The 57671-nt window shown below is 46.5% G+C and carries 49 protein-coding genes, 4 tRNA genes, 3 rRNA genes and 3 pseudogenes (1 of these 59 cut by a window edge); 37 read left to right on the forward strand and 22 right to left on the reverse strand.

Going from position 1 to position 57671, the window contains the following annotated elements:
• Positions 1-89: 89 nt before the first annotated feature.
• The 3 genes from G4O42_RS03035 (at position 90) to G4O42_RS03045 (ending at position 2818) form a co-directional block, all read left to right on the forward strand.
• A complete protein-coding gene (locus G4O42_RS03035; protein WP_007409298.1) occupies positions 90-806 on the forward strand; it encodes a GntR family transcriptional regulator in 717 nt (238 codons plus the stop codon).
• A 121-nt stretch (positions 807-927) separates the two neighbouring features.
• Positions 928-1614 carry a FadR/GntR family transcriptional regulator gene (locus tag G4O42_RS03040; protein WP_032873138.1) on the forward strand — a complete coding sequence of 229 codons (687 nt, stop codon included), beginning with the start codon at positions 928-930 and terminating at the stop codon, positions 1612-1614.
• Positions 1604-2818, forward strand: coding sequence for a CynX/NimT family MFS transporter (locus tag G4O42_RS03045; RefSeq protein ID WP_012116961.1), 1215 nt, complete (start codon positions 1604-1606; stop codon positions 2816-2818). Before G4O42_RS03040 ends, G4O42_RS03045 begins: the two co-directional genes overlap by 11 nt.
• Positions 2819-2877: 59 nt before the next feature.
• Here the strand turns inward: G4O42_RS03045 and G4O42_RS03050 are convergent, their stop codons facing one another.
• The 6 genes from G4O42_RS03050 to G4O42_RS03075 form a co-directional block, all read right to left on the reverse strand.
• Positions 2878-3192, reverse strand: a complete 315-nt coding sequence (locus G4O42_RS03050; protein WP_032873141.1) for a DMT family transporter — start codon at positions 3190-3192, stop codon at positions 2878-2880.
• Complete coding sequence (locus G4O42_RS03055) at positions 3192-3521, reverse strand: DMT family transporter (protein WP_003156023.1); 330 nt, start codon at positions 3519-3521, stop codon at positions 3192-3194. Before G4O42_RS03055 ends, G4O42_RS03050 begins: the two co-directional genes overlap by 1 nt.
• A 76-nt stretch (positions 3522-3597) precedes the next feature.
• Positions 3598-4179 carry a TetR/AcrR family transcriptional regulator gene (locus G4O42_RS03060; protein ID WP_007409294.1) on the reverse strand — a complete coding sequence of 194 codons (582 nt, stop codon included), beginning with the start codon at positions 4177-4179 and terminating at the stop codon, positions 3598-3600.
• A 116-nt stretch (positions 4180-4295) separates the two neighbouring features.
• The gene (locus tag G4O42_RS03065) at positions 4296-5858 is read right to left on the reverse strand and encodes an APC family permease (RefSeq protein WP_007409293.1); all 1563 of its coding nucleotides are present in this window, start codon (positions 5856-5858) and stop codon (positions 4296-4298) included.
• 237 nt (positions 5859-6095) lie between these two features.
• Positions 6096-6950 (reverse strand): manganese catalase family protein, encoded by an 855-nt coding sequence (locus tag G4O42_RS03070; RefSeq protein ID WP_032873144.1) that lies wholly within the window; start codon positions 6948-6950, stop codon positions 6096-6098.
• Positions 6951-7061: 111 nt separating this feature from the next.
• A complete protein-coding gene (locus tag G4O42_RS03075; RefSeq protein WP_032873147.1) occupies positions 7062-7529 on the reverse strand; it encodes an SRPBCC family protein in 468 nt (155 codons plus the stop codon).
• 127 nt (positions 7530-7656) lie between these two features.
• On the opposite strand from G4O42_RS03075, the gene G4O42_RS03080 reads away from it, so the two are divergent.
• From G4O42_RS03080 to tsaD, 14 genes are all read left to right on the forward strand, one after another.
• On the forward strand, positions 7657-8658 hold the full coding sequence (locus G4O42_RS03080) for an NADPH:quinone oxidoreductase family protein (RefSeq protein ID WP_032873150.1): 1002 nt from the start codon (positions 7657-7659) through the stop codon (positions 8656-8658).
• Positions 8659-9087: 429 nt separating this feature from the next.
• Entirely contained in the window at positions 9088-10506 is a 1419-nt protein-coding gene (locus G4O42_RS03085) for a sugar porter family MFS transporter (protein ID WP_032873152.1), read from the forward strand.
• 303 nt (positions 10507-10809) lie between these two features.
• Positions 10810-10886 (forward strand) — tRNA-Arg (locus G4O42_RS03090).
• Positions 10887-10894: 8 nt separating this feature from the next.
• A tRNA-Gly gene (locus tag G4O42_RS03095) sits at positions 10895-10968 on the forward strand.
• 98 nt (positions 10969-11066) lie between these two features.
• Positions 11067-12616, forward strand: a 16S ribosomal RNA gene (locus G4O42_RS03100).
• Between the two features lie 175 nt (positions 12617-12791).
• Positions 12792-15721, forward strand: a 23S ribosomal RNA gene (locus G4O42_RS03105).
• Between the two features lie 50 nt (positions 15722-15771).
• Positions 15772-15887: ribosomal RNA gene (rrf, locus tag G4O42_RS03110) — 5S ribosomal RNA — on the forward strand.
• The 16S, 23S and 5S rRNA genes sit together here with 4 tRNA genes alongside, the layout of an rRNA operon.
• Before the next feature lie 19 nt (positions 15888-15906).
• Positions 15907-15983: transfer RNA gene (locus G4O42_RS03115), tRNA-Met, on the forward strand.
• A 7-nt stretch (positions 15984-15990) separates the two neighbouring features.
• Positions 15991-16067 (forward strand) — tRNA-Asp (locus tag G4O42_RS03120).
• Positions 16068-16249: 182 nt separating this feature from the next.
• The gene (gene thiL, locus G4O42_RS03125) at positions 16250-17227 is read left to right on the forward strand and encodes a thiamine-phosphate kinase (protein WP_032872599.1); all 978 of its coding nucleotides are present in this window, start codon (positions 16250-16252) and stop codon (positions 17225-17227) included.
• Between the two features lie 15 nt (positions 17228-17242).
• On the forward strand, positions 17243-17719 hold the full coding sequence (gene tsaE / locus G4O42_RS03130; protein ID WP_007408853.1) for a tRNA (adenosine(37)-N6)-threonylcarbamoyltransferase complex ATPase subunit type 1 TsaE: 477 nt from the start codon (positions 17243-17245) through the stop codon (positions 17717-17719).
• On the forward strand, positions 17700-18389 hold the full coding sequence (tsaB, locus tag G4O42_RS03135) for a tRNA (adenosine(37)-N6)-threonylcarbamoyltransferase complex dimerization subunit type 1 TsaB (protein ID WP_007408854.1): 690 nt from the start codon (positions 17700-17702) through the stop codon (positions 18387-18389). The genes tsaE and tsaB overlap by 20 nt, the downstream gene beginning before the upstream one ends.
• A 10-nt stretch (positions 18390-18399) precedes the next feature.
• Positions 18400-18855, forward strand: a complete 456-nt coding sequence (rimI, locus tag G4O42_RS03140; RefSeq protein WP_003155993.1) for a ribosomal protein S18-alanine N-acetyltransferase — start codon at positions 18400-18402, stop codon at positions 18853-18855.
• A complete protein-coding gene (tsaD, locus tag G4O42_RS03145) occupies positions 18848-19888 on the forward strand; it encodes a tRNA (adenosine(37)-N6)-threonylcarbamoyltransferase complex transferase subunit TsaD (RefSeq protein WP_020955419.1) in 1041 nt (346 codons plus the stop codon). Before rimI ends, tsaD begins: the two co-directional genes overlap by 8 nt.
• Before the next feature lie 222 nt (positions 19889-20110).
• Here tsaD and G4O42_RS03150 read toward each other — a convergent pair whose 3' ends face one another.
• Positions 20111-22039, reverse strand: coding sequence for an ABC-F family ATP-binding cassette domain-containing protein (locus G4O42_RS03150; RefSeq protein ID WP_032872597.1), 1929 nt, complete (start codon positions 22037-22039; stop codon positions 20111-20113).
• 139 nt (positions 22040-22178) lie between these two features.
• Here G4O42_RS03150 and moaC point away from each other — a divergent pair, with 139 nt between their 5' ends.
• Genes moaC through tatC form a run of 4 tightly spaced genes read left to right on the forward strand, consistent with a single transcriptional unit; the run spans position 22179 to position 24289 of the window.
• Positions 22179-22691 (forward strand): cyclic pyranopterin monophosphate synthase MoaC, encoded by a 513-nt coding sequence (gene moaC / locus G4O42_RS03155; RefSeq protein WP_032872595.1) that lies wholly within the window; start codon positions 22179-22181, stop codon positions 22689-22691.
• On the forward strand, positions 22688-23335 hold the full coding sequence (locus G4O42_RS03160) for a redox-sensing transcriptional repressor Rex (protein WP_003155984.1): 648 nt from the start codon (positions 22688-22690) through the stop codon (positions 23333-23335). The genes moaC and G4O42_RS03160 overlap by 4 nt, the downstream gene beginning before the upstream one ends.
• A gap of 18 nt (positions 23336-23353) precedes the next feature.
• The gene (locus G4O42_RS03165; protein WP_003155981.1) at positions 23354-23524 is read left to right on the forward strand and encodes a twin-arginine translocase TatA/TatE family subunit; all 171 of its coding nucleotides are present in this window, start codon (positions 23354-23356) and stop codon (positions 23522-23524) included.
• A gap of 6 nt (positions 23525-23530) precedes the next feature.
• Positions 23531-24289, forward strand: a complete 759-nt coding sequence (tatC, locus tag G4O42_RS03170; protein ID WP_007609791.1) for a twin-arginine translocase subunit TatC — start codon at positions 23531-23533, stop codon at positions 24287-24289.
• Between the two features lie 37 nt (positions 24290-24326).
• Here tatC and G4O42_RS03175 read toward each other — a convergent pair whose 3' ends face one another.
• Together G4O42_RS03175 and G4O42_RS03180 are read right to left on the reverse strand one after the other, a co-directional pair.
• Entirely contained in the window at positions 24327-24518 is a 192-nt protein-coding gene (locus G4O42_RS03175; RefSeq protein ID WP_003155975.1) for a YdiK family protein, read from the reverse strand.
• Positions 24515-25249 carry a CPBP family intramembrane glutamic endopeptidase gene (locus tag G4O42_RS03180; protein WP_032872592.1) on the reverse strand — a complete coding sequence of 245 codons (735 nt, stop codon included), beginning with the start codon at positions 25247-25249 and terminating at the stop codon, positions 24515-24517. The genes G4O42_RS03175 and G4O42_RS03180 overlap by 4 nt, the downstream gene beginning before the upstream one ends.
• A 236-nt stretch (positions 25250-25485) precedes the next feature.
• Between G4O42_RS03180 and groES the strand changes: the two genes are divergently transcribed.
• Positions 25486-25770: a co-chaperone GroES gene (groES, locus tag G4O42_RS03185; RefSeq protein WP_003155970.1), complete on the forward strand. Its 285-nt coding sequence runs from the start codon at positions 25486-25488 to the stop codon at positions 25768-25770.
• A 41-nt stretch (positions 25771-25811) separates the two neighbouring features.
• Positions 25812-27446, forward strand: a complete 1635-nt coding sequence (groL, locus tag G4O42_RS03190) for a chaperonin GroEL (RefSeq protein ID WP_003155941.1) — start codon at positions 25812-25814, stop codon at positions 27444-27446.
• 104 nt (positions 27447-27550) lie between these two features.
• Here groL and G4O42_RS03195 read toward each other — a convergent pair.
• From G4O42_RS03195 to G4O42_RS03205, 3 genes and pseudogenes are all read right to left on the reverse strand, one after another.
• A pseudogene (locus G4O42_RS03195) lies at positions 27551-27749 on the reverse strand (tyrosine-type recombinase/integrase); the annotation flags it as partial.
• 177 nt (positions 27750-27926) lie between these two features.
• Positions 27927-29717, reverse strand: coding sequence for a helix-turn-helix transcriptional regulator (locus tag G4O42_RS03200; protein ID WP_032872588.1), 1791 nt, complete (start codon positions 29715-29717; stop codon positions 27927-27929).
• A 4-nt stretch (positions 29718-29721) separates the two neighbouring features.
• Positions 29722-30312: a sensor domain-containing protein gene (locus G4O42_RS03205; RefSeq protein WP_032872586.1), complete on the reverse strand. Its 591-nt coding sequence runs from the start codon at positions 30310-30312 to the stop codon at positions 29722-29724.
• Between the two features lie 279 nt (positions 30313-30591).
• On the opposite strand from G4O42_RS03205, the gene G4O42_RS03210 reads away from it, so the two are divergent.
• Positions 30592-32619 carry a serine hydrolase domain-containing protein gene (locus tag G4O42_RS03210; RefSeq protein ID WP_032872584.1) on the forward strand — a complete coding sequence of 676 codons (2028 nt, stop codon included), beginning with the start codon at positions 30592-30594 and terminating at the stop codon, positions 32617-32619.
• 94 nt (positions 32620-32713) lie between these two features.
• On the opposite strand, the pseudogene G4O42_RS19885 reads toward G4O42_RS03210, so the two are convergent.
• From G4O42_RS19885 to G4O42_RS03220, 3 genes and pseudogenes are all read right to left on the reverse strand, one after another.
• Positions 32714-32791, reverse strand: a pseudogene (locus tag G4O42_RS19885) (recombinase family protein); the annotation flags it as partial.
• Positions 32792-33256: 465 nt separating this feature from the next.
• Positions 33257-33736: pseudogene (locus G4O42_RS03215) on the reverse strand (LuxR C-terminal-related transcriptional regulator); the annotation flags it as partial.
• The gene (locus tag G4O42_RS03220) at positions 33711-36212 is read right to left on the reverse strand and encodes a tetratricopeptide repeat protein (protein WP_032872580.1); all 2502 of its coding nucleotides are present in this window, start codon (positions 36210-36212) and stop codon (positions 33711-33713) included. The gene G4O42_RS03220 and the pseudogene G4O42_RS03215, both read right to left, overlap by 26 nt.
• 200 nt (positions 36213-36412) lie before the next feature.
• Here G4O42_RS03220 and gutB point away from each other — a divergent pair, with 200 nt between their 5' ends.
• From gutB to G4O42_RS03260, 8 genes are all read left to right on the forward strand, one after another.
• Positions 36413-37474 (forward strand): sorbitol dehydrogenase, encoded by a 1062-nt coding sequence (gutB, locus tag G4O42_RS03225; RefSeq protein WP_032872577.1) that lies wholly within the window; start codon positions 36413-36415, stop codon positions 37472-37474.
• Between the two features lie 73 nt (positions 37475-37547).
• Entirely contained in the window at positions 37548-38924 is a 1377-nt protein-coding gene (locus G4O42_RS03230; RefSeq protein ID WP_032872604.1) for an MFS transporter, read from the forward strand.
• Positions 38925-39025: 101 nt separating this feature from the next.
• Positions 39026-39988 carry a carbohydrate kinase family protein gene (locus G4O42_RS03235; RefSeq protein ID WP_032872575.1) on the forward strand — a complete coding sequence of 321 codons (963 nt, stop codon included), beginning with the start codon at positions 39026-39028 and terminating at the stop codon, positions 39986-39988.
• Positions 39989-40221: 233 nt separating this feature from the next.
• On the forward strand, positions 40222-40539 hold the full coding sequence (locus G4O42_RS03240; RefSeq protein WP_032872573.1) for a YjdJ family protein: 318 nt from the start codon (positions 40222-40224) through the stop codon (positions 40537-40539).
• A 113-nt stretch (positions 40540-40652) separates the two neighbouring features.
• A complete protein-coding gene (locus G4O42_RS03245; RefSeq protein ID WP_032872571.1) occupies positions 40653-41339 on the forward strand; it encodes a PspA/IM30 family protein in 687 nt (228 codons plus the stop codon).
• Positions 41340-41389: 50 nt separating this feature from the next.
• Positions 41390-42415: a TFIIB-type zinc ribbon-containing protein gene (locus tag G4O42_RS03250; RefSeq protein WP_032872569.1), complete on the forward strand. Its 1026-nt coding sequence runs from the start codon at positions 41390-41392 to the stop codon at positions 42413-42415.
• Positions 42415-43173, forward strand: a complete 759-nt coding sequence (locus tag G4O42_RS03255) for a TPM domain-containing protein (protein ID WP_032872567.1) — start codon at positions 42415-42417, stop codon at positions 43171-43173. The genes G4O42_RS03250 and G4O42_RS03255 overlap by 1 nt, the downstream gene beginning before the upstream one ends.
• 26 nt (positions 43174-43199) lie before the next feature.
• Positions 43200-44204 carry an SPFH domain-containing protein gene (locus tag G4O42_RS03260; RefSeq protein ID WP_029973761.1) on the forward strand — a complete coding sequence of 335 codons (1005 nt, stop codon included), beginning with the start codon at positions 43200-43202 and terminating at the stop codon, positions 44202-44204.
• A 41-nt stretch (positions 44205-44245) separates the two neighbouring features.
• Here G4O42_RS03260 and G4O42_RS03265 read toward each other — a convergent pair whose 3' ends face one another.
• The 4 genes from G4O42_RS03265 to G4O42_RS03280 all read right to left on the reverse strand — a co-directional run bounded on the left by G4O42_RS03265 (position 44246) and on the right by G4O42_RS03280 (position 49035).
• On the reverse strand, positions 44246-46177 hold the full coding sequence (locus tag G4O42_RS03265; protein WP_032872565.1) for an acyltransferase family protein: 1932 nt from the start codon (positions 46175-46177) through the stop codon (positions 44246-44248).
• Positions 46178-46448: 271 nt separating this feature from the next.
• Positions 46449-47309 carry an anti-sigma-V factor RsiV gene (gene rsiV / locus G4O42_RS03270; protein WP_007609813.1) on the reverse strand — a complete coding sequence of 287 codons (861 nt, stop codon included), beginning with the start codon at positions 47307-47309 and terminating at the stop codon, positions 46449-46451.
• The gene (locus G4O42_RS03275) at positions 47309-47806 is read right to left on the reverse strand and encodes an RNA polymerase sigma factor SigV (RefSeq protein WP_003155802.1); all 498 of its coding nucleotides are present in this window, start codon (positions 47804-47806) and stop codon (positions 47309-47311) included. The genes rsiV and G4O42_RS03275 overlap by 1 nt, the downstream gene beginning before the upstream one ends.
• Positions 47807-47994: 188 nt before the next feature.
• Entirely contained in the window at positions 47995-49035 is a 1041-nt protein-coding gene (locus G4O42_RS03280) for a 2,3-butanediol dehydrogenase (protein ID WP_007408876.1), read from the reverse strand.
• A gap of 363 nt (positions 49036-49398) precedes the next feature.
• On the opposite strand from G4O42_RS03280, the gene G4O42_RS03285 reads away from it, so the two are divergent.
• Positions 49399-49767 (forward strand): septal ring lytic transglycosylase RlpA family protein, encoded by a 369-nt coding sequence (locus G4O42_RS03285; protein WP_014417081.1) that lies wholly within the window; start codon positions 49399-49401, stop codon positions 49765-49767.
• A gap of 65 nt (positions 49768-49832) precedes the next feature.
• Positions 49833-50879, forward strand: a complete 1047-nt coding sequence (locus G4O42_RS03290) for a TolB family protein (protein ID WP_032872563.1) — start codon at positions 49833-49835, stop codon at positions 50877-50879.
• A 286-nt stretch (positions 50880-51165) separates the two neighbouring features.
• On the opposite strand, the gene G4O42_RS03295 is transcribed toward G4O42_RS03290, so the two are convergent.
• From G4O42_RS03295 to gabP, 3 genes are all read right to left on the reverse strand, one after another.
• Positions 51166-51375 (reverse strand): cold-shock protein, encoded by a 210-nt coding sequence (locus G4O42_RS03295; protein ID WP_007408879.1) that lies wholly within the window; start codon positions 51373-51375, stop codon positions 51166-51168.
• A gap of 204 nt (positions 51376-51579) precedes the next feature.
• Complete coding sequence (gene cotA / locus G4O42_RS03300) at positions 51580-53118, reverse strand: outer spore coat copper-dependent laccase CotA (RefSeq protein WP_032872561.1); 1539 nt, start codon at positions 53116-53118, stop codon at positions 51580-51582.
• Positions 53119-53229: 111 nt separating this feature from the next.
• Complete coding sequence (gene gabP / locus G4O42_RS03305) at positions 53230-54615, reverse strand: GABA permease (protein ID WP_012116987.1); 1386 nt, start codon at positions 54613-54615, stop codon at positions 53230-53232.
• 334 nt (positions 54616-54949) lie between these two features.
• Between gabP and G4O42_RS03310 the strand changes: the two genes are divergently transcribed.
• The 3 genes in view from G4O42_RS03310 to G4O42_RS03320 are tightly spaced (at most 18 nt apart) and all read left to right on the forward strand, a layout consistent with a single transcriptional unit that may run on beyond the window.
• Complete coding sequence (locus G4O42_RS03310) at positions 54950-55912, forward strand: AAA family ATPase (RefSeq protein WP_032872559.1); 963 nt, start codon at positions 54950-54952, stop codon at positions 55910-55912.
• Positions 55912-57096 carry a DUF58 domain-containing protein gene (locus G4O42_RS03315; RefSeq protein WP_032872558.1) on the forward strand — a complete coding sequence of 395 codons (1185 nt, stop codon included), beginning with the start codon at positions 55912-55914 and terminating at the stop codon, positions 57094-57096. Before G4O42_RS03310 ends, G4O42_RS03315 begins: the two co-directional genes overlap by 1 nt.
• Before the next feature lie 18 nt (positions 57097-57114).
• A protein-coding gene (locus tag G4O42_RS03320; RefSeq protein WP_032872556.1) for a DUF4129 domain-containing transglutaminase family protein crosses the window boundary here: on the forward strand, positions 57115-57671 show its 5' end (the start). Its footprint extends 1651 nt past the window's final position; 557 of the gene's 2208 nt are visible here — the first part of the coding sequence; the start codon lies at positions 57115-57117; its stop codon lies off the right edge, out of view.

Consider the following 57671-nt stretch of genomic DNA (forward strand, 5'->3'; position numbering starts at 1 on the left):
TGTAACGTCATTGATGAAGCAGGGAAAAAAATTTATGATAACCGTAAGGAGTCTATACAGATCAAACATTATACAGCCGGAGGAAACCGATGAATAAGTACGAAAAAATCGCCAACGAAATGAGAAAGAGGATTAAAAGCAGTGTATATGACATAGATCAGCCGATCCCGGATGAAAAGACGCTCGCTGCGGAGTTCGGGTGCAGCCGGATGACGATGAAGCGGGCGCTTGATACACTTGCGGCTGAAGGGATGCTTTTCAGAAAAAGAGGGCACGGCACGTTTATCATTCAATCAGCCATGCAGGATGAGCACGTTCACGTAGTCAGCAACGAAATTCTCGGCCTGAGCAATTTGTTAAAAGGAAAGAATATCAAGAGCAAAGTCATCCGGTTTGAAGTGCAGTTTCCGTCTCAAGATGTCGCCGCACATTTGGCCATCGATGAAAAGACTCCCGTCTATTATGTAGTAAGGCTCAGAATTGTTGAGGGCGAACCGTACGTTCTTGAAAAAACGTACATGCCGGCGAGCCTTATACCCGGCATTAATGACGAGGTGCTCAACCATTCCATCTATGATCATATTACGCGGGAACTGCAGCTCAAAATCGCAGGCTCACACAGAAAAATCAGAGCGTGCAAGTCGGATGATATGGATCAGCAATATCTCGGCTGCCGGCCGGATGACCCGATACTTGAAGTCGAGCATGTAGGCTTTTTGGACAACGGCACTCCCTTTGAATATTCATTTTCCCGCCACCGTCATGACAAGTTTGTCGTGACCTCAGTCAATATAAAACGTTCATAAAAGCGCCGAAGAGTGAGAGAAAAACTCACTCTTTTTTTGTTGCCGCTGATTTACATCTTCGCTTCTTTTATGTTATATTACCCAATGATAGAATCATCCTACAAATTTCAGAGGTGTTTTGATGGAGATATCCAAAACAAGCAGACTGTCGCTCGTAGAACAAGTGGTGACGCAAATTGAATCGTTAATTCAATCGGATAAATGGCCGGTCGGGACGCGCATTCCCCCTGAGCTGGATTTAATGAAGCAATTTGATGTGAGCCGAAACACATTGCGTGAGGCTATTCGGGCGCTCGTACATGCCGGCCTGCTTCAGACAAGGCAGGGGAGCGGTACGTATGTCAGCTCATCCAGTGTTCTCGGCGCGGCATTTTACCGCCATATTAAAAAATCAAATTTGCTTGAAACATTAGAAGTCAGATACGCACTCGAAAGAGAAGCTGCACGATTGGCGGCGGAAAGGCGTAATGACGAAGACCTGAAAGCACTGAAGGCATGCTTGGATGAATGTGAAGCGGCCTTGCAAAATGAAGATCGAAAACGGTATGCCGAAGCCGACATTAAGCTGCACAAAACCATTGTACAGGCGGCCCATAACAACATGCTTTCTGATCTTTACGAGCATATGACGGAGGCGCTTTGTGCGTCAGTCCATAACCTGTTGGAAATCACCCCTGCTATCCGGATCCACACCCAGCTTGCCGCCGCGATTATCGGACAGAAACCGGATCAGGCCATGGAGGCCGTCAACCAATACATCAGAGTATTTAAAGATACAATACACATGGAGGATGAACATGAAAATTAAAGACGAACATCAAATTCTGCAAGCAAGTCAGCGTAAAAAACTGATATTGCTGGTCATCGGAGTCATATTGATAGGGGCCAACCTCAGAGCGCCTCTGACATCGGTCGGACCGCTCGTTTCCTCAATTCGGGACAGCCTTGGCATGACCAATGCGGCTGCCGGCACCATTACGACAGTGCCGCTTTTGGCCTTTGCATGTCTGTCGCCGTTTGTTCCTTTATTGTCCCGGCGCTTCGGGACCGAGATTGTCTTACTGTCATCATTAATTGTCCTGACAGCCGGAACTCTGCTGCGCTCCATCGCCGGAATCGGCACTCTCTTTTTCGGAACGATCCTGTTGGGATTGTCGATCGCCGTATGCAACGTCCTGCTGCCGAGTCTCATTAAACATAAGTTTCCCGGAAATTTAGGCATCATGACCGGCGTCTACTCGGTTTCTATGAATCTGTGCGGCGCGATTGCATCCGGCATCAGCGTGCCGATCGCCTCTTCAGCGGGGTTAGGCTGGAAAGGCGCGCTCGGCTGCTGGGCTATCCTTTCTTTCATTGCGTTTGTCATGTGGATTCCGCAAATGCGAGGACGCGAACTGCCCGTCCGCACGACTGGGACAAACGGAGAGAAGAAAAGCAGTCTGCTGCGGTCTCCGCTTGCTTGGAAGGTGACGATGTTCATGGGGCTGCAATCCCTTATTTTTTACACCGTCATCGCTTGGCTGCCGGAAATTCTTCAGCAGAATGGACTCAGCTCAAGTAAGGCGGGATGGATGCTTTCATTAATGCAATTCTCAGTCCTGCCGATTACTTTTATCGTGCCGATCGCTGCCGCTAAAATGAAAAATCAGCGCGCACTCGCCGGACTGACGGCTTTATTTTTCCTTATCGGCATTGCCGGCGTTCTTTTCGGAAGCCCGGCTCTCACTCCGCTATGGGTCATTTTGATCGGAATTGCGGGAGGATGTGCATTCAGCTTGGCGATGATGTTCTTCAGTCTGCGGACCCGGCATGTTCATGAAGCCGCGGCGCTTTCCGGCATGGCCCAGTCATTCGGATACCTGCTTGCCGCGTTCGGGCCGCTCGTATTCGGTTTGCTGCATGACATCACGCACGGCTGGACGGTTCCGTTATTCATGCTGATCGCAGTCTCCGTTCTGATCTTCATTTTCGGAGTCGGAGCGGGAAAAGCGGAACAGATCAAAACAGCATAAAAAAACAAAGGGCCCGCTTAGGGTCCTTTGTTTTTTATTTGAAAAGCTGTCTCAGGCCGTCACGCTGTCAGTTTTAAGCCGATGACACCGATGAGGATAAGCCCCAGAGACACCAATTGTGACAGATTGAATTTTTCTTTAAACCAAAGTATGCTCACGGCCGAAACGCCGATGCTTCCCATGCCGGTCCAAGCCGCATACGCGACACCTGTGGGAAGAACCTGCATCGCTCCGGAAAGGCAAAAGAATGAAAGCATAAAGCCTGTTACCATGACAATCAGCGGCCACTTTTTTTTAAAACCGTCAATATGTTTCATGGCAACGGCCGCTACAACTTCCTCCGCTCCGGCAATAAATAACAGCAGCCATGCCATTAATGTTCACCCCTTGTTTCAGTTTCTTTCGTAAATACCTTCATTCCTAAAATGCCGGACAACAGCAAAGCCAAAAAGAATATTTGCCCGATTGAAAACGATTCGCCTAAAATGACGCCCGTTACATATGTGCCGACGGTGCCTATTCCGACAAAAACGGTATATGCGGCAGCCATCGGAATTTTTTTATAAGAGCGGATCAGCATCAGAAAGCTGACGGCAATCAGAAGGAAAATACCAATCCAATCAAAAAGCGAATCCGCATGCTTCAGGGCGGACGCCCAAACTACTTCTAACAGTCCGGCTATCAATACAAGCAGCCAATACATGATACAGTCACCTCAGTTAGTTATGAATGAATGTCAGTCATTTTTGCAGCGGTCAAAAATGATCGGTCTCCGCCAATCATTTCTGCAAGCTTCTTTTGAGAAAGCTGAATATTTCTTTTTTATATACTTCAAGATCGACATCCTGTTCACAGCCGATATAAAACCGTTCAGCCGCGTTCTCGACAACGTTGATAATCGTTCTGGCCGTCCATCTGACATGAATGCCGCTGTGGACCTCACCCTGTTCAATGGCCGTATTGATCACGCCTTCCAGCCAGGAATAATAAGGCTGATAAATGGCTTCCCATTTCTCCATCGAATGATCGATGGCAAGACCGGAATAACAGAGAACGATAATATCTTTATGAAGCCGGGTGATGTGAAATGTCTCATCTACCAAAATGTCCAGCAACGTCCAAAAATCTTCAGAACCGTCCGTTTTCCCTTTTATCCTGTCCAGCGTAGTGTCGAGCAGGTTTTCTGCAATCGCGGATATCAGTGCGTTTTTAGAAGAAAAATATAAGTAAAACGTCCCTTGGGCCGTTCCGGCTTTTTTGACGATTTCTGAAATGGATGCTTTGTCTAATCCTTTTTCAGAAATGACTTCAATCGCGGCTTGCAGGATCTTTTCGTATTTTCCCGAGCTTTGTTTTGCCAATAGAGGGGTTCCTCCTTTTATGAATGACTGTCATTCATTTTATCGCACATTCGCTTTTTTGTCATCCCTTAAAATAAAAATACCGGAAAGAAGACCATACTTCTTTCCGGCATTCGTCATTTATCACTGTCGATCATAGCCTTCGGCAGTCCCGTATATTTTGCCCAGTAATAAATACCGAGCGAACCGATGGCGATCAGAATCAGGTCAAGCGGATTGCTGATAATGCCCAATCCGTGGCCGAACGAGCCGAGATAGGAGAAAATCAGCATCATGACATAAAAGCCGACAATCCACCATGCTGATTTCAGCTGCTGGCGTATGCTGACATCATCTTTGGGAGCATATTTACTGAAACAAAGATAGATCAGAAACATGACAATTTGAGAACCGAGAAGCCAGGATACGGTGCGCCATCCGGACCAATATACAATATAAGAGGTAAAAATAAACGACAGCGGTCCGATGATGCTCATCCCTTTTAAATAAAACGGTCTGTTAATATTCTTCGCGTTGACTCTCAGCGCCGCAGAAGAAATCGGCGCAATCGCATAAGACAGAATCAATGCGACGGAGCATACGTTGACAAGAGCGTTCCAAGAAGGGAACGGAAGCGTCCAAAAAACAGCCAGACCGAACGAAAGCCAAAGGGAGGCACGCGGTGTCCCGGTTTCTTTATTGACTTTAGAAAAAATGCTGAATAATGTTCCGTTTCTGGCCCAGGCATAGACGAGACGTGAAGTCGTATTCATAAAGATATTTCCGTTACCGCCCGGTGATAAAATCGCATCTAAAATGACCAATGTCGCCAGCCACCCCAAACCGAGCAAAACGGCGATATCTTTGAACGGAAGGGAGAATTCAGTCCCGATAGCCGGCCATCCGTGCTTCAGGGTATCCGCCGGGATCGCCCCGATAAAAGTGAGCTGCAGCACGGTGTAAATAATAGTAGAAACGATAATACAGACAATCAATGCGATCGGAATGTTTCGCTTCGGATTCTGAACTTCACTCGCGACAGCCACAATCGGATGCAGCCCAAGGTATGCAAACATGACGCCGCCTGTGGAAATCGCGGCCTGAATTCCAGTGAAACCAAAAGGCGCGAATCCGTGAACGGTCATATTGCCCGGGTGAAAATGAAAAATCAGTACCACAATTACCGTAATCGGTACGACATATTTAAAAATCGAAATAATGAAGTTTGCTTTCGCAAAGGTTTTGACACTCCAGTAATTGAGGAGGAAGAACAGGCAGAGCAGCGCAAATTGCAATATCCACCCGGCAATTGTCGGAGAATCGGAGCCTTTTACGGTCAAACCGGGAAACCAATACGCCACGTATTGGCGGACGGCCGTGACTTCTATAGAAATAAGACTCGTGTATGCCACAATGGTGACAAAGGAAATTAAATATCCGACGAGGTGTCCGTGTGAATATACGGGATACCGGATAATTCCCCCGGTCCGCGGCAGCGCGGCGCCCAGTTCCGCATAAACCAAGCCGATCAATAAGATGATTCCCCCGCCGATCAGCCAGGAAAAAACGCCTGATGGGCCCGCTTTAGAGGCGACGTTACTGACGGCAAACAGCCATGCCGAACCGAATATGGCTCCCATGCCGATTAAAATAAGATCAAAAAGTGACATAGTTTTCTGGAAGTTTCCTTGCTTAGACATTCGCTGCCTCCTTAGAAAAGACATTGTTCTCTTTACATAATTCCCATTATCATTCAAACATACCCAGCCGGCCGGCTGGAAAATTAGGACAACTTTCGAAACGAAGTATGTACAGCAATGTGCTCACATTATAATAACGGCCGTATGGCAAGATCTCCCGGCTTATATTCCCCGTTTTAAACACATTCAAACCTCATATTCAGAAAAACAAAAAACGCCCGAAACAGGCGTTTTTTGTTACAAGTTCATATCTTTCAGTCCGGGGCTGTGCTCATTCGGAAGTTCAGGAAGTTCCGGCACGGGGAAACCTTTAGGAGGCTCGGAGACACTTAATTCGCCGCCGTTTCGGCTCGGCGTCGTTCCCTGCAGAATTTCTCCGATCCGTGTCGGATCCAGTCTGAAATTAAATTGGGTATTATGATAACCCATCTCAACGAATTTCCGGCATTCCGGGTATTTTTCAATATCATAATTCGGCACGGGAAATAATTTGCCCCATTCGACACCCAGTGTTTCCAACGCTTTTGTAAATGCATTTTGATGGGCGTTGTCACGGACGATCAGAAAACCGAGTGTTTCTCTGAACGTCTGATTTGAACTCATTTCATAAATGCGCGTCTTTTGCAGCACGCCGGTTGATTCCAGCACGACATTGTCCAATAAATCGGAAATCAGGTTCCCGTGGTTGTATACCCAAGACCCGTTCCATGGATTGCCGCCGGCGTCTACAGGAAGAGAACTTTGCGCCCCGATGATAAAATGGTGCGGATTGGCGTGTTTCACTGCTTCGTCAAGCGGCGCCTGATCTGCTGCCTGATTTCCAGGGCCCTCAGCGCCGCTTTCATCTAGCAGCGCATTGATCGTACTTTGGACGAGTTCAACGTGTGCGATCTCTTCTAAAAATACACCGCGAAGCAGGTCACGGAACTGTTTTTCTTTTCCTCTGAAATTAGAGCTTTGGAAAAAGTATTGCATCATCGTCCGCATTTCTCCGTAGTGCCCGCCTAAAATTTCCTGAAGCACCTTGGCTGCGGCCGGGTCCGGCTTGTCCGGTTTAATGATATTGATCAGCTCTTCTTTGTAATAATACATAAACAGCGCCCCCTGAAAGAAGTTTTCGGTTCTTCTGTTAGTGTCTTTGCAAAGTCAGTTTTTATGTATCGGCATCAAAAAAAGGACGGAAACCGTGTCCGTCCTTTTGTGTTAAGCCTCAACCGTCCCGCGAAGTTTCGTGTTGACAAGCCCGTTCCATCCTTGATCCATCGTACTGTGAATCTCGGAGCTTTTCCGATTGACTTTATTGATAACGGCTTCCGGCTCTTTCCATCCGCCGTGAATGAGAGTGAATTCCGTATCTCCGCTTTCCGTTTCCTTTAAGACAAAAGAAACGATCCAGCCTTCCGTATCCCACGAAAAAGAAAGGCGGTACGGCGCTTCAATATCCAGCAGCTTGCAAGGAGACGGACCGAACGGAGATTCCAGCTGAAACTCACTGTCTTCTTGAGGTGTGAAATCATTCGGCATAAACCAGAGAGACAGGCCGTCCGCAGTGGAGACCGTATCCCAGACAACTTGTATCGGCGCCTTGAAAACGGCGGTATGAATAATGTCCGGTAATGGCTGATTGCTGCTGTTGTTGTTTTTGTTATCTTTGTTTTGTTTATCAGACATGCTGCGTAACCACTCTTTCGCTGTTTTTACTTTTGATCATACTACACGGGGCAGGACATTTGAAATCAAATCAAACTTATTCTATGCTTTTCCAAAGCCATTCAATTCATTTTAAGGAGACGTAGTGATGACAGATCAATTTAAAGCGTTAGTAGTCGATCAACGTGAAGACCGGTTTTCAGTCAGCGTACGGGAGCTGGCGGTTCAGGACCTTCCCGAGGGTGAAGTGCTGATTAAGGTTTGCTATTCAGGGGTGAATTATAAAGACAGCTTGGCTGCCATTCCTGACGGCAAGATTGTAACGTCGTATCCTTTCGTGCCGGGAATTGATTTAGCGGGAATCGTCGTTTCCTCAGATGACGCCCGTTTCAAAGAGGGGGACAAAGTCATTGCGACAAGCTACGGCATAGGTGTTTCCCGCTTTGGCGGTTATAGCGGGATGGCCCGCATTCCGGCAGATTGGATTGTGCCGCTGCCTGAAGGTCTGACACTTAAAGAAGCCATGACGATCGGAACCGCCGGCTTCACTGCCGCATTGTCCGTTCAGCGTCTTGAAGAAAACCATGCCGCTCCTGAAAAAGGGAAGGTGCTGGTCACGGGAGCGACAGGCGGCGTCGGAAGCTTTGCCGTCTCCATTCTTTCAACCTTAGGTTACGAGGTTGAGGCCAGTACGGGAAAAGAAGACGAAAGCGGCTATTTGAAGAGCCTCGGAGCAAAGACGGTCATTCACCGTGATGAAGTGTATAACGGCACGTTAAAACCAATGCAAAAGCAAAAATGGGCAGCGGCCGTCGATCCGGTCGGAGGTGAGCCGCTTGCTTCAGTTCTCAGCCAGATTCAGTACGGCGGATCAGTTGCTGTGAGCGGACTGACAGCGGGAACGAAACTCCCGGCTACAGTCTTTCCGTTTATATTGCGCGGCGTCAGTCTCTTGGGAATCGATTCCGTATTCTGTCCGATGGAGACAAGAAAGAAAACATGGCAGCGTTTAGCTGATGACTTCAAGCCTGCAGATCTGGAGGCCTTTATTCAAAAGGAAATTACACTTGAAGAGCTGCCGAATACGCTTCCTGCCCTTTTAAAAGGAGAAGCGAGAGGAAGAACGATCGTTACAATAAACGAAGAATAAATCAAAAACCCCCAATCAGCAGTTGGGGGTTTTCAATATATAATCAATTATTGATTACAATCGGGGTAATTCGTTGAGCGTGTTACGAAAATGCATTAATGGAAAACGTAAATTGATTATGTGTGGGTATAATATAGGTAAGTTATAAAATTTTCTGAAATATTTATTGACTGAAAGCGCTTTTAAAATTATGATAATAACATAAGTGCCAATAATATCATTATAACTTTACTAAAAAGTAACTATAAAGTAACAATTTGGCGAGAGGGGAGAGCGAATAATCACTATAAATGATAACGCTTTCGGAGTATTTTCTTCTTATATAACTGTTTTGGACAGTCAGAAATTGTATGCAGACGTTATAGGTGTAAACATTGATAACTGAATATTCCGATATTATCTCTGTGTAAAAACTAGGAGGATTTGAAGATGAATAAAAATAGCAGCCAGCATTCATTTTTGAGAACCATCATTTTAGTATCGACATTCGGGGGACTTCTTTTCGGCTACGATACCGGTGTAATTAATGGGGCGCTGCCGTTTATGGCGGAAGCTGACCAGCTTAATCTTACCGCTTTGACTGAAGGGATGGTGGCGAGCTCCTTGCTCTTGGGGGCTGCGATCGGCGCGGTTTTCGGAGGGAGATTGTCGGACTATAACGGCAGACGTAAAAATATCCTTATCCTTGCCGTTTTGTTCTTTGCAGCAACGCTTGGATGTACACTGGCGCCTAACGTATCGGTTATGATCATCTCCCGTTTTCTGCTGGGGCTTGCCGTCGGGGGAGCATCCGTAACCGTTCCGGCATATTTGGCTGAAATGTCGCCGGCGGAAAGCCGAGGGAGAATGGTTACCCAAAATGAATTGATGATTGTAACGGGCCAGCTGCTTGCCTTCACGTGTAATGCTATCATCGGCAATGTGCTTGGTGATACCTCTCACGCTTGGCGTTATATGCTCGTTATCGCGGCCCTTCCGGCGTTATTCTTGTTTTTCGGTATGCTGAAAGTTCCTGAAAGTCCGCGCTGGTTGGTTTCTAAAGGAAGAAAAGAAGATGCTCTGCACGTTCTCCGGCGAATAAGGAATGAAGAGAAAGCGAAGTCTGAGCTCGCTGAGATTGAATCTGCCTTTCATAAGGAAGCTGAGATGGAGCAGGCGACTTTTAAGGATCTTGCCGTTCCGTGGGTGCGCCGCATTGTGTTTATCGGGATCGGAATTGCGGTAGTGCAGCAGCTCACCGGCGTGAATTCAATTATGTATTATGGAACTCAAATTTTAAAAGATGCCGGTTTCGAGACAAAAGCCGCATTAATCGGCAATATCGCTAACGGTGTGATTTCGGTGCTCGCGACTTTTGTGGGAATATGGCTTCTCGGTAAAGTCGGCCGCCGTCCGATGCTGGTGACGGGGCTGATCGGAACGACTGCGGTGCTGCTTTTGATCGGAGTTCTGTCTGTCGTGCTGAAAGGATCGCCTGCTCTTCCTTATGTGGTTCTTTCATTAACAGTCACTTTCCTTGCGTTTCAGCAGGGGGCTGTCTCTCCGGTGACCTGGCTGATGCTGTCGGAGATATTCCCGCTTCGATTGCGGGGACTTGGTATGGGGGTCACTGTCTTCTGCCTCTGGATCGTGAACTTCCTTGTGGGTTTAACTTTTCCGATCCTGCTCGCAAACATCGGATTGTCTGCAACCTTCTTCATTTTTGTCCTGTTAGGGGTAGCGTCCGTTATATTTGTGAAAAGGTTTCTTCCGGAAACGAAAGGTCTGTCGCTCGAACAGCTTGAACAAAACTTCCGTGCTTATGAAAAAACAGATCGTAATAGCGCAGAAGCTGAGGTGAGCGGGTAATCTGAATAGACGCGGGGTTCCTAGGAATCCTGCTTTTTTATTTATTATATAGAAGGGAATAATAAGTGAGAAAAAAGTTTCGTAAAAGTGTTGACCTAATTTGAAGTGCATGGTATATTATTAAACGTCGCTGATGAACAAAGCGATAACGACAAATGAGAAAATGATCTTTTAAAAAAAGACTTTACAAATTCTCAAAAGCGTGTATAATAAATAAGGTCGAGAAAAAGACTTCGAAAAGAAATAAAAAAAACACTTGACATCATAACTGATTGGTAGTATGATAGTTAAGTCGCCTGATAAGCGCCCGTAGCTCAATTGGATAGAGCGTTTGACTACGGATCAAAAGGTTAGGGGTTCGACTCCTCTCGGGCGCGCCAATTCAAATGCGGGTGTAGTTTAGTGGTAAAACCTCAGCCTTCCAAGCTGATGTCGTGAGTTCGATTCTCATCACCCGCTCCATTATAATGATCTTTGAAAACTAAACAAGACAAAACGTACCTGTTAATTCAAAGTTTTAAATAAATCGCACAGCGATGTGCGTAGTCAGTCAAACTACTTTATCGGAGAGTTTGATCCTGGCTCAGGACGAACGCTGGCGGCGTGCCTAATACATGCAAGTCGAGCGGACAGACGGGAGCTTGCTCCCTGATGTTAGCGGCGGACGGGTGAGTAACACGTGGGTAACCTGCCTGTAAGACTGGGATAACTCCGGGAAACCGGGGCTAATACCGGATGGTTGTCTGAACCGCATGGTTCAGACATAAAAGGTGGCTTCGGCTACCACTTACAGATGGACCCGCGGCGCATTAGCTAGTTGGTGAGGTAACGGCTCACCAAGGCAACGATGCGTAGCCGACCTGAGAGGGTGATCGGCCACACTGGGACTGAGACACGGCCCAGACTCCTACGGGAGGCAGCAGTAGGGAATCTTCCGCAATGGACGAAAGTCTGACGGAGCAACGCCGCGTGAGTGATGAAGGTTTTCGGATCGTAAAGCTCTGTTGTTAGGGAAGAACAAGTGCCGTTCAAATAGGGCGGCACCTTGACGGTACCTAACCAGAAAGCCACGGCTAACTACGTGCCAGCAGCCGCGGTAATACGTAGGTGGCAAGCGTTGTCCGGAATTATTGGGCGTAAAGGGCTCGCAGGCGGTTTCTTAAGTCTGATGTGAAAGCCCCCGGCTCAACCGGGGAGGGTCATTGGAAACTGGGGAACTTGAGTGCAGAAGAGGAGAGTGGAATTCCACGTGTAGCGGTGAAATGCGTAGAGATGTGGAGGAACACCAGTGGCGAAGGCGACTCTCTGGTCTGTAACTGACGCTGAGGAGCGAAAGCGTGGGGAGCGAACAGGATTAGATACCCTGGTAGTCCACGCCGTAAACGATGAGTGCTAAGTGTTAGGGGGTTTCCGCCCCTTAGTGCTGCAGCTAACGCATTAAGCACTCCGCCTGGGGAGTACGGTCGCAAGACTGAAACTCAAAGGAATTGACGGGGGCCCGCACAAGCGGTGGAGCATGTGGTTTAATTCGAAGCAACGCGAAGAACCTTACCAGGTCTTGACATCCTCTGACAATCCTAGAGATAGGACGTCCCCTTCGGGGGCAGAGTGACAGGTGGTGCATGGTTGTCGTCAGCTCGTGTCGTGAGATGTTGGGTTAAGTCCCGCAACGAGCGCAACCCTTGATCTTAGTTGCCAGCATTCAGTTGGGCACTCTAAGGTGACTGCCGGTGACAAACCGGAGGAAGGTGGGGATGACGTCAAATCATCATGCCCCTTATGACCTGGGCTACACACGTGCTACAATGGACAGAACAAAGGGCAGCGAAACCGCGAGGTTAAGCCAATCCCACAAATCTGTTCTCAGTTCGGATCGCAGTCTGCAACTCGACTGCGTGAAGCTGGAATCGCTAGTAATCGCGGATCAGCATGCCGCGGTGAATACGTTCCCGGGCCTTGTACACACCGCCCGTCACACCACGAGAGTTTGTAACACCCGAAGTCGGTGAGGTAACCTTTATGGAGCCAGCCGCCGAAGGTGGGACAGATGATTGGGGTGAAGTCGTAACAAGGTAGCCGTATCGGAAGGTGCGGCTGGATCACCTCCTTTCTAAGGATTTTAACGGAATATAAGACCTTGGGTCTTATAAACAGAACGTTCCCTGTCTTGTTTAGTTTTGAAGGATCATTCGATTCTTCGAGATGTTGTTCTTTGAAAACTAGATAACAGAAGTAATTCACATTCAATTAGTAATGCAAGATATCACGTAGTGATTCTTTTTAACGGTTAAGTTAGAAAGGGCGCACGGTGGATGCCTTGGCACTAGGAGCCGATGAAGGACGGGACGAACACCGATATGCTTCGGGGAGCTGTAAGCAAGCTTTGATCCGGAGATTTCCGAATGGGGAAACCCACCACTCGTAATGGAGTGGTATCCATATCTGAATACATAGGATATGAGAAGGCAGACCCGGGGAACTGAAACATCTAAGTACCCGGAGGAAGAGAAAGCAAATGCGATTCCCTGAGTAGCGGCGAGCGAAACGGGACCAGCCCAAACCAAGAGGCTTGCCTCTTGGGGTTGTAGGACACTCTGTACGGAGTTACAAAGGAACGAGGTAGATGAAGAGGTCTGGAAAGGCCCGCCATAGAAGGTAACAGCCCTGTAGTCAAAACTTCGTTCTCTCCTGAGTGGATCCTGAGTACGGCGGAACACGTGAAATTCCGTCGGAATCCGGGAGGACCATCTCCCAAGGCTAAATACTCCCTAGTGACCGATAGTGAACCAGTACCGTGAGGGAAAGGTGAAAAGCACCCCGGAAGGGGAGTGAAAGAGATCCTGAAACCGTGTGCCTACAAGTAGTCAGAGCCCGTTAACGGGTGATGGCGTGCCTTTTGTAGAATGAACCGGCGAGTTACGATCCCGTGCAAGGTTAAGCAGAAGATGCGGAGCCGCAGCGAAAGCGAGTCTGAATAGGGCGAATTGAGTACGTGGTCGTAGACCCGAAACCAGGTGATCTACCCATGTCCAGGGTGAAGTTCAGGTAACACTGAATGGAGGCCCGAACCCACGCACGTTGAAAAGTGCGGGGATGAGGTGTGGGTAGGGGTGAAATGCCAATCGAACCTGGAGATAGCTGGTTCTCTCCGAAATAGCTTTAGGGCTAGCCTCAAGGTAAGAGTCTCGGAGGTAGAGCACTGATTGGACTAGGGGCCCCTACCGGGTTACCGAATTCAGTCAAACTCCGAATGCCGATGACTTATCCTTGGGAGTCAGACTGCGAGTGATAAGATCCGTAGTCGAAAGGGAAACAGCCCAGACCGCCAGCTAAGGTCCCAAAGTATACGTTAAGTGGAAAAGGATGTGGAGTTGCTTAGACAACCAGGATGTTGGCTTAGAAGCAGCCACCATTTAAAGAGTGCGTAATAGCTCACTGGTCGAGTGACTCTGCGCCGAAAATGTACCGGGGCTAAACGTATCACCGAAGCTGCGGACTGTTCTTCGAACAGTGGTAGGAGAGCGTTCTAAGGGCTGTGAAGCAAGACCGGAAGGACTTGTGGAGCGCTTAGAAGTGAGAATGCCGGTATGAGTAGCGAAAGAGGGGTGAGAATCCCCTCCACCGAATGCCTAAGGTTTCCTGAGGAAGGCTCGTCCGCTCAGGGTTAGTCGGGACCTAAGCCGAGGCCGAAAGGCGTAGGCGATGGATAACAGGTTGATATTCCTGTACCACCTCCTCACCATTTGAGCAATGGGGGGACGCAGGAGGATAGGGTAAGCGCGGTATTGGATATCCGCGTCCAAGCAGTTAGGCTGGGAAATAGGCAAATCCGTTTCCCGTGAAGGCTGAGCTGTGATGGCGAGCGAATTATAGTAGCGAAGTTCCTGATTCCACACTGCCAAGAAAAGCCTCTAGCGAGGTGAGAGGTGCCCGTACCGCAAACCGACACAGGTAGGCGAGGAGAGAATCCTAAGGTGATCGAGAGAACTCTCGTTAAGGAACTCGGCAAAATGACCCCGTAACTTCGGGAGAAGGGGTGCTCTGTTAGGGTGCAAGCCCGAGAGAGCCGCAGTGAATAGGCCCAGGCGACTGTTTAGCAAAAACACAGGTCTCTGCGAAGCCGTAAGGCGAAGTATAGGGGCTGACGCCTGCCCGGTGCTGGAAGGTTAAGAGGAGCGCTTAGCGTAAGCGAAGGTGCGAATTGAAGCCCCAGTAAACGGCGGCCGTAACTATAACGGTCCTAAGGTAGCGAAATTCCTTGTCGGGTAAGTTCCGACCCGCACGAAAGGCGCAACGATCTGGGCACTGTCTCAACGAGAGACTCGGTGAAATTATAGTACCTGTGAAGATGCAGGTTACCCGCGACAGGACGGAAAGACCCCGTGGAGCTTTACTGCAGCCTGATATTGAATGTTGGTACAGCTTGTACAGGATAGGTAGGAGCCTTGGAAACCGGAGCGCCAGCTTCGGTGGAGGCATCGGTGGGATACTACCCTGGCTGTATTGACCTTCTAACCCGCCGCCCTTATCGGGCGGGGAGACAGTGTCAGGTGGGCAGTTTGACTGGGGCGGTCGCCTCCTAAAAGGTAACGGAGGCGCCCAAAGGTTCCCTCAGAATGGTTGGAAATCATTCGCAGAGTGTAAAGGCACAAGGGAGCTTGACTGCGAGACCTACAAGTCGAGCAGGGACGAAAGTCGGGCTTAGTGATCCGGTGGTTCCGCATGGAAGGGCCATCGCTCAACGGATAAAAGCTACCCCGGGGATAACAGGCTTATCTCCCCCAAGAGTCCACATCGACGGGGAGGTTTGGCACCTCGATGTCGGCTCATCGCATCCTGGGGCTGTAGTCGGTCCCAAGGGTTGGGCTGTTCGCCCATTAAAGCGGTACGCGAGCTGGGTTCAGAACGTCGTGAGACAGTTCGGTCCCTATCCGTCGCGGGCGCAGGAAATTTGAGAGGAGCTGTCCTTAGTACGAGAGGACCGGGATGGACGCACCGCTGGTGTACCAGTTGTTCTGCCAAGGGCATCGCTGGGTAGCTATGTGCGGACGGGATAAGTGCTGAAAGCATCTAAGCATGAAGCCCCCCTCAAGATGAGATTTCCCATTCCGCAAGGAAGTAAGATCCCTGAAAGATGATCAGGTTGATAGGTCTGAGGTGGAAGTGTGGCGACACATGGAGCTGACAGATACTAATCGATCGAGGACTTAACCAATTTGAATGTATGCTTACTGTTATCTAGTTTTGAGAGAACACTCTCAATGGTTTGGTGGCGATAGCGAAGAGGTCACACCCGTTCCCATGCCGAACACGGAAGTTAAGCTCTTCAGCGCCGATGGTAGTCGGGGGTTTCCCCCTGTGAGAGTAGGACGCCGCCAAGCTTTTCTAAAATTTTATCATCGCGGGGTGGAGCAGTTCGGTAGCTCGTCGGGCTCATAACCCGAAGGTCGCAGGTTCAAATCCTGCCCCCGCAACCAAAAAAATGGTCCGGTAGTTCAGTTGGTTAGAATGCCTGCCTGTCACGCAGGAGGTCGCGGGTTCGAGTCCCGTCCGGACCGCCATTTTTATTGTAAACGAAACGATCATGTTTTCGTTTTTTTTTGTGTTTTCTTTTAAATGCTGGCAGCTTGGTATCTAACCAAGCTTTCTTTATATCGTTAAAGTCTTGGATATTGAAACATAATCCGATACACTAGAAAGAGCTGTATTTCACAAGAGCGTCAGAAAGGGAGACGGGAGATATATGGATGAGTTTGATTTGATTCACAGTATTACGCCGCATTCGCATTATCATCCTTCCGTCGATGTAGGGATCGGTGATGACGGTGCGGTTTATACAGCGTCACCCCATATGCAGCAAATTGTCTGCCTTGATACAATGGTGGAGAATGTCCATTTTAAATTAGAGTATTCCTCTCCTCATGATATCGGTTATAAGGCGCTTGCTGTTAACATTAGTGACGTGGCGGCGATGGGAGGCATTCCGAAGTTTTATTTGGTGTCTCTAGCGGTTCCTTCTTGCTGGCAGAAAGCTCACGTCCAGGCAATGTATGAAGGAATGGCGGAACTGGCGAAACTATATCAAATGGATTTGATCGGGGGAGATACCGTCTCCGCTTCCGGTCAAGCTGTTATTACCGTTACTGTCATCGGAGAAGTTGAGAAGGATCGCGCTTGTCTGCGAAGCTCGGCAAGACCCGGAGATGTTGTGTTTGTTACGGGGGATATCGGCTCGTCCGCAGCAGGACTGTCTCTTTTATTGGGAGAGACACTCCCTTCTGCTTTTCATGCGACTGATTATTTTATCCGAAAACATAAACGGCCCGTTCCGAGAGTTCAGGTCGGCCGCTTCTGCTCTCAGCTTCAGCGTGCGGCGCTGAATGATATCAGTGACGGATTGGCCAGTGAGCTGCATGAAATAGCTGCGGCAAGTTCAGTTACGATAGAAATTGAAGAACAACTTCTGCCGGTGCATCCGGATTTGCCTGAGGCAGATTCTGAGTGGAAAAAATGGGTGTTATTCGGCGGTGAAGATTTTGAATTGGTTGGAACGGTTTCTCAGCAAGAGTGGATTTCTTTGCTTGATTACTGCACTCAATCAGGCATTCCGATTGCGAAGATAGGAGCGGTATCTGAACGGAAGGAAGCCTGTGTTCTTTTGACAGCCAATGATCAGAGACAAATCGTCCTTGAGAAAAAAGGATACAATCATTTTAAATAAGACGGGTGACTCACTTTGAAGACATTACAATGGAGAACGAAAAACCCCGAAGAAACGAAAGCCGTAGCCAAGCTTGCCGCTTCTTTGGCAAAGCCGGGAGACATTTTGACACTGGAAGGCGACTTAGGCGCGGGAAAAACGACTTTTACAAAGGGTTTTGCCGAAGGACTGGGAATCACGAGAGTGGTAAACAGCCCGACTTTTACAATTATAAAAGAATACCATGACGGTTCGCTTCCTCTATATCATATGGATGTGTATCGTATGGAGGATGAAAGCGAAGACTTAGGGCTTGAAGAATATTTTGAGGGACAAGGCGTCTGTTTAATTGAATGGGCTCATTTAATTCAGGATCAGCTGCCTGCTGAACGGCTGCAGATCGTCATCACAAGAGCCGGTGATGAGGCAAGGGACATTACCTTTACGGCTTGCGGAACACGGTATGAAACGCTTTGTGAGGAGATAAATAAACATGACAATACTGGCAATTGATACGTCAAATTACACGCTGGGTGCCGCGCTCGTTCGTGACAAAACGGTGATGGCGGAGTATATTACATATTTAAAAAAGAATCATTCCGTGCGGGCCATGCCTGCTGTCAATTCATTGCTGAAGGATTGCGGCCTAACACCGCAGGACCTTACAAAAATAGCGGTGGCGAAAGGACCGGGATCGTACACAGGTGTCAGAATCGGTGTGACGCTGGCAAAAACATTGGCATGGTCGCTGAAGCTTCCGGTTTCCGCTGTCTCGAGTCTGGAGGTGCTGGCGGCTAACGGACGGCACTTTCAAGGACTGATCTGCCCGTTATTTGATGCCCGGCGCGGACAGGTATATACGGGACTTTATGAATATCAGGATGGCCGATTACAATCCGTTCTTCCTGATCAGAATGTCCTTTTGACTGATTGGCTCGGCATGCTGAAAGAAAAAGCGTCTCCGGTTTTATTTTTAGGACACGATACAGCCATTCATGAAGAAACCATTTTGCATGAGCTGACATCTCAAGCAGTGATTGGAACGGCTGCACAGCATAATCCGCGGCCGTCAGAGCTGGCGTTTTTAGGCTTGGAAAAAGAAGAAGCGGATGTCCACAGCCTTGTTCCGGATTATTTGCGTCTGGCAGAGGCTGAAGCGAAATGGATGGAATCTCAAAAATAGGGTGATAGGGATGAAAACGAAAACGGCGATTCGAAGCATGCGTCCGGAAGATATTGATCAAATTTATGAAATTGAAACAGCATCCTTTACTTCTCCGTGGACGAAGGATTCATTTTATCATGAGCTTTTGGAAAATCCGTATGCCCACTACCTTGTCATTGAAAAGGACGGCTGTCTGGCGGGGTATTGCGGAATCTGGATTATTATAGATGACGCGCAGATTACGAATATAGCCATTAAGCCGGAATATCGGGGCCAATCATTGGGAGAAGCGCTGTTTCGCTCTGCGATAGAATTGTGCAGAGAAAAAAAGGCAAGAAGGCTCTCTCTCGAAGTCAGGGTCTCAAATCATCCCGCCCAATCCTTATATAAAAAATTCGGTCTTCAGGCCGGAGGAATCAGAAAACAATACTATACAGATAACGGGGAAGATGCGTTATTAATGTGGGTGACATTACATGAGTGAAAAACAAGATATTTATGTATTAGGAATCGAAACAAGCTGTGATGAAACAGCGGCCTCAGTCGTAAAAAACGGGAATGAAATTATTTCAAACGTTGTCGCTTCTCAAATTGAAAGCCATAAACGTTTCGGCGGGGTCGTGCCTGAAATAGCGTCCAGACATCATGTGGAGCAGATTACCCTTGTGATTGAAGAAGCTCTTTCAAAAGCGGAGATGGGCTTTGATGATCTTGATGCGATTGCCGTAACGGAAGGACCCGGACTTGTCGGAGCCCTGTTAATCGGAGTCAATGCGGCAAAGGCGTTAAGCTTTGCCCATCAAATACCGTTAGTCGGCGTCCATCACATCGCGGGCCATATTTATGCAAACAGGCTGATAGGAGAACTTCAATTTCCGGCGCTTGCTTTGGTTGTGTCAGGCGGACATACGGAATTGGTTTATATGAAAGAGCACGGTTCATTCGAGGTTATCGGTGAAACGCTGGATGATGCCGCAGGCGAAGCTTACGACAAAGTGGCAAGAACGATGGGGCTTCCTTATCCGGGAGGGCCGCAGATTGATAAGCTGGCTGCTGTGGGAACGGATTCCATTCCGCTTCCGCGTGCGTGGCTGGAAGAAGGGTCTTACAATTTCAGTTTCAGCGGCCTAAAGTCAGCTGTGATTAACACACTTCATAACGCCTCGCAAAAAAATGAGGTGATTCCTCCGGAGGATCTTGCCGCAAGCTTTCAGCAGAGTGTCATTGATGTACTGACGGCAAAAACCTCTAAGGCCGCGAAAGAATACGGGGTTAAACAAGTGCTGCTGGCAGGGGGCGTAGCCGCTAACAAAGGGCTGAGAGCCGCACTGCAGCAGGAATTCAGCCATTCGGGAGATCCCGAGCTTGTCATCCCGCCGCTTTCTTTATGCACGGACAATGCAGCGATGATTGCGGCTGCCGGAACCGTTGCTTTTGAAAAGGGGATTCGGGGCTCATATGATATGAACGGACAGCCCGGTTTGGAATTAACATCCTTTGATCGTCTCACGTTGTAAAACGTGAGGCTTTTTTTACTTATTAACAGACAATTCTAACATATCCACAGGATTGTGAATATATCCAGAAATCCAGGCTGGATAAGGGACTATAAGTTGTTAGTAAAGTGGATAAAGTCAGAAAATTTTGTGGATAGTGTGTATAAAACGCTTACTTACATGGCTGACAAGGAGGATAGCTGTGGATAAAAAAGCACCCCTTAAAGAGGTGCTTGACTTTTTCTATTCTTCTGAGGAGAGTTCCTCCCATTCTGCTAATAAGCTTTCGAGCTCTTGATTCAGAGCTTCATTCTCCGCGTGAATGGTCTGTACTTTTTCATGATCCTGATACACGTCAGGATCGCACAGCAGCTCCTCATTGGCGCTGATTTTCTCTTCGGCGGATGAGACGGCTGCTTCGATTTCTTCAATGCGTCTCAGGCGCTGCCGTTCTTTCTTCTTCCATTCTTTTTCTTCCTCGTAAGTTCTTTTCGTATCCTGTTTGACCTTGCCGGCAGGCTGAGCCTGCTCCTTTTCCTGCCGCTTCATTTCTTCCAGTTCCAGCTGCTGGGCTTTTTTCTCGGTGTAATAGTCATAGTCTCCCAAATATTCTTCTGCATGATCAGGTGACAGCTCCAGCACTCTTGTGGCGATCCTGTTAATAAAGTAGCGGTCATGCGATACAAATAACAGTGTTCCCGGGTAGTCGATCAGGGCGTTTTCCAGCACTTCTTTACTGTCCAGGTCAAGATGGTTTGTCGGTTCATCAAGGATGAGAAAGTTTGCTTTTTGAAGCATCAGCTTGGCAAGCGCGACTCTTGCTTTCTCCCCGCCGCTTAACGAGCGGACCGGTTTCAGGACATCGTCTCCGCTGAACAGGAAGTTGCCGAGGCATGTCCTGATCTCTTTTTCCGGCATGTCCGGATATTCATCCCACAGCTCGTCCAGCACGCGTTTGGACGAGGTCAGTTCAGCCTGCTCCTGATCATAATATCCGATTGTGACATTGGAACCGTACGTGATCGATCCGGATTCCGGACTGATTGTATTCATAATGGTTTTCAGCAAGGTTGATTTGCCGATTCCGTTCGGTCCGACGAGGGCGGCGCTTTCGCCTCTTGTGATGCCGAAGGTCAGGTTTTTCAAGAGCGGAGGCTGGCCGTCATAGCTGATGGAAACATCCTGTACGCGCAGGACGTTGTTTCCGCTCTGTTTTGTAATGTCAAAACGGAAGGCGGCTGATTTTTCATCCCCGAGCGGCTTTGCCATGACGTCCATCCGTTCAAGCTGTTTTCGTCTGCTTTGGGCTCTTTTCGTTGTAGAAGCTCTGGCCAGATTGCGGTCGACAAAATCTTGAAGCTTGGCGATTTCGTCCTGCTGTTTTTCATACAGCTTCAGGTCTTTCTCATACTGCTCAGCTTTTTGTTCTAAATAGGCGCTGTAGTTGCCGAGGTATTTTTTGCTTTCTGTCCGTGAGACCTCGTACACTTGGCTGACGACTTTATCAAGAAAGTATCGGTCGTGGGAAACGATCAGGATTGCGCCTGAATATCCCTGTAAATAATGCTCAAGCCATGTAAGCGTGTCGATGTCGAGATGGTTCGTCGGTTCATCCAGAACAAGCAGATCAGGCTGGGTCAGCAGCAGCTTTCCGAGCGCAAGCCTTGTTTTCTGACCGCCGCTCAGGCTTTGCACTTTCACGGAATCGTCAAATTTTCCGAAGCCGAGGCCGTGAAGGATAGATCGGACGTCCGCTTCATATTGATAGCCGCCTTTATCCTTGAAATCCTGCTGAAGCCTGTCATAGGTTTTCATCAGCGTCTCAAGCTCCGCGGGGGCGGCTGTGGCCATCTTTTCTTCAATAGAGCGCATCTCTTTTTCCATTGCTTTCAGGAAATCAAAAACGCTCAGCAGTTCTTCTTTTATGGTAAGCTGGGATTCCAAGCCTGTGTGCTGGGCAAGATATCCCATCGTTAATTCTTTCGGTTTGATTAATTCACCCTTTTCATATGAAAGGTGACCTGCGATAATTTTAAGGAGAGTTGATTTGCCGGCTCCGTTTCTGCCTACTATGGCGATGCGATCCCGAGATCTGACTTCGAGCTTTATATTGTTTAAAATAGGATCAGCGCCAAAAGATTTGGATAGCTGATTAATTTGTAAGATCATCATATTATTTCACCTCTGTTATAATAAGTTAAGTGTAGCTTATCAACCTGCTGTCAGCAAACAATACATCAGAATTGGAACATTATAGGATAAGACATCAGGGAGAAAATAGTGTATGATCAGAAGTAAGGAGAGTTTAAATATGAATGGATTTTCTCATTTTAATGAAGAAGGCCATGCCCGCATGGTGGATATAAGCGATAAATCTTCAACAGTCCGTACTGCCGCTGCGATATCCAGCGTACACATGAAGCATGACGTGTACAGCAGAATCAAAAACCGCGAGATCGGAAAAGGAGACGTGCTGGCTGTCGCACAGGTGGCAGGAATTATGGCCGCAAAGCAGACGTCAGCGATTATCCCGATGTGCCACCCGCTTTCTTTAAGCAGCGTTGACATTTCATTCGGCTGGGAGGAAAAGAATTCCGAAGCCGTTCTTCATATACAGGCAAGCGTAAAAACGAAAGGGAGTACAGGTGTGGAAATGGAAGCGCTAACTTCCGCTTCAGTCTGCGCTTTGACCGTTTATGACATGTGCAAGGCGCTGGATAAAGGAATGGTCATCGGCCCGACCTGCCTCTTGGAAAAAACAGGAGGGAAAAACGGTGATTTTAAAAGAGATGCATCTGAGTATAAAGTGGAGGACCAATCATGAACAAGGATCAATCAAAAATTCCACAGGCGACGGCAAAACGGCTGCCGCTTTATTATCGCTTTTTAAAGAATTTACACGCGTCAGGAAAGCAGCGCGTTTCATCAGCTGAACTGAGCGACGCGGTAAAAGTCGATTCGGCCACGATCCGCCGGGATTTTTCCTATTTCGGGGCGCTCGGCAAAAAAGGATACGGCTATAATGTGGATTACCTGCTGTCATTTTTCAGAAAAACACTGGATCAGGATGAAACGACGAACGTCATTTTGATCGGTGTCGGGAATTTAGGGACGGCGTTTCTTCACTATAATTTCACAAAAAATAATAACACAAAAATATCTATGGCTTTTGATGTGAATCAGAGTAAAATAGGAACTGAGGTAGGCGGTGTGCCTGTCTTTGATCTTAATGATTTAGAGCTTCACATTAAGGATGAACCCGTGGCGATTCTTACCGTTCCGGCGGTTGCCGCCCAGTCAATCACCGACCGGCTCGTGTCGCTCGGAATCAAGGGAATCCTTAACTTTACGCCGGCCCGTTTGAATGTGCCGGATCACATTCGAATTCATCATATAGATTTAGCTGTAGAGCTTCAATCATTGGTTTATTTCTTAAAGCATTATTCTGTTTTGGAAGAAATTGAATAGCGAAAGGAGGAGCTGCACATGATTGGTCCTGGAAGCCTGGCGGTTATCGGTGTGGTGGCGGTGATTATTTTCGGTCCGAAGAAGCTTCCCGAATTAGGAAAAGCGGCGGGGGACACGCTTCGTGAATTTAAGAACGCTACTAAGGGATTAGCCGGTGAAGAAGAGGAAAAAAAGAAAGAAGAACAGTAAGATAGGATGACGCGTATGAGAGTGAATCAAATGACGCTTGTGGAGCATATTGCCGAACTTCGGAAACGATTGCTGATTGTGGCGTTATCCTTTACGGTTTTCTTTATTGCCGGCTTTTTTCTGGCAAAACCTATCATTGTGTATCTTCAAAAAGCCGATGAAGTAAAAGAGCTCACCCTTAATGCTTTTAACCTGACGGATCCGCTGTTTATCTTTTTGCAGTTCGCGTTTATCATCGGCATCATTTTGACTTCGCCGATTATTCTCTATCAGATTTGGGCGTTTGTCAGCCCGGGTCTGTATGAGAAGGAGCGCAAAGTAACACTCAGCTATATTCCGATTTCGATCGTGCTGTTTGTCGGCGGTGTGTCGTTTTCTTATTATATTTTATTTCCGCTGGTCGTTGATTTTATGAAGCGGGTCTCGAATGACCTCGATGTCAACCAGGTGATTGGGATCACTGAGTACTTTCATTTTCTGCTGCAGCTGACGATTCCGTTCGGACTGCTGTTTCAGATGCCGGTGCTGATCATGTTTTTAACGAGACTCGGTGTTATCACGCCTAGGTTTTTATCGAAGATCAGGAAGTACGCATATTTTGTGCTGCTTGTGATCGCCGCGATGATTGCGCCGCCTGAGCTGCTGTCTCACTTGATGATTACCATTCCGCTTTGCATTTTATACGAGATCAGTATCCTGATTTCAAAAGCGGCGTATCGGAAAAGGCAGACCGGCAGTGAATCTGACCAGGACGTATCAGCATAAAAAAGCCATTTCTCAATGATGAGAAATGGCTTTTCTTTTATTTTTGATTTTTTTTCACTTTAAATGAGAAGGCGAACATTTTAAACGAGATGCTGATATTATAAGCGGCGAAAACCATCAGCAGTATGGAATAAAAAGACCACATGCTTCCCGGAGAGCTTGCGGCCAAATACGTAAAGATACAGCCGACTGCGAAATAAATCAAGCCCCAAGTCATTGGGTTCCTCATACAAACAATCCTCCAATAATTAATTGCATTTGCTCACTATGCTGTTCAATATATTTTTGGGCGGGGCCGAGCTGCATGACCACGACAATGGTATTCATCATGACATGGGCGAATATCGGCACAATAATCCGTTTCGTCTGCACATACAAGAACGCAAAGGTAAAGCCCATGGCCGTATACAGCAGCAGGTGCGTGAGGTCTTGATGCACAATGCCGAAAATGACGGAACTGATCAGTCCGGCGATAAAGAAATTCGTTTTTTCACATAATACACCGAAGATGATCTTCCGGAAAATGATTTCTTCAAGAATCGGCCCGACGATTGAAGAAACGATAATCATGAGCGGCATGGCTTTAATAATGTTGAGAATGGCTTTCGTGTTTTCAGAACCGCTGCCCACATGAAAGACATACTGCTCAATCATCCCGGCGATTCCCTGAGAAAATAAAGCGAGCCATATTCCCGCGACCGCCCAGAGAACTGACATGCCGGCGGATGCTTTCTTCCCGTTTCTTAATGTCTGCTTCGGCACGGTTCTCAAAATCAAGAGAACGATAATCAGGCAGATAAAAAAGCTTACGACGGAATAAATCCCCTGAGCCATGGTGAGATTCTCATTCGTAGGGTGCCCGCCCGCATAGCCGAATTTGTACATTAAAGGAATGCCGATCAATGCGGAAAGCTGCATGATAACATATGTCAAAATGATATACCAATACTGTTTTCTCAAATGATATGTACTCCTTTATCCTATAAAATCAACTTATTTGTTCTTATTGTAACACAAGTGAACTTGACGTGAAAAAAGGAGAAAATCAGTGCGAGAGAGAAACATGTAAGCGTGAAAATTTTTTATTCTTATGACTTGAAATTGGAAGTGAGATTCTTTATTATAATAACTGTGTTAGCACTCTTTAGAGCTGAGTGCTAAAATTACATATTCATACTATTGAGGAGGTTATTACATTGTTAAAGCCATTAGGTGATCGCGTTGTCATTGAACTCGTAGAATCTGAAGAAAAAACTGCCAGCGGAATCGTATTACCGGATTCTGCAAAAGAAAAGCCGCAAGAAGGCAAAATCGTGGCAGCCGGTTCAGGTCGCGTGTTGGAAAGCGGAGAGCGCGTTGCTTTAGAAGTAAAAGAGGGCGACCGCATTATCTTCTCAAAATACGCTGGTACTGAAGTGAAATACGAAGGTACTGAATACTTAATCTTACGTGAAAGCGACATTTTAGCTGTAATCGGCTAAGCAAATAAATATTTTTAAAAATTCGAGGAGGTTTCGTTAACATGGCAAAAGATATTAAGTTTAGTGAAGAAGCACGCCGCGCTATGCTTCGCGGTGTCGATGCGCTTGCTGACGCTGTAAAAGTAACTTTAGGGCCAAAAGGACGCAACGTGGTTCTGGAGAAAAAATTCGGTTCTCCGTTAATTACAAATGACGGTGTGACAATCGCAAAAGAAATTGAACTTGAAGATGCGTTTGAAAACATGGGTGCGAAGCTTGTAGCTGAAGTAGCCAGCAAAACAAACGACGTTGCCGGTGACGGTACGACGACTGCGACTGTACTTGCGCAGGCTATGATCCGCGAAGGCCTTAAAAACGTAACTGCGGGGGCTAACCCTGTCGGCGTGCGTAAAGGTATGGAACAAGCTGTAACCGTTGCAATCGAAAACTTAAAAGAAATTTCTAAGCCGATCGAAGGCAAAGAGTCTATCGCTCAGGTTGCTGCGATCTCTGCTGCTGATGAGGAAGTCGGAAGCCTTATCGCTGAAGCAATGGAGCGCGTAGGAAACGACGGCGTCATCACAATCGAAGAGTCTAAAGGTTTCACAACTGAGCTTGAAGTTGTTGAAGGTATGCAATTCGACCGCGGATATGCGTCTCCTTACATGGTGACTGACTCTGATAAGATGGAAGCGGTTCTTGACAATCCTTACATCTTAATCACAGACAAAAAAATCACAAACATTCAAGAAATCCTTCCTGTGCTTGAGCAAGTTGTACAGCAAGGCAAACCATTGCTTCTGATCGCTGAAGATGTTGAAGGGGAAGCTCTTGCTACACTCGTTGTCAACAAACTTCGCGGCACATTCAACGCTGTTGCCGTTAAAGCTCCTGGCTTCGGTGACCGCCGTAAAGCAATGCTTGAAGACATCTCTGTTCTTACAGGCGGAGAAGTGATCACAGAAGACTTAGGCCTTGACCTGAAATCTACTGAAATCGGACAATTGGGACGCGCTTCTAAAGTTGTGGTAACGAAAGAAAACACAACAATCGTAGAAGGCGCCGGCGACACTGAAAAAATTGCTGCACGCGTCAACCAAATCCGCGCTCAAGTGGAAGAAACAACTTCTGAATTCGACAGAGAAAAATTACAAGAGCGTCTTGCGAAACTTGCCGGCGGCGTAGCTGTCATCAAAGTCGGCGCTGCGACTGAAACTGAGCTGAAAGAGCGTAAACTTCGCATCGAAGACGCCCTCAACTCAACTCGCGCAGCTGTTGAAGAAGGCATCGTATCCGGCGGTGGTACAGCGCTTGTCAACGTATACAACAAAGTCGCTGCAGTGGAAGCTGAAGGCGATGCGCAAACAGGTATCAACATTGTGCTTCGCGCGCTTGAAGAGCCGATCCGTCAAATCGCGCACAATGCAGGCCTTGAAGGATCTGTCATCGTTGAGCGCCTGAAAAACGAAAAAATCGGCGTAGGCTTCAACGCTGCAACCGGCGAATGGGTAAACATGATCGAAAAAGGTATCGTTGACCCGACAAAAGTTACACGTTCTGCTCTGCAAAACGCAGCTTCTGTAGCAGCAATGCTCTTAACAACTGAAGCCGTTGTCGCTGACAAACCGGAAGAAAACGCCGGCGGCGCAGGAATGCCTGACATGGGCGGCATGGGCGGTATGGGCGGAATGATGTAATCATCGCCTAGAACCCTTGATATATAGGGGTTTGGAAGGTGGAGATTAGTGAAATGCTAACTTTTTGCTAACTTTCAGTTTTTGAAACAAATTTACTTCACCAATTAGAGAAGACCTTTCGTAAGTTCACTGAACTTATGGGAGGTCTTTTCTTCGATATTTTTTGTCATATGAGCGTAAATATTCATCGTCGTGTTGATGTCTGAATGCCCTAATCTTTCTTGAATCTCCTTTACGCCTGCACCAGCTTCAATGAGAAGGGGATGTATGAGTATGTCTAAAGCTATGGGGTGTAATATGCTTGTCTTTATATCTTTATATGATTCATTGAAAATTAAACATGAATTACTTAAAAACTTATAACAAAAACAAAACATTATTTATAGAAGCTGTAAAATCGCCTATAACACATATTTTTGACATGTGGTCCCCTGAAACCTTGAACGTTCACACACCCCTAGCAGATGAAAGTAATCCCTCTTATGAAAGTAATCCTGTATCTCTTGCCTTTTGCACGGCTTCTTCTCGATTTTTGACTCCCAATTTATCATAGAGAGTGGAAGCGTAATTTCTTACAGTGCCGTTTGATAAGTAAAGTTCCGAAGCAATTGTTTTATAACGAATTCCTTGAGACAAAAGATTCAAAACCTCTAGTTCGCGTTTCGTTAAGCCATACTCTTTTCCATCTAACTTCAATCCGGCTGGCTCTGCCTCATCATTTCCATCCCACATTCTATGGAACAAATCTTGGTCAATCATAGTGGCTCCCCGATAGACGAGGCGAATCGATTCAGCTAGTTCACGTGACTCTATGGATTTTAGCAGATAGCCGTCAGCGCCGCTTCGTATGATTTCCTTCGCCCTTTCTATATCCTGAAACGTTGACAGGATGAGGACACGAATGTCAGGCCACTTCCCCTTGATTATTTTGGTGGTACGAATCCCATCCTGATTGGGCATCTCCAAATCCATTAATACCAAATCTGGATTCAGCCTTCCACACAATTCTACAGCTTGCTCTCCATCTTCAGCCATGCCCACTACCTGCAAGTCCTTCTGTTCATCCAAGATTGTATAGAGACTTTCTCGAATAAACGAATGATCATCGACGATACACAAGCGGATTCGTTCATTGGATAATTGTTCCAACCTAGGTAACGCACATGAGATGAGCGTCCCCTCGCCTTTTTCGGAGTATATAGTGACTCTACCTTGTAATTGTGCCGTACGTTCTTTCATCGCAGTTAACCCGAAGCCATCTTTCCATTCCTCCACTCCGCAGCCATTATCTTGCACATCCAATCTCGTCTGTTGCGGCTCAAAATGCAGTGACACAATGATTTCGGTGGATTGTCCGTGTCGCACAGCATTAGTCAGTGCTTCCTGCAAGCTCCGATACAGTGTCATTTTCACTTGTTTGGGGACCGTGTACTCTTCCCCTATTATTCGAGTGCGTACATTTACTTTTGCATGTTTCTGAAACTCTTCCGCTAATTGTTTCAAGGTAACAATTAGCGGAAGTGCTTCCTGTTGTGAATCCATTTGATGTAAATACGTTCTCACTTCTGCCATACTGTTACGGGCCAATTTCAATAATGAGTCAAGCTTTTGTTCCCCATCTTTTGTCTTTAATTCCGTACGTAATGTTTCCATCCCCATAATGATTGAGGTATAGGAATGTCCCATCGTATCGTGCAAATCTTTTGAGAGTCTATCACGCTCCTCTAGCAAAGTAATTCGTTCAATCTGGGATAAATACTGTTCCAATACACGCTTCTGGTTACGAATAATTTCATTGTTACGGTAATTAACAACGAGTAAGCGAAAGGAAAATCCCATTGCAAAAGCCAGACCCATTTGTAGGATAATCACCCATACATCTATTTCACGGGAAAATATTGCAATGAGAAACGGAAACAAAACAATTGTGATAGAACCCGACCAACGGTATGATTTATGGGCACTATTTGCCGCGATCATGAAAGTCGGCATTAAAAAAGCAAGATAAGCCGCTGGAAATAATAAGATTAAGTAGAAGCAAACTCCACCAAACAAAATTATCTCAGTAAACAGATAATAGCGATAACTGAACATTAAACAAATCCAAGGTACTGAAAATGAGGCTACTTCCCAAAGAATGATGATCCAAAGTGGCACAGTCAAATGGTCTTGATGTTGGATAGTAGTTAACATCATTGAGAGCCAGATGACAAAACGTATACAAAGTAATACCCAGTCATACCAAAACCATTGTTTCAAAATCCCAAACAAATTATCACCCCTTAATAGCTTTGAACATGGAAATCGTGTACTTTCCAATCATTTGAACTAAACTGTTTCCAATACAAGTACGTATCCAGGAGAGAATACCCCCAGCGATCATGACACATATAGATTCCTTCCATGAATTCACAGTTATTCCTAATAAATATACATCAAGATATTGAAAAAGTAACGGTGTAACGATAAATACAAGCGGAGCTACATACAATATAACGGCACATAAGAGGCTAATTACCCCAATAAGAAACTTCTGCATGAGCCAAAAAATAGCCCTCCAATTGTTACTATTAAGAATTGCTTCTTTCGCTTCAATCCATTTATCCCCTCCACTTTTTGTCCTTGGTAGGATTGGCTCTATCGATATATCCGTATAAACCTTCGTCTGAATACGTTCATACTGGACAAACGTGTGAGTTGTCCGCAACACACTCGCTAACAAGGGAATACCTACGAAGATAACTGTCATCACGAGTGCAAATGTAATGCTGGCCAAATAGAAGCAAAAGTAAAACAATCCAGATCCGAAGGTAAACAAAAAAAAGTAGAAATCTTGCAAACTTTTTTGAGCTGCTTCTTTCGACATTAGAGTTTCTCCTCCTTTTTCTTTACTAATACGTTATGAGCCGCTCTTCGATTCTAACTTTTCGCCTGTCACATACGGTAGTGTCAAAGTGTCATGATTTATAGGTCATGACTATAAAACTATCCGTACTACGCTCTATTTTTTATGTCATGCATGAAGATGACGAAAGGTCACTAGCTACTATGACTTTCCGATTGCTACACTCGGTTTATACACTGACGAGCTGACTACTCGTTGTGCTGACAAGAAAATTTCAGTCAAACAAAGGAGAGTCCGAAAATGAAAAAAGCAATCAATACACTCAGTCTCGCAATTCTTCTCACTTCTACTAGCATGATTTCTGCATGTTCCCCACAATCATCAGAAGTTGGAGAATCAAAACCATCGACATCCACGCCCGATGTCCAAATGACGAAAGCTCCCAATAATGCAAAAGAAATAGAATCTTTTGCTGATCCGTTATTTGAGGAAAAAATGAAGGAGTACAATGTAAACGGTTCAAGTTTTGTCGTCGTCCATGATGGAAAGGTCGTCATCAATAAAGGGTACGGTTATGCAGATAAAGAAAAGAAGATTCCCGTCAATAAGGAAACGGTCTTCCAAATTGCTTCAGTCTCGAAAACTTTTACTGCCTTGGCCGTGATGCAACAAGTCGATAAAGGAAAGCTTAAACTAGATCAAGATGTACAACAATATCTCGGTGGATTGAAAATACCCAATAAAACAGGAAAACCCCTCACCCTGTTTGATATGCTGACCTATACCAGCGGCGTGGATTTTCCCGATATCACTACAATAACCGGACCAGAATACGTTAATCAAGATATCCCGATGAAGGAGTTTTTCTCTAAACATATGCCGACGGTGGTACGGCCGCCCGGTGAAGCTTATACGTATGACAACTTCGCATTTGCACTCGCAGGATATGCAGTGGAGAATGTTACGGGCTCATCTTTCTCACGATATATGGAAAAGAATATTTTCAAACCATTAGGCATGAAGTCTACAAGTGTACGTTTTACGCCTGATCTTCTCAAGAGAATGGCTACACATTACGGTCCCACTGGCGATCCTATTCCAACAAGTGGGCATGGTCTAACAGATGCACCACAAGGAAGCATTTTGTCCACTGGAGAAGACATGTCAAAGTACATGATTATGCAGCTACAGAATGGAAAGTTTGGAGGTAAAGAAATCGTAAGTAAAAGAAGCATGGATATGATGCATGACTACCAAGTTTTCGCAGATAAGACGATTCCTGTTGCAACAATTGGATTTGAAACGCCTTTTAATGAATTTGCTAACGGTCAACACGTTGTAATAAAAGGGGGAAGCATGCCGGGACATCAATCAATGCTGATTTTAGTGCCTGAACAAAAAACAGCATTCTTCATGTCTTACAATAATGATTCAATGATGAGTATAGACATATATGAAACTCTCATGGATCACTATTTCCCTGCTAAGAAGAATGAAGTAAAAACAAGTTATCTCCCGTTAGAGGAAAAAGAAGCTCATAAATACTTGGGCTTATTCCAAAATACGCGTTTCGCTGCAATTCGCACTCATTTTACTTATGAAAATGGGAATTTGGTCATGGAGGGTGGAACAACTGGAAAACAAGTTCTCAAAATGATTCATCCGTTGTTATTTGAAGATTCGAAAGGCAACAAAGTTGCTTTCAAAAAGAATTCAGCTGGAGAAATCGCATATTTTCACTACAACTCTCCTAAAAGCCTTGATTTTGTAGCAGATGCCCAGAGAATTAACAACAAACCACCTTTTGATGACGTTCCACAAAAGAGTAACTATAGAAGTCACATTGATAATCTTCATGCTCTAAATATTATGGGTGCTAAAACAGGTAATCTATTCAATCCGATGGACATCATGACACAAGGAGAGTTTGCGGATACGTTGTTACTTGCTTATGGATGGAACGGTTTTCCAGACGACTCCAAGGAGGCAAGGGAAAAAATTATGAAAGGAATTCCAGGGTATGACCGTGCTACTCCGATTACCCGACAGGTCGCAGCAACCATGATTCAAAACTTAAAGCAAATTCATGACATGAAACCGATTCAGCCTGACAAAGCTATTAAAGTAAAATTGCTTGATGCTGCGGATGACTGGGGGGTCCAAGCCATTCAAGCACTTGCCTCACAAGGAATCGTAGACCCTGATACTACCATCCACGCCGACGGATCCTTTACCTTCCGTCCGAAGGATCTGTTACTACGTCAAGAAGCGAGTGCCTTACTCGATTTGGCTTTTGGTTATCATGCTTTGCCTATTAAGCAGAAGTAAGGATTCATCCAAACATGAATCATAGCAAATATTTAAGGGGAGTACCATCATTCTTACAATAGGAGGAAAAATAGCATTTCCTATAGGAGAGATGCTACTTTTCTTCTAACATTTCCATAAACATAACAGCTGTTATTTCTCCATTCCTCCATTTTGAATGAGTTTCTTCTATGTTTAATCAATTCAGAAAGACTTAGTATATGATTATGGAAAAAACGCATGCTAAGCCCTCCAAATTAACTGGAGGGCTTTTTGTAGCTTTGAAATAAAGTCACGATGTTTATAAAAAAGATGCGATATCAATACTTGATTTTGGACTTCCGTAATGAACTATCGGGGCAGGATAGCATTCCTGTAGTTAATCTATTAAACATTCTGACTAAGATACATATAAAAAGGGTTTAATAAGAAACGTGTTAAAAATAAAAAAACATATAAGGAGCTTATAAATTTAACTAGTGTGTTGATCCAAGAAGGACTAATGCACTTTTTTTGTTGAAAAACAGTTTAAATTTCTATAATGGTTCAAACTACTATTATGTGACTTTAGCTTGTTAAGGTTGATAAACGATTTGATTATTATGGGGAAGAAGCATTTGAAAAAAACAAGAGAAATATCGAAAAAGTTCTCCTGCTCCTACACAATATTCTCCGTTCGCGCCATTTTTATTGCTTCTTCACGGTTGTTGACGTCGAGCTTCGAGCAGTAATTGCGGACCGTTTCCTCCGATAAAAATAGCTTTGCGGCGATTGACTTGTAGCGCAGGCCGTTTGACAGATGCTCCAGAATCTCCATTTCTCGTTTCGTAAGCCCGTACGGGTAGCTGTCCTTACTTGAGCCGATCTTCTCCAACTGCTCGCGTTGACGCTTTATCTCTTCGAAAACTCGCGTAGCGACCGATTGGTCGATCCAGGTTCCACCGTTATAAATAAGTTTCAAGGCTTCCTTCATCTCCCGCGGATGAATCGACTTCAGCATGTAGCCTTCCGCCCCGTTCTCCAATGCAGTTGACGCCTGCAAGGTATCCTCAAACGTTGTCATGAGCACAATCTTCATATCAGGCCATCGTTGTTTCATCTCAAGTAAAGCCTCAAGCCCGTCCATTTCCTTCAAGCGCCTTACCCAATTGTTCCACCTCTCCTCGAATCCCAATCGCAGGCTCCCACGAATCAATCAAAAGAATTGCCTTCTGATTAAATTCCATCGCTTTCGTATGCTCGCCTTTACGGAACAGCAGGAGTGCCATCCCGTAATAATAATAAATCAACTCAACCTGATTCGCGTTATGTTTGTCATAAAGCATCTGCTCAAAAGCTTCTTCCGCTTTCTCAAACAGATCACACTTCACGTAAGCTATACCCAAATTGAAATAGGCTTCTATCGTTTTTTCGCCCCCATACATGGAGCTGATCTCATTTGCCGCTTCGTATAATTGAATGGCTTCTTCATTATGACCTTTCACAAAGCTCAGATCTCCGCGAACCAATAGAACTCTGTGCTGAATCGCAGGGGAAATCGGTTGATCTTTGATATCGATTAAAATCACTTCTGCTTTTTCATGACTTCCGGCTTTTAAAAACAGCCTCGATTGCAGTGCGAGTCCCCATACCTTTAGATCGTGAACGTCTTGCTCTTCAGTGTCTGATTGTTCCAGAATCTTCAGTCCGTCTTCAATTTGTTGAAGTGCCCCGTCTAAATCATTGACTTCCATGAGTGCCCAGCCTGCTGTGTCGATTCGGAAGAACGCTTCTAGCGTGTGTTTGCCTAATTGATGGGCGGCGTCGGCGGCTTTACGGCCGTATTCGATTCGTAAGGGCAGGTTGATTCTGCTTAGAAAATGGCTGATGCGGGTGATGAGTTTGATCAGGATGTCATGTTGTCCGGTTTCGCTCGACCATTCGATGACCTTTAGGATGTTCGGCCATTCCTTTTTCATTAGCTCTAAATTCCGTCCCAGCAGATAGCTCCAATAGATGGAATTCGGCTGTTCCCGTTTTATATGGGTTTCCGCATAATCCATATAATAATGCGCCCAGCGGCATCGGGCTTCTTTTGCAAAATCATGATTTTCGGATAAGTGCTGTTCTCCGTAAGCGACAACGGTTTGATGGGCTGCGTATTGAATTCTTCCTTCGCTTCGTTCCGGCTGTATTAAAGCAAATGACCTCATTTGCTCAATCGCGTAATGAAAACGGCGGGCGTCTAATCCGGCCGCTTGAGCCAAGCTTTTTTCGTCAGGGGGCTTAGAGAAAAAGCAAAGCGTCTGCCATAGTTTTCGTGTGTCTTCATGACATCTGTCCCATGTGCGGCCAAAGAGAACCTCAAACAATTCCAATAATGAGTAACCCGCTTGTTTAAGCTCTTGTATGAGCTGGGGAGCGGGGATGTCGTCGTCTGACATGTATGCAATGCTCAGTGCCATGGCCTTCGGGTTGCCGGCAGCTGCCGAGACGAATTCATTCTTAAGGTTAGGTGATAGCTGCAACAGCTGCTCCAGCTTTTCCCGTTTATGCGGGAGGTTGCATGTTTGCAGACAGCGGTGCACTTCTTGATGGAAAAATTCAAGGGCATCCGTTTGTTCAAGGCCGCTCAGCTGGATGGCCGCCAGTTCCCCGAGGCCGTCCCGGTATGTCTGTTTTACGTTTTCCCGTGCCGTAAGGAGGACTTTTACGCCTTGCGGAAGGCCGATGATAAATTCGTGAATGTCACGTTCCGCTGTATCAATGCTGTCAACGATCAGCAATACCGGTGTTTCATTTGAATGAGCGGCTAATGCATTGCGGACGACGAACCGTTTTTCGTTGATTGATTTGTCGATTTGTTCGGTGCGTCCGAGCTGATAGGCGATCGTGTTTAAAAAATCGCTGAAGCTCAATCCTTTCCAGTCAGCGCTGATCCAGATGATGCTGTTGAATGCCGGCCAATCTGGTGAATCGCCGGCACAAAGGTAGGCTGCTTCAAGAGCGATCGTTGTTTTTCCCATGCCGGCCCAGCCTGTGATTAAACAGACCGGTGACGGAGACAGCATCCATTGTCGGATCGCTTCCATATCAAAGCCGCGTCCGATAAAGTTCCCCGTCCGGCGTGATGGTAGGTTATGCGTGACGGACTTTCTTGTAAGCGCATTCGTTTCGTGGCTTTGTCTGTCATGAAACAGCCGCTTTACTGCTTTTTCAACATCTTCATCACTCGGCGCTCCGAATGATCCGTCTTTCCGGAGTATTTTTGCTTTTTTTAGACAAGACGCCGTCCAAACGGGCAATGCGGGTTTGATGACGGGAATGGTGGTGGTTTCCAGAAGGCCGGTCAGCCATTCAGGATCCATGTCAGTCTTTTCTATAATAATCCAGATCATCCCGAACAGCTTTCCGTCGTCAATTCGTCCGGGAATGTAGTTTGCGCCCATCTGTCCGATCCAGCTTTTGATCGTGTTAGAGGAAACGCCTATTCGGAGTGCGATTTGCTCTATATAAGACTGTCTGGATTTTACGTTCTTTGTCCTTTTAATTTTGAAATCAGGATGATGTTTCAGCGATTTGACGGCAGGTGCCAGCAGTTCTGCAAATTGTGTCCGGTTTTCAAGTTCAGCCATTAGCCTGCACCTCCTATTAGTACTATTTTATCAATTCAGTGTTTTTTGTATATGAAAAAATAAAAAGTACAGTGCGGCTGTCCTTTTATACAGCAGGAAAGGCTGTTGTACGTCTTGAAAAGCAGATAAAATAGGGGCAGTAATAGAGAAAACAAAAATGTATGCACTTACATTTCAAAGCAGAGAAAGGATTTTGCCAAATGACTCACACAGTGCCTCAAAACATGAAAGCGGCGGTTATGCACAACACGAGAGAAATCAAAATCGAAACATTGCCCGTGCCTGAGATCAATCATGATGAAGTATTGATAAAGGTGATGGCTGTCGGAATTTGCGGATCTGATCTGCATTACTATACAAATGGCAGAATAGGCAATTATGTAGTGGAAAAACCATTTATCCTCGGTCATGAATGCGCGGGGGAAATTGCCGCCGTCGGATCGTCTGTCGATCAATTCAAGGTGGGAGACCGTGTCGCCGTCGAACCCGGTGTCACATGCGGACGCTGTGAGGCGTGCAAGGAGGGGCGTTATAATCTTTGCCCGGATGTACAGTTTTTGGCGACACCGCCGGTTGACGGCGCGTTTGTCCAATATATCAAAATGCGTCAGGACTTTGTTTTCTCGATTCCGGATTCACTATCCTATGAAGATGCGGCTTTGATCGAACCGTTTTCTGTCGGCATTCATGCGGCCGCGAGAACAAAGCTTCAGCCCGGATCAACAATTGCGATTATGGGAATGGGGCCTGTAGGATTAATGGCTGTTGCGGCAGCGAAAGCATACGGGGCAGGCACAATCATTGTGACCGACTTGGAGCCGCTGCGGTTAGATGCCGCGAAAAAAATGGGCGCGACGCATGTCATTAATGTCCGGGAACAGGATGCCGGTGAAGAAATCACAACGATCACGAATGGCAGAGGCGTTGATGCTGCCTGGGAAACAGCGGGGAATCCGGCGGCATTGCAATCCGCACTGGCTTCCGTGCGCCGGGGCGGAAAACTGGCGATTGTCGGTTTGCCTTCTCAGAATGAGATTCCGCTCAATGTGCCGTTTATTGCAGATAACGAGATTGATATATACGGAATCTTCCGTTATGCGAATACGTATCCGAATGGAATTGAATTTCTCGCTTCCGGCATAGTGGACACGAAGCACCTTATAACGGACCAATATCCGCTGGAGCAGACGCAAGAGGCGATGGAACGGGCCTTTCAATACAAAAATGAATGCTTAAAAGTGATGGTGTATCCAAATCGCTGAGTGAACGGGGAGGATCTTTGCATTCTCCCTCTTGCTTATCAAAAATGAAAACGGATTCTTGGGGTGGGAAATGATGATTGAAACAGAAAAAGCAGCGGCAGTAAAGACGAAATATCGCGGCCTGTCCTGGATGGAACGGATCGGCTACGGATTCGGCGATATGTCGTACAATATTATCTTTCAGTTTGTAAACGCATACTTATTATTCTACTATACAGACGTCGGCGGCATTAAGCCTGCGGTCATTGCAGCTTTGTTTCTTATCGTAAGGGTGCTGGACGCTATTTTTGACCCGATTATGGGCGCGATTTTAGACAAGACGAATACAAGATGGGGAAAGGCAAGGCCGTATCTTTTGTGGGTGGCGTTTCCTTTTGCGCTATTTACGTTCTTATGCTTCACGACCCCCCATTTCGGCGAGACGGGGAACATGGTTTATGCGTATATCACTTATATTCTGCTTGGGATGTCCTTCAGCATGCAGACGATTCCGGTCAACAGCTTAACGGGGCGGATGACGAATTCCGTGGAGGAACGGACGGTTCTGACGACGACCCGGATGATTTTGGTTTATATCGGAATTCTGTTATCGATTTCCTGTGCGACACCGCTTGCGGACGCCATCGGCGGGAAAGATCAGGCGTTTGGATTCCAAATGACGGCGCTTATCTATGCGGCGGTGAGCATCGCATTGAATCTGTTCAGTTTCTTTACTGTGCGGGAACGGATTCAGCCTGAAAAAAGAAAAAAACAAGGAATGAAAAAGACGTTGTCTGTTTTGTTCCGAAACAAGCCTTTGCTCATTTTGGTTTCTGCATTTTTGGCGTTTGCGATTGGGTTTAACATTAAGCTCAGCACGATGGTGTACTATTTTACGTATAACGTCAGCCATAAGGAATTTGTGTTTTTAGGAACCGTGTTGTTTTTCGGCGCAGCGCTGATCAGCAATCTGTTTATTCCTTTCTTTTCTGAGAAGCGGGGCCGGAAGCAGGTTATGATCATCACGGCGGCGCTATCGCTGATTTCTTATGCGGGCCTTCAGTTTACATCGTATTCTTCGCTGCCGCTTATTTTCTTTTGGCTTTTCGTTTCGGGATTTTTTACGACGCCTTTAAATACGCTTGCTTGGGGAATGGTTGCCGATTGTGTCGATTATGCGGAATGGAAAACCGGAGTCCGGGCTGATGGCGTGGTGATTTCGAGCATGAGTTTCATCAATAAGCTCGGAGTTGCGTTAGCCGGGTCATTTTCGGCCGTTTATCTCGGAATCGCCGGATATGCCGCGAATACCGATCAGACGGTCTCGTCATTGAATGCGATTAAAAATATGAATGCGCTCATTCCGGGATTGTTCATTCTGCTGTCTATTATTCTTATTTCTTTTTATCCTTTAACTGAAAAAAAATATCAGCAGATGATGTCTGATCTGGAGCAAAGGGCTGCCAGATAAGTATACGTAAAATTTAAAATATTCTATGTAAACGGTTGTATTTATGACAGAAAGCACTATACTGAAACTATAATCGAGAATTGATAAATGAGTGTGATAATGTGGGAAGCCAATCTGTTATTTGTATTGGAGAATTGTTAATTGATTTCTTTTGTACCGATGTGGATGTTGATTTGACGGAAGGGCGCAATTTCTTAAAAAGTGCCGGCGGCGCACCGGCGAATGTGTCGGCAGCGATTGCTAAGCTGGGCGGAGACGCGGCTTTCAGCGGAAAAACAGGCAAAGATCCGTTCGGGTATTTTCTGAAGCAGACATTGGACGCCGTACATGTCGATACCTCTATGCTCGTCATAGATGAGAAAGCGTCTACAACGCTTGCGTTTGTTTCATTAAAACAAAACGGGGAGCGCGACTTTGTGTTTAACAGAGGAGCGGACGCTTTGTTTACGCTGGATGATATTGATCTGGAAAAGGTAAACGATGCCAAAATCCTTCATTTCGGATCAGCGACGGCATTGTTATCTGATCCGTTTTGCTCAGCCTATTTACGGCTGATGTCGATTGCGAAAGACAATGGACAGTTTATTTCCTTCGATCCTAACTACCGTGAGGATTTATGGAAAGGAAGAGTTTCAGAGTTTATAAACACCGCAAAAAAAGCCGTTGCCGTAAGTGATTTTGTGAAAGTCAGTGACGAAGAGCTTGAGATCATCAGCGGTGCGAAGGATCATAAAGAAGGTGTTGCGGTTCTTCATGAGCTCGGGGCCGATATTGTGGCGGTGACACTCGGGAAAAGCGGGACCCTTCTTTCAAATGGGAAGGATATTGACATCATTCCGAGCATTCCGGTGACATCAATAGACTCAACGGGAGCGGGAGATGCGTTTGTCGGCGCGGCGCTGTATCAGCTGGCACGCACCGATGAGATTCAGACAGCAGCCGAAGATTTTGCGAAGCTGCGTGATATTGTCTCATTTGCCAATAAGGTGGGGGCGCTCGTGTGCACCAAAATCGGTGCGATCGATGCTTTGCCGAGTTTAAAAGAGGTTGAAGTATCACTGTAAAATATCGAGGATGCTTCTTGAAAGTCATCGGACTTCGGGAAGCATCCTCTTTTATTTAGGTCTGAAACCCTTTTCGATATACGGTATACTTTAGAAAGGCATCCAGTAAATTGAACCGCTGTGAAGTACATACAATAACTTTTTTATCAGTTCTGAGTAAAACCAAGTTTCTGCTGCTGCCGTCATGTATAGTGTGACGGCCTGTGATATTGAACCGCGGAGGAATGTTTTTCATGAAACATGTTTTTCTTATTGTGCAATGCGCGTTTTCTGTTTTTTGTTTTCTTTGTCTCGCCGCTGTCAATTGGTATCAGGGGAGTGAGCTTGTTTCTGATTCGTTTGATTGGAATTATACGGCTAAATTCTCAAAGCTTTTGAATGGGACGGATACGATTACAAGTCCGGAACAGATTTCGCAGCTGGATTTCTTTGTGTATGCGGCGAAGCATTATCCGTTAGTGAGCGGGTTGATGATCGGGCTTTTTATTTATTTTTTGTTCTCACTGTATCTGGTCGTGAAAAATTTCCGCCGGTACAAATGGGTTGAATGAGACTATTTTCATATAAAATACATAAATTCATGAGAAAATGAAACTTTTTTTGAAAAAAACAGTATATATAACTATGAACTTGTTACTATTTAATTTTGGGAGGAAAATGAAAAATGAGTATTTTAGGAAGATTTAAAGACATCATGTCAAGCAATATCAATGCGCTGCTGGATAAAGCTGAAAACCCTGAAAAAATGGTTGATCAATATTTGCGGAATCTGAACAATGATTTAGGAAAAGTGAAAGCGGAGACGGCTTCTGTCATGGCTGAGGAACAGCGGGCGAAAAGAGCGTTAACAGAATGCCAGGCTGATGCCAAAAAGATGGAAAGTTATGCGATGAAAGCGTTGCAGGCCGGCAATGAAGCCGATGCGCGGACATTTTTGGAAAGGAAAGCGGCTGTTGAATCAAGACTGACTGAGCTGCAGACGGCTTATCAGCTCGCTTCTTCCAACGCGTCTCAAATGCGCAAAATGCATGACAAGCTTGTCGCTGATATCGGAGAGCTTGAGTCGCGCCGAAATGCCATCAAAGCGAAGTGGTCTGTGGCAAAGACGCAGGAGAGAATGAACAAATTGGGGTCCTCTGTGTCAAATGCGGGCCAATCGATGACAGCTTTCGGCAGAATGGAAGACAAGGTCAACCAAGCGCTTGATCATGCCAATGCGATGGCTGAGCTGAACGCGTCTCCGAAAGACGATATTGACGATCTGACGGCTAAATATGACAGCAATCAAAGCAGTGTCGATGATGAATTGGCGGCGCTCAAGCAGAAAATGCTTTTCAGTAAAGATCAATAGACAGCGGGCTGCAGTTTTGTCCGATATAAAGAGAAAGTGAGAGAAACAGAATGATCATTTCTTATAAATGCCCGAACTGCGGCGATGATATGGTCTTTGACAGTTCATCCGGCATGCTGACATGTCACAGCTGCGGGCGGCAGGATCAGATTGAGAGCCTGCCAAAAGAGTATATAACGACGAGATTTTCCGAAAATGAGGCGAACGAGTACCGATGTGAGAATTGCGGCGCGGTATTAATGACTGAGGCGGAAACGACGGCCACGACGTGCGGGTTTTGCGGAGGAGCCGCCGTTCTCGCCGACCGATTATCGGGAAATCTCGCGCCTTCGATGGTGATTCCTTTTACGATCAGTAAAGAAGAAGCCATGAACGCTTTTAAAAAGTGGTGCCGAAACGGCCGTCTGACACCGAAAGGATTTATGTCTGCCGATCGGGTGAAGAGCATAACGGGCATGTACGTGCCGTTTTGGATGTTTGACTTAAACAGCAAGGTTCAGGTCAATGCCGTTTGTACGAGAGTGCATCACTATGATGATGGAGAATACCGGGTGACGGAGACCGAGTATTACAACGCGTACCGCGATATCAATCTTGATTATCTCAAAATTCCGGTCGACGCTTCAGAAAAAATGAGTGATGAATTAATGGACAAATTGGAGCCTTACTCATACAGTGAGCTGAAGGAGTTTAATACGGCCTATTTAGCGGGATATATAGCGGAAAAGTACAATTATACCGATGACGATCTCTTTCCGCGGGCGAAGGATAAAATCAGCCATTATATTGATTCTTATATCAGATCCACCTTCTCCGGATATACGAAGGCTGACATTACGGATGAGCAGATTCAGACCGATAAAATCAGCAGCTTTTACGTACTGCTTCCGGTCTGGATGGTCAGCTACGACTATGAGCGGGCTGAACACATTTTTGCGATGAACGGGCAGACGGGCAAGGTTGTCGGCAAACCGCCGATCAGTGCCGGAAAAGTGGCCGCGTGGTTCGGCGGCATAACCGCCGGTGCGTTTTTAGCATTAAGACTCGTCTCACTTATGATAGGAGGCGGTTTTTGATGAAAGTATCGATGAAAAAAGCGTGTCTCTTCTGCTTCGTCCTTTTTCTGATGCTGTCTTTTGGTTTACATACATCGGCGTCTGCCGCGGAACAGAAGCATGTTTATGACAATGCTCATTTATTAACGAAGGATGAAACGAAGAAACTTGAGGAATTGGCCGGGAAGCTCGGGGCAAAGCGCCATACCGATTTTATCATTCTGACCGCAAATGGAACGGGCGGTAAGGATATCGAGCAGTACGCCGGTGATTTTTATGACAGTCATTTTAGCGGAAGCACGGCGATTTTGACCATTGATATGAAAAATCGGGAAGTATTTATCTCCGGATATAAAAAGGCGGAGACGTATTTGAATAACAGCCGGCTGAATACGATCAGAAATACGATCTCGTCAGATATTTCCGCAGGCCATTATGAAAAGGCGTTTCAGACCTACATCAAGTTGGCTTATAAAGATATGGGGAAAAGCCCGGACGACAAGTCTGACAATCTGCTGCTCACATGGTGGTTTCAGCTCATTATTGCCGCAGCCGCGGCCGGAATCGCCGTCACTGTGATGGTGTACAATTCCGGCGGCAAGGTCACCGTCACCGGCAGCACGTATATGGATCACGATACGTCTGAAGTGCTGAGCCAGCACGACACATATATCCGAACCGACGTTACAAGAGAAAAAAAGCCTGATAAAGATAATGACAATGACGGCGGAGTCACGAGGGGCGGCACGAGTTACAGCGGAAGCAAGGGTAGTTTTTAAATTATATGTAAAGGATTTGAGCATACATGGGTTTTTTCAGAAATCAGTTAGCAAATGTGGTGGAATGGGAAGAATTCAGAGACGACATGGTTTTCTATAAATGGAACAACCGTGAAATTAAAAAAGGCAGCCGTCTGATCATCCGGCCGGGACAGGATGCCATCTTTTTATACAACGGGAAAATTGAAGGGATTTTCCGTGATGACGGCGATTATGATATCGAATCAGAAATCATTCCGTTTCTATCTACACTAAAAGGGTTTAAGTTTGGCTTTAACAGCGGCATGCGGGCTGAAGTGCTGTTTGTGAATACGAAGGAGTTCACCGTGAAATGGGGCACAAAAAACGCCATCAACATTCCGGCGGCAGGTATGCCGGGCGGTATGCCGATCCGCGCAAACGGCACATTTAACTTCAAGGTCATTGACTACATCGGATTGATTGATAAGATTGCGGGTGTCAAAGACAGCTATTTAGTGGAGGACATTAAAATCCGGATTACGTCTATTCTCGATCAGCTTTTGATGAAATGGATCACCAGAGAAGGAAAAGACATGTTCAATCTGCAGTCGAATTCCTTTGAAATCGGAAAAGGGATTCAAGAAGATCTTGATATGCAGCTGATCGGAGACGGCATGTCGATTACGGGCTTCAATATTATGAGCTTTAACTATCCGCAGGAAGTTCAGGATATGATTACGAAAAATGCCTCTTACGGTATGGTGGGCGATGTGAACCGCTATCAGCAGATTTCCATGACGGACGGAATGTCATCCGGCAAAATGAACGGAAGCGGCGCCGCCTCAGACATGGCGGGCATGATGATGGGAATGAATGTGGCAAATCAAATGATGAACCAAATGAACCAAAATCAGCAGAACCAGCCGCAGCAAGATCAAAGTCAGCAGAATCAGGGGACGGCACCGGCAAACGGCTCGGAAGGAGCGGCTAAGCCGAAATTCTGTCCGAACTGCGGAACGAAAACGGAAGGCGCGAATTTTTGTCCGAATTGCGGACAGAAGCTTGCGTGACGATATACGAAAAAGAGGCCTTTTTTGGGCCTCTTTTTTTGTCATGATTTCATTGTTTGAACGATGAGGGATGTCAGCGCTTTTGATCCCTCAGGTATGAGATGGACGCCGTCCGGTGTGAAGTATTCAGGGTGCTGCAATGCTTTTGCGTGCCAATCGACAAGCGTCACATTTTTCCGTGACTCGGCCTGCCGGCGCAATGATTCGTTTACTTTGCTTTCCCACTGCCGCGGCACACGTGTGTTGACAAGATAGATATCGGCTTTTGAAAAGGAGCTGATCAGTGATTCAATTTGGCTGTTTGTGAAATAGCCGTTCGTCCCTAACTCGATGATGACCGCTTTGTCCGGCTGATTAAATGACGCATATTCCGAAGTGAGCTGGAGTGCTTGAGAGACTTGTCTTCCTACCTTTCCGTCGATGGTGACATGAGGGAGGGACTGCCGCAGGTATGACGCAATGTCCAGCATCACCGAGTCACCGATGGCCAGCACGTCTTGCTGAGGCTGTGTTTGTTTTGAATCAGCCGCTTTTTGAGATGACCGTTCCTTTTTCTCTTCGTTTTTCTTTGTATTTGATTTGTCTGCTGGTTCTTTCTTGTTTTTGTCTGACGCGGTGTCCGTTTTTTCGCCGCCGTGTTTTTTCTTGCTGTCTTCTTCTTTTGCAGGCTGATCGTGATCGGCCGTTTTGTGCGAAGAGGCGGCGGTTTCTTGCTGATCATTTTGCGCGTACGTCCATTGCGGCTGTTTTTTCTCTTCGGCTATCCCTGACAGCCCGCCCGCAAATACGAGAATGGCGGCAAGAATAAGGCCGAGCGACATTCGGCTGATGACAGAGGACGTCTTCCATTCCAGAAAGCGGTTCAGAAACACGCGGCGTAAAAATGGCCGGAAGCCCGCAGTGCGGATCGGCTGTTCAATGAAATGGTAAGACAGCTCGGCAAGAATGAAAGTGGCGCCGATTCTGACGGCGCAGTGCCAATAAACCGGATTTCCGATTTCCTGTACGGGTGTGCTCAGCACGATAACCGGGTAATGCCAAAGGTAGATTCCGTATGATCTCGTTCCGATCCAGCGAAGCGGCTTCCATGAAAGGACATGTCCCAAAAAGCTGCTCGGATGGCATAAACATGCGACAAGAACCGCTGCGGTGATGCTGATCAAAAGCATGCCGCCCTTGTACAGGAAGGGTTCATATTCATCCGTGTAAAAGACGCAAAGCAGCAGCGCGGCAAAAGCGGCAAGCTCCGTCCCGTGAAGCAGGTGTTTCATGCTGCTCGGCAGCCGTTTGGAAGATAATCGTTTCATCGGCCACACTAAAGCTAAAGCGCAGCCGATCAGCAATTCAAATGAGCGGGTATCCGTCCCGTAATAAACGCGGCTCGGATCTCCGCCGGGCACATACATCATACTCATTACGACTGCAGAACATAACGCGAGGAACATGACCGCGGCCGCAAGCCGGGCCCGTGTTTTACATATGTACATTCCCGCAAGCAGCAGGAACGGCCATATGATATAAAACTGTTCTTCAATCGCCAGCGACCAAAGGTTTTTTAATGGCGAAGGGGAGCCGAAGCTGTCGAAATAAGAAAGTTGATGAAAGATAAACCACCAATTGCTTATGTAAAAAAGTGAGGAGACCGCATCCCCGCGTACGGTATGCAGGAGCTCGCTGTTAAACAATACGACCCAAATGACCGTCGTGATAATCATGAGATAAGCCGCCGGCAGAAGCCGCCTGATCCGGCGCACCCAAAAATCACGAAAATCAAGGGTAATGGCATTGCCTTGGGCAGGCAATATAATAGATGTAATTAAATACCCCGATAAAACAAAAAAGATATCAACACCAATGAAACCGCCGTCGGCCCAGTTGAAATTCAGATGATATGCGATAACTGCGAGGACGGCAAAGGCGCGAAGTCCATCCAGTCCGGGAATATAGCGGTGATGCAGTGACTTGTCTGACATGGTATTCCTCCAATAATGTGTGCGGAAATTCTCGCTGTTTTGCGGATGGCTATGGCAGATTTCTGTACAGTCTTCCATTTGTTCCGTTAATTAGACGCATTCGGAAGGGGATTTTGTTTCAGAAAAAATGAATGAAATGCTGTGATTTTCTTAAACTTTTCAGCCCCCGTCCGGCGTCTGTTATATGAAAAGGGTCCCTTATGCATCTTGGCTGTTGCGGGACGAAAGAAAAAATCCATGATCTGCGGATATCATGGATTTTTTTCTTTCTTTATCTGATGTAGCGGTCTCCGACAAGCAGCTTGGAGATGACGGAGGTCGGTATTGTAAACTCTGTAACGCCCATATATCCGGGTGCCGCTTCGTATTCATCAAATGAAATAACAAGTTTGTGCTTATCTGTAATATAAAAATTCTGGTCGGCGCGGATGGCTTTAAAAGGCTCCGTCATATCATCATCTTCGACCCAGTATATTTTATTCGGATCTTCTTTCATCTGTTTTTTCATTTGTTCTTTAATATTTTGGCTGATGACTTTAATATAACGGTCATCTTTAAATAAACTCTTTAATGTAAGCACGGCCTCATTCTTTTTATCAATCGTGATGTAACGGCTTTGCGTATAGGATGAAGCTTGCGTTTTTTCGATATCACGGCGGATTGAGATCAAATCCGCTGTGTCAGTAACGGTTTCATAATCGCTGTAAATACTGAGGTGGCCTTTTTTGCTTTTTGAGGTCGCCTTCATAAATTCCTGATACAGCTCTTTGCTTTCTTTCATATAATGCCGGTTGATGCTGTCTTCGAGTTTATGATCGGAAAGGCCGGACAGAGCGGGCGTTTTCACATCAATGCTTGATTGGTTCTTTTCTTCCTTCATCTCCGTGAATGTGATGGCTTGGACGACTTTGCCGATGACGGGGATTTTAGACATGGCTTGTGCGGCATCCGGATTGATATTGACAACGGCGGTAAATAAGACGGCCGCAGCGACTGCCGCGGATGTCGGCCACATCACGATTCGTTTTTTCTTCGGTTTCTGCTGAAGGGCTTTTTCGACAATGCTGTCCAGTTCCTTAGGAATGGGCACACTTTTATACTCTTCTCTTAATTGTTCTAATCTCTTTTCCATTAAGAAAGATCCTCCTTTGTCAGCTGAATGCGCATGAGCTTCAGCCCCCTGTAAAGGCGTGTTTTGACGGTGTTGATGTTTTCCCCCGTGATGTCCGCGATTTCTTCTAATTTCAGGTCTTCAAAGAAACGCAGAATGATAATGGTTTTATATTGATGCGGCAGGTCATCAAGCGCTTCGTGAAGGTCCGTGTCTTTGTAGTGATCTTCCTTTCCGCGGCTTAAAAACTCAATCGTTTCATCGTCCATCACTTTCAGTTTTTTCTGTTTGCGGAGAAAATCAATGGCCGTGCGCACTAAAATTTTATAAAACCAGCTTTTGATCACATCGGGGTTTTTGACGGATTCGACCGATGTCAGCGCTTTTTGAATTGATTCCTGAACAATATCTAACGCGTCATCCTTGTTCTTTACGTAACTGTACGCAAGCCGGTAAAAGTCTTCCTTGCGCTCAGTTATGCACGTCACAAGCGACGCTTTGGCTGTTTCGTTCTTCATTGCTTCAAAGGGCTCCTTTTTTAAAAATACGTATCATAGGCTGCTGCCTAAGGATAGACGGGACAGGGTGAAAAATAGTTTGCGCAGAGGGGATCATTTTTAAAAGGAAAAGGAAGGAAAGACGAAGAGATGAAAAAAAGAGCCGGAACGGCTCTTTTTCGGATGTGTCTGATATTCAGCTGAACGGTTTAGTTCGGTTTGACTAAGATTTTCACTTGGTTTTTCTCTTTGATTAAAGCGCCGAAGCCTTCTTCAATCAGATCGTCGAGCACGATTTTTTTCGTGACGAGCTTATCTGCTGAGAAGTAGCCCTCTTTCATCAGTGCAAGAACGGAAGGGAAGATGTCACGGTATCCGATAATGCCTTTTACGGTCCGTTCTTTGATGACGATATCGTTCGGATGAATTTCCGCTCCTTTTTCCCAGATGCTGACGATAACCGTTTCACCGGCAATGTTTGTTGACTGGATCGCCTGGCGGAGAACGACAGGAACGCCTGTTACTTCATAAGAAACATCAACGCCGCCGTTTGTGCGTTTAGCGATTTCTTCAACGACATCGTCCGTTTTTGACGGATCAATGATGATAGCGCCGAGTTCTTTCGCTTTTTCCTGACGTTCCGGTGAAAGTTCAACCGCGTAAATATCTGTGGCGCCGGCCGCTTTCAGGGCTTCAATCACAAGCAGCCCGATCGGTCCGCAGCCAAAAACTGCCGCCTTGTCGCCCGCTTTCAATTTGCTTTGGCGGACGGCGTAAAGCGCTACCGCTGACGGCTCAACAAGCGCGCCCTGTTCGTAAGAAAGCTCTTCAGGAAGCTTAAACAGCAATTCTTCGTCAACGGATACATATTCAGAAAATCCGCCGCCGCCTCCGGCTAAGCCTAAGAATCCCATTTGTTCATCAAGGTTATAGGCTCCCTGGTGTCCGTGTGTGGCAAAAATCGGTTCCACGACGACACGGTCGCCGACGCTGTAATTTTTGACGCCTTCGCCCACTTCCACGACTTCTCCTGAGAATTCGTGACCCATCGTGACGGGAGCCATTTCGTTTGTTAACGGATGAGGTTTGCCGACCGGAATAAAGATCGGGCCTCCCAAATATTCATGAAGGTCGCTTCCGCAAATCCCGCACCATTTGACTTTAATTTTGACTTTACCCGGTTCTGCTTTAGGTTCATCAATGTTTTCGATTCGAATGTCTTTTTGATTGTGCCATCTTGCCGCTTTCATTGATTATCACTCCTAGTCTGATTGAAACGAGTATAGGTACATGATCAATATGAACCACGGTTAAAAGGAATAAAGTGCCTGCTTCCTAAAGCCTGATTTCTCAAAATATATCATATTATGCAACTATCAATAGGCCTTATAAAAAGTCCATATTGAATGCAGAAATACTCTATGAATATTATAACGCTAATGAATTAAATTTTGTAGTATAATTTACCATGGAATTATATAGAACAGGAAATTGTGCCGTCGTTATGTGCACGTCTCATCACGTTGTAATGAACATGTAAAGTGATTGAAATATTATAATCGTCTTCTTGGTGTATAATTTTGCCTAGAATAAAGAATCAGGAGGACGAAAGCTTGAAGAAGTTATTCTTAGCCTTATTGATTTTAGCAGGAAGCACGCTGGGAGCGATCAGTTACTCTTCTGATGCAAGTGCTAAAAAAGTGAACGGAAATATTACATGGTATAATGGAGTCGGTAAAAAAGGATCTTCCGGTAAAAAACTGGGACACTGGGATTGCGCGACAAAATTAGGATTTGACGTTCCGAGAAACGGAACGAAAATCAGAGCTTATGCGAAAGCAAAACCGAAAAAGGTTATTACCGTATACAAAAATGATGTAGGCCGTATGCCGAATGCCGTATTGGATGTCAGCCCGAAAGCGTTCAAAGCGCTCGGATATCCATTAAGCAAAGGAAGAGTATCCGGACACTACAGCTATTAAAATAGACCATCTTAAAAAGCAAGGACACTGATTCTTGCTTTTTCTGATTGACGGAGAGATTGATAATGAAGAAGAAACGATGGATCTGGATGTTGCTGGCCGCCGTTTTGGCGGCGGCGGTCATCGCGGCCGTTTTACTGATTAAAGGAAAAAGCGACGGCGGCGGGAAAGCCGTTGTCTCCGGCGGCCATGACAAGCTGCTTGTTTCCATTACAGACAAAGATCTGATGACGAAATATTACGAAGACGGCCGCGTGCTGTACGAGGAAAAGCTTTCGGCATATCCGGCGTTTGCGCTGGATGACGCCCATCAGGTGCTCTATTTTGTCGGGAATAATGACCAAAATGAGATGCGTCTGTATAAGCTTGATCTGAAGACGAAAAAGAAGACGGTGCTTTATAAAGGAACGGCAAGCGCTGACAGTCTGTTTTTATCAAAGGATCTGACGCACATTTATTTCCGTCTCGGAAAAGCGGATGAAGATATTTTCCGTCTCGCATCTTTTGATTTGAAAACGAAACGTTACGAAAATCTGTATCCCGCCGCCGATGAGAAAGACGACAGTGTGAGCAGCTTCTTTTATAACCGCAGCCAAAACGATTTTGCGCTTCTGCATTATTCCGTGAAAGAGGATTATCAAAAAACGGATGAGGCAAATGAGAAGGGGATTGACCCTGAACCGACGAATATCCGGTTTGCAGCAGGAGCGGGAGAACACCTTCAGGATCTGACAAACCTTGAACAGTTTATCAGCGACGTGGCGGTGTCACCGGACGGAAAGAACCTTGTCTTTACATCTTATACACAAAAAGGGACGGAACAAAAAGCGTCCATCCGTCTGATGAATGTCAAGTCGAAAAAAGATGAAACGATTATCTCAAACGGGAAGGACTTCACTCCGCTGATTGATGCCCAGCCTCAGTTTTCTAAAGACGGCAGCATTATTTATTTCATGGCGGAAGCAAAAGGCGCTAAGCGTCTGAAGGATGAAACGGGGCGGAATGCGAAGGTCCGGACCATTTATGCTTATCATTTGGATACGAAAAAATGCGAAAAAGTCTGGGAAAATGACAACGGCATTATCAACAGTTTTTCCGTCATCCAATCATGAAAAAAACACTCAGCGCCCGCTGGGTGTTTTTTAATGAACAAAGCTGGCTGCGGCTGAGGCGAGCCATTTGAAAAAACGGAGAATCGGAACGGCAAAATGAAGCGTTTCGATGAATGACTGGCGGCAAGGTTCATTTTCCGCCGTTTTGCCATTTCCTTCAGATCTTTCTGCTGCCGATCGTTTTTCATGTTCATTGCTCCTTTACATCATAAAAGGGCATGATAACGCAAAGGCCTCTCATGAGACATGGAGGCCTTCTCTATGTTGAGACTCGTAAAAGGGAGGTCTAACTTGATGCCGTTTGATTATTGTTTTGGAGATTTACCAACGAACGGACGCCGTCGATCATTTTACTGCCGCAAAGGGGGCAAGTCGGGGTATCACTGCCGGCAAAATTCTTTCTGCTCCAGCCGATACAGTCCTCTTTTGTGCATTCCCACGTACTGACATCTTCTTTAGGCAGCGGTTCCTGATTACGTTTGTTGTAGTAAGACATAAAGTCACTTCTTCCCTTATGAATTTTCGTGCACTCCTTCATTGTCTCATACTTTTCCCTAATCTCCTAATTCCTTTTTCTATCCAGATTTCCAATGAGGGTGCATCGTCTTCCTGTTATTACAGTATATGCAAATAAGTGTCTTCTTATTTTTTCTTTTTGGATAAATAAAAAAGCCCCTTCTCTAAAAGGGGTGATATTTGTTTACTGCTTATCCGTGACGTCCATCGGTCTCATCATGTCGTAATCTTCGTGTTCTAAAATATGACAGTGCCATACGTAGCGTCCGCTGTAAGGAGCGAAGGTCGCCGCGATTCTGATGACCTCTCCCGAGTGCGCCTGCACGGTATCTTTCCAGCCTTTTTCACTTGGAGGAGGCGGGACGGCTGGCCCTGTATACACAATGTCGCCGAATTTGTTATAACGCTCTAAGTCAAAAGGACGCCGGTCAAGGATTTGGAAGGAAACAAGATGCAGGTGTATCGGATGGGTTCCCCCCATCGGATTGATAATCGACCAGATTTCCGTTGTGCCGAGCTTCGGCGCTTCTGTCACAGGATCATGCCATCGCTTGTTATTCAGCGTCAAAACGGGCCGGCCGTATTTGTCTTGCGTATTTGTGAGTTTAAGCGTCCTGATATTGTGTATTCTCTTTGATGTTACATTAGGCATTGTTGAAAGATATTTAGGCTTCCGGCTTGTGTCTTCTCCCTTCAGCGGTTTTGTGACGCGGAATTGCATCACATTGGCGTCTGTATCCGGATCGACGTCGCCCCCGCAGCCGGTGCCGTTCGTTAAAATGATATGTTCTCCGTCAAAGGCGGAGAAATCGATGAGCACATCATACCGCTCTGCCGGGGCTAAGCTGATAGATTGTGTTTTGACAGAGCGGGGAAGCAGTCCGCCGTCAGAACCGATTTGGATAAACTTGCCGCCGTTATTGAGCGAGAGAGAAAATGTTCTTGTATTGGAGGCATTAAGGATGCGGAAACGATATGTCCGCGGTTCAACTTCCATATACGGCCACGCTTTACCATTGACGAGAATGGTATTTCCGCAAAAAAACGGGACGATGGAAGGGTCGGGCAGCGTTTCGGAAGGGGTAGCAGGTCCGCTCGGATAAGACAAGGAACCGTCGTCATTTAACGTGCGGTCCAAAATCATAAGCGGTACGTCGTACTCTCCGGAGGGAAGCTTCAGCTGCTTTTCTTTTCTCTCGCGAATGATATACATCCCGGCAAGCCCGGCGTACACATTGAGCCTCGTAATCGCCATGGCGTGATCGTGATACCATAACAGAGCCCCGCGCTGTTTGTTTGGATAATGGTATACCTCTTTCTCAAAATAAGGACCCGTTTCCTTAAAATCCTTTGTGAACCAGGCTTCCGGGTAGCCGTCGCTGTCCGGCGGGGTTGCTCCTCCGTGTAAATGGACGACGGTTTTGACATCGGGTTCCTGATGGCCGCTTTCTGAATGGTGAATGGTATGATCCACAGGCAGAAAATGCTTATCCGGAAGGTCATTCATCCATTTAATATAGACGTTCTCATCTTTGTTCACCTCGATCGTCGGGCCGGGAAATAAACCGTTATACCCCCACAGCCGGGTGGGCGGGAGATCGCGGTGCAGCTTGTGAAAGCATTCCTTCATGGTGACTTCATAATACGTGCTGCCGTCTGATTTCTTCTGCGGCTGGAGTGTTTCGATAATCGGCAGTTCATCTGCAAATTTTTCTAGTGCCATTTTTCATCCTGTCCTTATCAATTATTGAAATCCTGTACTACAGTTAATGCTGCCTTGAACAGGTTGGTTAAAAAAACACCCGCCCTTTTTTGAGGGGGGGGGTGTTTGCGGTTATTGCGCAACCCGGCTTTCGGAAGCGCTCTCTTTCGGTTTTTGTTTTTTGCGGAATACATATGAGGCAAGTACCAGCAGAGTAATAAATCCTGTCAGCAGAAATTCAGACCGCATTGAACTGATAAACAGCATAGATAACAAGATGGCGCAAATGGCGATGATCGTCAGGTAGGTTAAGTACGGATAGAACCACATTTTGATTTTAAGAGATTCAGGGTTTGTCCGTTCGATTTTCTTTCTCATTCTCAGATGTGAGACGGCGATAACGAGATAAACGAGCAGTGCGATCGCCCCTGATGAATTGACCAGGAACAAAAATACGGAGTCGGGAGAAAAGTAGTTCATAACAACGGCAATATAGGAGAAAAAGGTGCCGGCGATAATGGCTTGAACCGGTACGCCTCTTTTACTCAGTTTCATAAAACGCCGCGGCGCTTCATTTCGCTCTGCCAGTGAATACAGCATCCGTGACGTCGTATAAAGCCCGGAGTTCAGGCAGGACAGAACGGCTGTCAGGACGATGAAATTCATGATTTGAGCGGCTGCGGGAACCCCGATATGGCTCAAAACGGCAACGAAGGGGCTTTCCAAAATATTGGCTGAATCCCACGGCAGCAGTGTGACCACAACCGCAATGGAACCGACGTAAAAAATAATGATCCGCCAAACGACTGAGCGGGTCGCCTTTGTGACGGATTCGACCGGATTTGACGTTTCTCCCGCTGCGATTGCGACGATTTCAGATCCCATGAAAGAAAAAATGACAACGACGATGCCGAGCAGAACGGAACTTGGACCTTTAGGGAAAAATCCGCCGCTGCCCGCCAGATTTTCCAGCCCGACCGGTTTGCTGCCGGGGACGATTCCGAAAATGAACGCAAATCCCGCGATTAAGAAGACAACGATCGTCGCTACCTTCACTAAGGAAAGCCAGTATTCAAATTCGCCGAACGATTTAACTGAATAAATATTCGTCAGTGTTAACAGCACGGTCAGAAGCAGACTCGTCAGCCATAACGGAATGCCCGGGAACCAGTACTGTATGATTCCGGCGCCTGCAATGGCTTCAATGGCAATGACGATGACCCAGAAAAACCAATACAGCCATCCGATCGTAAAACCGGCCCAAGGACCGATGGCGTCATGCGCGTACTGTGAAAACGAACCGCTTGTCGGGTTGACGGAGGACATTTCCCCCAGCATTCTCATAATAAAAATAACTAATAGTCCTGCTAATGCGTAGGAGACAATCGCTCCGGGTCCGGTGGAATGAATGACGGATCCGCTTCCGACAAATAATCCGGCGCCGATCACGCCGGCAATTGAAATCATAGTCATATGCCGGGTTTTTAATCCCTTTGATAAAGAGTTAGGCTGATTCATTCTTTGCCTCCTTTTGGTTTGTTTATGCTGAATATTCCGACAAGTATTATTCTATCATAAATGCCACAGGCAGTTGAAAATGATGTAAGAAAATATGACATTTTTTCTCGTCCGTACAGCAGAAGGTGCCGGGATGAAAGAGGAACATGCCATTGACCATTCACACGTTCATATGGAGCCTCTCCAGCTGAAATAAAGCTTCCTTTCTAAAGGGAGCTTTTTCCTTTTTCAGACTGGAAACAATTCGCTGGAAACGTTTTTTTATACTGTTTATATTTTGTGGTAAAGTTAGGTTACGATAATTGAAATTTGAGAGATGACTAGGAGGAGAAGAATGGCTTATAAAGAAGAGCTGCATCCGCTGCTGGAGAAAGCCGTTGAGCATATTGAAAACATCATCATAGGAAAACGGGATATCGCCATACTCAGTCTGGCCGCCATTCTCGCAAAAGGGCATGTGCTGCTGGAAGACGTGCCGGGAGTCGGAAAAACGATGATGGTCCGCGCTTTGGCCAAACTGATCGGAGCTGACTTTAAGAGGATTCAGTTCACGCCGGATCTTCTGCCGTCAGATGTGACGGGTGTCTCTATTTATAATACGAAAACGATGGAATTTGAATACCGCCCTGGACCGATCATGGGGAATATCGTGCTGGCTGATGAAATTAACAGAACCTCTCCGAAAACGCAGTCTTCTCTGCTTGAGGCAATGGAGGAAGGGAATGTCACCATTGACGGAAAGACAATGCGGCTGGCTGAGCCGTTTTTCGTCATGGCCACACAAAACCCGGTTGAATATGAAGGAACGTATCCGCTTCCCGAAGCCCAGCTTGACCGGTTTTTATTTAAGCTGCGCATGGGCTACCCGACTGCCGAGGAGGAGCTTCGGGTTCTGTCTTTGCAGGAAGGGCGCAATCCGCTTGAAACAATCGAGCCCGTCATTTCTAAAGAACAGTTTATCAGCCTTCAGCAAAAACTGGAGCAGGTGCGGGTGGATGATGGAATAAAAGCGTATATCGTCGACATTACTCAGCATACCCGCCGGCATCCGTCCGTACATCTGGGCGTAAGTCCGCGCGGTTCAATCTCATTAATGAAAGCCGCGCAGGCGTACGCGCTGCTTCATGACCGCGATTACGTCATTCCTGATGACGTCCAGTATTTGGCTCCGTATACGCTGCCGCACAGAATGATCTTGACCGCCGAGGCGAAATTTAACGATGTGACACCGGAAGCGGTTATAGAAGACATCATGCAAACGGAAAAAGTCCCCGTCCAAAGGATGTCGGTCCGCTAATGAGAAAGAAGATGCATTGGCTTCTATATGGATGGAAGCTGCTTATGTTGGCCGTACTGACGGCGGCTGTCTTTTCTTATGCCATGTTTCAGGGCGGATTTGTGAGCTGGTTTTTATTTTATGCGTTTTTGCCGTTTACCGTTTACGCCGGGCTGGTCGCTGTGTACCCGCTGCGGGCGTTTCAGGTGACGCGTGACGTGTCCTCCGCCCAGTTAACCTCAGGCGACAGGCTGTCTGTCACCATCAGGCTGGCGAGGCGCCTGCCGTTTCCGCTGACATATATGGTCATTGAAGATGTGATGCCGGAAACGCTTGGCGAGAGGCGCAGTGCGAAACAGCTTGTGTTTCCGTGGTTTCAAAGGAAGCTGACGTTACAATATGAGCTGCCGCAGGTGCCGCGCGGAGAGCATCATTTACATACGATAAGAGTGCGGACGGGAGATGTTCTCGGGCTTTTGGACAAGACGGCGTCGTTTTCCGTTACGGATACGGTTCTGGTTTTCCCGGCGTACGGGTCTGTTCACTATAAGCCGCAGGCTGCCTCCGGGGAAGAGGGTGCGGCTGCCGGCGCTCCGTTTCAGGTACACCGCTCCGCAATGGCTGCGAGCGTCAGAAATTATCAGCCGGGCGACCGGTTTTCCGCACTTGACTGGAAAACATCGGCGCGGCGAAATGAGCTGATGACGAAGGAATTTGACCCGCTGCAGAGTGTGAATATGATTCTCCTTTTGGACTGCAGGCCGTCCCCATCGTTTGAAGCCGCGGTATCCGCTTCGGCATCCCTGCTTTACACGGCGCTTGTGAAGGGCTCTCCCGCAGGATTTATCTCATTGGGGAGAGACCGGACTGTATTTCCCGTCCGGGAGGGAGACCGGCATTTCAGAAAGATGCTGCGTTACCTGGCATCAGCTTCAGAATCGGAAGAAGCCGATGCAGGCGGGCGTTTAGGAAAAGAGCTGGCGGATCCGCGTGTCCGCAAAGCTTCCATTGCCGTCGTGACGGGCAGTCTTACAGAAGACCTTCTCAAACAGGCTGAGCCCGGCCGTGCTGACATGACGGTGTTTTTGGCGAAAGAAACGAATGCCGCGCTTTCGGAGAAAGAACGGAAACTCGCTCTCATCTTCGCTCAAAAAAATATTAAGGTGCAAATGATCAGGGACAAACGGGTGTCCCATGTTGTTTAGAAAGAGAGGTGGCGCGCCATGCCGCATGACGAGAACCAGGGAAGCAGGCTGAGTCTGCTGCTGTTTTATTTTCTCGCTTTTTTATTGTTATGGGAATGGCTCAGGCCGCTGCACAATTTTACGGATACAAAACATACCGGTTTTTTCATCGTTTTTATCGGTTTGGCATTTCTGCTGTCATTCTTCCGGATGAGGTGGTACGTCACCGTGCCGTCCTGCATTCTGTTTACGTTGATCAGTATTCACATCCTGTTTTATAAAGGTTCGGTTTTTCAGCCGGAATGGCTCGTTTCTTTTTTGCGGGACGTGATGCAAAATGCCCGCCACATCGGGTCCGGAAGATGGAATGACATGAACCCGTCATTCCGCACGTTGCTGTTTTTTGTGCTTTTATGGCTGCTCGTGTATTTGCTGCATTACTGGGTGATCTATCAGCGGAAAATATTATTCTTTTTTATCATGACGGTAGCGTATATCACCGTGCTTGATACGTTTACTCCCTATGATGCCGCGTACGCCGTCATCCGGATCGTCTTTATCGGCTTTTTGATGATGGGGCTTTTGTATATGGAGCG

The organism is Bacillus sp. LUNF1 (assembly GCF_011008975.1).
Lineage (GTDB): Bacteria > Bacillota > Bacilli > Bacillales > Bacillaceae > Bacillus > Bacillus velezensis.

Coding starts and splice junctions, on each gene's coding strand:
- G4O42_RS03035 (WP_007409298.1), top strand. CDS start 90: ATGAATAAGTACGAAAAAATCGCCAACGAAATGAGAAAGAGGATTAAA.
- G4O42_RS03040 (WP_032873138.1), top strand. CDS start 928: ATGGAGATATCCAAAACAAGCAGACTGTCGCTCGTAGAACAAGTGGTG.
- G4O42_RS03045 (WP_012116961.1), top strand. CDS start 1,604: ATGAAAATTAAAGACGAACATCAAATTCTGCAAGCAAGTCAGCGTAAA.
- G4O42_RS03050 (WP_032873141.1), bottom strand. CDS start 3,192: ATGGCATGGCTGCTGTTATTTATTGCCGGAGCGGAGGAAGTTGTAGCG.
- G4O42_RS03055 (WP_003156023.1), bottom strand. CDS start 3,521: ATGTATTGGCTGCTTGTATTGATAGCCGGACTGTTAGAAGTAGTTTGG.
- G4O42_RS03065 (WP_007409293.1), bottom strand. CDS start 5,858: ATGTCTAAGCAAGGAAACTTCCAGAAAACTATGTCACTTTTTGATCTT.
- G4O42_RS03070 (WP_032873144.1), bottom strand. CDS start 6,950: ATGTATTATTACAAAGAAGAGCTGATCAATATCATTAAACCGGACAAG.
- G4O42_RS03075 (WP_032873147.1), bottom strand. CDS start 7,529: ATGTCTGATAAACAAAACAAAGATAACAAAAACAACAACAGCAGCAAT.
- G4O42_RS03080 (WP_032873150.1), top strand. CDS start 7,657: ATGACAGATCAATTTAAAGCGTTAGTAGTCGATCAACGTGAAGACCGG.
- G4O42_RS03085 (WP_032873152.1), top strand. CDS start 9,088: ATGAATAAAAATAGCAGCCAGCATTCATTTTTGAGAACCATCATTTTA.
- thiL (WP_032872599.1), top strand. CDS start 16,250: ATGGATGAGTTTGATTTGATTCACAGTATTACGCCGCATTCGCATTAT.
- tsaB (WP_007408854.1), top strand. CDS start 17,700: ATGACAATACTGGCAATTGATACGTCAAATTACACGCTGGGTGCCGCG.
- rimI (WP_003155993.1), top strand. CDS start 18,400: ATGAAAACGAAAACGGCGATTCGAAGCATGCGTCCGGAAGATATTGAT.
- tsaD (WP_020955419.1), top strand. CDS start 18,848: ATGAGTGAAAAACAAGATATTTATGTATTAGGAATCGAAACAAGCTGT.
- G4O42_RS03150 (WP_032872597.1), bottom strand. CDS start 22,039: ATGATGATCTTACAAATTAATCAGCTATCCAAATCTTTTGGCGCTGAT.
- moaC (WP_032872595.1), top strand. CDS start 22,179: ATGAATGGATTTTCTCATTTTAATGAAGAAGGCCATGCCCGCATGGTG.
- G4O42_RS03160 (WP_003155984.1), top strand. CDS start 22,688: ATGAACAAGGATCAATCAAAAATTCCACAGGCGACGGCAAAACGGCTG.
- G4O42_RS03165 (WP_003155981.1), top strand. CDS start 23,354: ATGATTGGTCCTGGAAGCCTGGCGGTTATCGGTGTGGTGGCGGTGATT.
- tatC (WP_007609791.1), top strand. CDS start 23,531: ATGACGCGTATGAGAGTGAATCAAATGACGCTTGTGGAGCATATTGCC.
- G4O42_RS03175 (WP_003155975.1), bottom strand. CDS start 24,518: ATGAGGAACCCAATGACTTGGGGCTTGATTTATTTCGCAGTCGGCTGT.
- groL (WP_003155941.1), top strand. CDS start 25,812: ATGGCAAAAGATATTAAGTTTAGTGAAGAAGCACGCCGCGCTATGCTT.
- G4O42_RS03205 (WP_032872586.1), bottom strand. CDS start 30,312: ATGTCGAAAGAAGCAGCTCAAAAAAGTTTGCAAGATTTCTACTTTTTT.
- G4O42_RS03210 (WP_032872584.1), top strand. CDS start 30,592: ATGAAAAAAGCAATCAATACACTCAGTCTCGCAATTCTTCTCACTTCT.
- G4O42_RS03220 (WP_032872580.1), bottom strand. CDS start 36,212: ATGGCTGAACTTGAAAACCGGACACAATTTGCAGAACTGCTGGCACCT.
- gutB (WP_032872577.1), top strand. CDS start 36,413: ATGACTCACACAGTGCCTCAAAACATGAAAGCGGCGGTTATGCACAAC.
- G4O42_RS03230 (WP_032872604.1), top strand. CDS start 37,548: ATGATTGAAACAGAAAAAGCAGCGGCAGTAAAGACGAAATATCGCGGC.
- G4O42_RS03240 (WP_032872573.1), top strand. CDS start 40,222: ATGAAACATGTTTTTCTTATTGTGCAATGCGCGTTTTCTGTTTTTTGT.
- G4O42_RS03245 (WP_032872571.1), top strand. CDS start 40,653: ATGAGTATTTTAGGAAGATTTAAAGACATCATGTCAAGCAATATCAAT.
- G4O42_RS03250 (WP_032872569.1), top strand. CDS start 41,390: ATGATCATTTCTTATAAATGCCCGAACTGCGGCGATGATATGGTCTTT.
- G4O42_RS03255 (WP_032872567.1), top strand. CDS start 42,415: ATGAAAGTATCGATGAAAAAAGCGTGTCTCTTCTGCTTCGTCCTTTTT.
- G4O42_RS03260 (WP_029973761.1), top strand. CDS start 43,200: ATGGGTTTTTTCAGAAATCAGTTAGCAAATGTGGTGGAATGGGAAGAA.
- G4O42_RS03265 (WP_032872565.1), bottom strand. CDS start 46,177: ATGTCAGACAAGTCACTGCATCACCGCTATATTCCCGGACTGGATGGA.
- rsiV (WP_007609813.1), bottom strand. CDS start 47,309: ATGGAAAAGAGATTAGAACAATTAAGAGAAGAGTATAAAAGTGTGCCC.
- G4O42_RS03275 (WP_003155802.1), bottom strand. CDS start 47,806: ATGAAGAACGAAACAGCCAAAGCGTCGCTTGTGACGTGCATAACTGAG.
- G4O42_RS03280 (WP_007408876.1), bottom strand. CDS start 49,035: ATGAAAGCGGCAAGATGGCACAATCAAAAAGACATTCGAATCGAAAAC.
- G4O42_RS03290 (WP_032872563.1), top strand. CDS start 49,833: ATGAAGAAGAAACGATGGATCTGGATGTTGCTGGCCGCCGTTTTGGCG.
- G4O42_RS03295 (WP_007408879.1), bottom strand. CDS start 51,375: ATGTCTTACTACAACAAACGTAATCAGGAACCGCTGCCTAAAGAAGAT.
- cotA (WP_032872561.1), bottom strand. CDS start 53,118: ATGGCACTAGAAAAATTTGCAGATGAACTGCCGATTATCGAAACACTC.
- gabP (WP_012116987.1), bottom strand. CDS start 54,615: ATGAATCAGCCTAACTCTTTATCAAAGGGATTAAAAACCCGGCATATG.
- G4O42_RS03310 (WP_032872559.1), top strand. CDS start 54,950: ATGGCTTATAAAGAAGAGCTGCATCCGCTGCTGGAGAAAGCCGTTGAG.
- G4O42_RS03315 (WP_032872558.1), top strand. CDS start 55,912: ATGAGAAAGAAGATGCATTGGCTTCTATATGGATGGAAGCTGCTTATG.